Source organism: Actinophytocola sp. (assembly GCF_035634895.1).
Lineage (GTDB): Bacteria > Actinomycetota > Actinomycetes > Mycobacteriales > Pseudonocardiaceae > Actinophytocola.
The window spans coordinates 1-40,856 of the sequence record NZ_DASQCC010000142.1; the positions used below are offsets into that span (position 1 = coordinate 1).

Sequence of the window (40,856 nt, forward strand, 5' to 3'; positions counted from 1 at the left end):
GGGCCACCATGCGCACGATCCGGCCGAATCACCAAGCGCACGATCCGGCCGGCGACCAACGCGGACACCGATCCGCCACCGGCGCCAGGAGATGCGCTGACACGCCGCGGCGGCCGGCCGCCCAACGCGCCCGCTCCCTACCCGGCCAATGGTCCGGCGTCGCTGGGCGCGATCTCCGAGTCCCTGGCCTACCTGACCGAGGTGGTCAAGAAGCAGCGTGCCGAGCCGGGCGACGGCCTGCTCGGCATGATCATCAAGGACCACGGCGACCAGGTGAGCGACCAGGAACTGGCCGGCCTGGCCGACGGCATCCTGACCGGCGGCTTCGAGACGACGGCGAGCATGCTGGCCCTGGGCGCGCTTGTGCTGCTGCAGGACAGGGACACGTTCGAGCTGGTCCACGACGACGACGCGGCGATCCACGGTTTCGTGGAGGAGGTCCTCCGGTACCTGACGGCGCCCGCGGCCCGATTCGCTCATGGCTCGCGGCAGGCCAAACCGCAGAGGTCACCAACGGCCCTGCCCACCGAAGCCACCTGCGGCTCAGGCCTGCGGAGGTCATCGCCGGCGAGCGCACGATCCTGCCGGCACTGCGGCTAGGCGACTTCGGGTTCCGTGCCCTGCGCAGGCGGTACTGAGTTTTCAGGTTCCTCAGTCAACTCCTCTTCTGTCCGGGTCGTCGCGTTCTCCCTCGCCGCCGCCAGGTGGGCCATTTTCGCCGCGTGGCGGGCTTGTAGGCCGTGCATGCGGCGTGCCTCGAAGGCGGCTCGGTCGGCCGCGCGGGCCTGTCTGCGTGCCCGCAGCTCATCCACCCGGCGGGCCGCGGCGCTCATGACACCCGCCGCCGGGCCGCACGGTCACAGCAGGGCGGGTTGGTCCACGGCCCATAACCAGAAGCCGTCCGGCTGGCGGTGGGCGATCTCCACCGTCACCGCCCCGCTGTCCAGCTCGGTCGACGTCAACGCCAGTGCCCCGCTCACCAGCGGCGGGCGTTGGCGGCCAGGCGTCAGCACCGGGCCGTCGGCCAGGAACTCCTCGTACACCTGCCGGATCTCGGCATGGCCCGTCACCACGTCCCCCGTCGGGAACGCCAGTACCGCGCCTGGCTCGTACAGGGCGACCAGGCCCTCCACGTCGCCCGCGTTGGCGCGCTCGACGAAGAACCTGGCCAGGTCGTTGGGGTCGGCGGCCGGCTGCCGCCGCGTCGGTGTGGTCATGGTGGGCACCCTGCCACGGAGCACCGACAAAACCGGTTGACCTGCGTGTTTGGCTGGAGACCGACGCGAAAGGAGGTGAGCGCGATGTTCCCCGAAACGGCCACGTGCTCCGCACCTGTTGGGAGCACGTCACTCCCCTGAGGACTGACATGCTTGAACTGCGCCCGCTCACCGCGGGTGAGGAAGACCTGTTCCTGTCCCTGCACGAGCCCGCGCTCGTCGGCGTCCAGAGCGTCGGACGCGACTACCGCGAGCTCGCCTCCCTCGGCCAGTACCGTCCCGAGTGGACCTGGATCGCCTTGCGCGGCAACAAGGTCGTGGCCCGGGCCGCGTGGTGGGCCGGGCCGGACGACGACCGGCCGATCGCGCTCGACTGGCTCGACTTCGTCCCGGGTGAGGCCGACGCCGCCGTACGGCTCCTGCGCGAGGCCGGGTTCGACGCCGAGTACTGCCTGCTGCTGCCGCCCGGTTGGCGGGACGAGCCGGCCGTTCGCGTCGCCGGCGAGGCCAGGCTCGAAGTCGCCGAGAAGGCTGGTATGAAGCCGTTCGTCGAGCGGTTGCGGTACCGGTGGACACCGCGGGACGGGCTCCCCGCACGGCCCGAACGGCTGGTCTTCCGGGAAGAGCCCGACGATGACGCCGTCCTGGACGCCCTGCGTCGCATCGTGCACGGGTCACTCGACGCACACGAGAGACAGACACGGGAGAAGGACGGCGTCGACGCGGCCGCACTCGAAGAGTTGACGTTCCTCCGGTGGATGCCGTCACCGCGTAACTGGTGGCGGCTGGCGTTCACTCACGACGGTGAACTCGTCGGCCTGACGGTGCCCGGCCGCAACTACGCCACGCCCGTGATCGGGATAGTCGGGGTCGTGCCGGAACAGCGCGGGCACGGGTACGCCTACGACCTGCTCGTCGAGGCCACCCACCTCCTCGTGGCCGAGGGCGTCGAGGAGATCACCGCCGAGACCGACACCACGAACACCCCCATGGCCGCTACCTTCGCCCGCGCCGGCTACCCGGTCACCCAGGAAAGGATCTACCTCAAGTAGGCGGACCCCCACCATCCGCGAGTCTCGCGTTCACCCATACCGAGTTGCGGTTTCGTGCACATCCCGACTGCACGAAACCGCAGTTCGAGGTGTTTGAACGCGGGACTCGGTGTGTTTGAACGCGGGACTCGGTGTGTTTGAACGCGGGACTCGCGGGGGTTAGATGGCTAGGCCTGGGAAGAGTTTGGCGGCGTTGCCGGCCAGTACGTCGTGGAGGACCTCGGGCGGCCAGTCCAGGGTGGTCAGTGCGCGGGCGTTGGCGGCCACGCCGGGGACGCCCGGCCAGTCCGTGCCGAAGATCATCTTCGTGGCGAGCCTGGTGAGGTCGAAGCGTTCGTAGTAGCTCGGGAGGTTCTTCGGCGGCAGGCCGGCGATGTCCAGCCACACGTTGGGCTTCTGCAGCGCCAGGAACGCCGCCGTGTCGTACCACCAGCCGCGGCCGCCGTGCGCGAGGACGAAGTTCACGCCAGGGAAGTCCTCCACCGGGTCCAGCATCAGCGCCGGGTCGCCGCAGCGGGCGCGGGAGCCGGGAAAGGTGGACGTTCCCGTGTGCACGATGACGGGCACACCGCGGTCGGCACACACTCCGTACGCCGCGTACATCTCCTTGTCGCCCGGGTCGAACGCGCCGTGCACGGGATGGACCTTCAGCGCCACCGCACCCAGGTCGAGCTGACGCTCCACCTCGGACGCCAACGGGTGGTGCAGGTGCGGGTTCACGTTGGCCACCAACCGGAACCGCACGGGATTGTGCTCGACGATCGGTAGGTTGTCCTCGATCGGCTGGATGCCGGTGGACCTCGGGCTGTACTCGCAGAACAGCAGCGCCCGGTCGACACCCTGCGCCTCCAGCAGCGCGTCCAACAGCGCCGGCACGGGGTCGCCCACGTCGTCGTACACCGCGCGCCAGTCGTGGCCGGACGCGAAGTTCGCCGCCCAGTCGTGCCACGCGGGCTTCAGGGTGGACAGCCGCGCCGCGTGCACGTGCGCGTCGACCAACGGCATCCCGTCCAGCATCAGGTCAGCACCGTCTCCTCCGGGACCACCGGGCGCACCACCAGCTCGTCCGCGACCAGCTCGCGCAGGACGTTCCTGCGGATCTTGCCCGTCGCCGTCTTCGGCAGCTCCGCCATGCCCACCACCGCTCTCGGCCGCTTGTACGCCGCCAGGCCCTCGCGGCACCACCGCACCAGCGCGGCCGCGTCGACCGTGCGGCCCGGCGCCGGGACCACGCACGCGACCGGCTTGTCCAGCCCCTCCGCGTCGCGGCCGGCGACCACCGCCGCCTCCGCCACGTCCGGGTGCTGCAGCAGCCGCTCCTCCACCTCCGCCGGCGACACCCAGATGCCGCCCGCCTTCAGCATGTCGTTCGACCGGCCGAGGCACGTGTACGTGCCGTCCTCGTTGCGCATGTACGTGTCGCCGGTACGCAGCCACTCACCCTGGAACACCGCGCGCGTGGTCTCCGTGCGGCACCAGTAACCCGTGGCCACCGACGGGCCGGACAGGTACAGGTCGCCGGGCTCCCCGGCCGCCGTGATCGGGGTTCCCTCGTCGTCACGCAGCTCCACGCGGTAGCCGTCGACCGGGATGCCGGACGAGCCAGGACGGGCCGTGCCGGGCCGGTTGGACAGGAAGATGTGCAGGGCCTCGGTCGAGCCGAGGCCGTCCAGGATCTCGACGCCGAACCGTTCGCGGAACCGGGAGAACAGCACCGGCGGCAGCGGCTCGCCGGCCGAGACGCCTTGGCGCACCGAGGAGAACGTGTCGTCGGGGATGTCGGAGCCGAGCAGTGCGGAGTAGAACGTCGGCACGCCGAAGAAAAGCGTCGGCCGGGTGGCCCGCACGCGGTCGGCGACCGTCGCCGGGGTCGGCCGGGCGCGCTCCAGGATCGTCGTCGCGCCGGCGGACAGCGGGAAGAAGCCCGAGTTTCCCAGGCCGTAGGCGAAGAACAGCTTCGCGACGGACAGCGTGCGGTCGTCCGGTGCCACGCCGAGCACGCCGCGGCCGTACAGCTCGGCGACGTCGCGGACGCTGCCGTGGCGGTGCATCGCGCCCTTCGGCTTGCCGGTCGTGCCCGAGGTGTACAGCCAGAACGCCGGCGACTCCGGCCAGGTCGTGTACGGCTCGGTGAGCCCGTCCTGGGAGCGCAGCTCCGACCAGGACGTGCCGGGCAGGTCGCTCTCCCCGTCGACCAGCACGTGCGTGACCTCGGGGGCGGAGGCGAGCGCGATGGCCACCGCGGGGGCGAACTCGGCGGAGACACACAGAACGCGGGCGCGGGAGTCGGCGAGCACGGCCGCCAGCTCGGCGCCGGTGACCATTGTGGACACCGGCACGGGGACGGCACCCAGGTACATGGCGCCGAGGATGCCGGTCAGCAGCTCGACACCGTCGGCCATGCACAGCATGACCCGCTCCTCCGGGCGGACCCCGATGGCACGGAACCCGGCGGCCACGCGCCCGGTCTCGTCGGCGAGCTCCCGGTAGGTCAGGGAGACCCCGGCGCAGAGGACGGCGGTGCGGTCGCCGAAGCCGTCCCGCACGTGCCGGTTGAGTAAGTAGTCGGCCGCGTTGAACGTGGTGGGAGTCATCCTTGACCGCCTTTTCGGGGTTCAGGCGAGGTAGACGTACTCGTAGTCGAAGGGCTTGCCGTTGATGCCGTTGCGTGGCGGCGCGACCCAGCTGGCTATCTTGCCGCGCTCGTACACCGGCTGCATCAGTGACCGCACGAAGGCGAGATCCTCGCCGGTCGGCAGCCACCTGTGACTGGCGGCCCGCCAGGTCCGCTCGTCGACGATCGTGCCGTCCGGGGTCACGTGGACGTCCGCGCTGACCCCGACCGACCGGTTGAACCCCGGATGCGGCAACGCGAAACGGTAGTCGATCTCGGCCGACTCGAGGATCCGGTTCCAGCGCTTGACACCGGTCTCGCAGTCGGCCACGTACTCCCCGCGCAGGTCCAGGTTCAGCGCGAGCAGTGCGGGCAGTTCCTCCTTCTCCCACGTTCCCTGCGATGTCGGGCGCTCCAGGAAGACGCCGTCCTCGGTCAGTTTATGGTCATCCCGGCGGCGTGTCTCCTGCCATCGCCCCTTGAGCCCGGCGGTGAAGTAGTTGGCGGCGTTCGTGGACGTCTCGCTGCCGAACAGGTCGAGCGACACGGTGAAGTGGAAGTTGATGTACTTCTGGATGATGTCGAGCGGGATGCCGCCGCGGGGGCCGATGTCGGTGGTGTCGTGCTCGCGGATCAGCCCGGCGCTGCGCTCCACCACGCGGTCGACGCCCGTGGTGCCGACGAACATGTGGTGCGCCTCCTCCTTGAGCATGAACTCGCAGGTGCGCGACAGCGGGTCGAACGCGGACTCCTTGAGGGTGCCGAGCTGGTACTTGCCGTCCCGGTCGGTGAAGTAGGTGAACATGAAGAACGCCAGCCAGTCGGCGGTCTCCTCGTTGAACGCGCCGAGGATGCGTGGCGAGTCGGGGCTGCCGGAGTTGCGCAGCAGCAGTCCCTCCGCCTCCTCGCGGCCCTCCTTGCCGAAGTAGGCGTGCAGGAGGTAGACCATCGCCCACAGGTGACGGCCCTCCTCCACGTTGACCTGGAACAGGTTGCGCAGGTCGTACAGCGACGGCGCGGTGAGGCCCAGCAGCTTCTGCTGCTCGACGGAGGCCGGCTCGGTGTCGCCCTGGATGACGATCAGGCGTTGCAGGTCGGCGCGGTACTCGCCGGGCACCTGTTGCCAGGCGGGTTCGCCCTGGTGCTCGCCGAACGCGATGCGGCGGTCGAGGTCGCGCTCGGCGAGGAAGATGCCCCAGCGGTAGTCCGGCACGCGCACGTGGTCGAAGTGCGCCCAGCCCTCCCGGCCGACGGCGACCGCGGTGCGCAGGTAGACGCCGTGCGTCTCCAGCGTGGGGCCCATCTCGGCCCACCAGTTCATGAACTTCGGCTGCCAGCCCTCCAACGCGCGCTGGAGCCGCCGGTCCGACGACAGGTCGACGTTGTTGGGGATCTTGTCCTCGTAGTTGATGGAGGTGCTCACAGCCGTCCCTACACTCGTTTCCTGTCGAAGACCGCCTTCTGGCCGGTGCCGTACCGGCGCAGCGCGCCTTCCTCGCCCGACGCGTTCGGGCGGACGAACACCCAGTTCTGCCAGGCGGACAGCCGGCCGAAGATCTTCGTCTCGATGGTCTCCGGGCCGACGAACCGGTGGTTGGCCTCCATTCCGGTGCAGGCGTCCGGGGACAGCGCGGTGCGGCCCTCGGTGAAGATCCTGATCTCGTCCGCCCAGTCGATGTCGTCGAGCACGTCGGTGACCAGGCCGAGCGTGGTGACCTCCGCCGGCGCGAGCCGGTTGCCGAGCTCCTTGCGCAGCGTCTGGACGTGGGCAGGATCGCCCCAGAAGCGTGACTCCAGGCGGGACAGGCCGTTGCCCATCGGGTAGCGGCCGAAGTTGGCCTCGGTCAGCACGATCGTGCCCGCGGTGCCGTTCTCCTGGTCGTCGAGGAGGTACTGGCGGTCGCAGGCGAAGGCGAGCTCGGCGAGCGGGCCCGCGAAGCACGAGCCGGGTTCGATGAGCGCGATGAGGCTCCGGCTGGTCACGTCGAGGCGTTTCAGGGTGCGCTTGTAGTAGTGGGTGATCTCGTTGGCCAGCCAGTTGTCCTCGGCGAGGATCCGCTCGTGGGCGAGCACCACGTCCGGGTCGCCCGCGGTCCTGACCAGCCACGTCCCCAGCTCGGGCTCGTTGGCTCGGAGGTTGAGGATGAGGTCGTCGAGCTCACGGGTCATGGCCAGCGGCCAGAACTCCGCGCCCTGGTCGAGGGCGCCCACCGTGTCCGGCGCGTGGACCGTGATGGCGACCGTGCCCGCGCTCCGGTCCAGGACCGACGTGACGTAGCGGTCGCGGCGGAGCGGAGTCAGTTCGACGCCCTGGGTGTCCGGTCGGTCCGAGCGCCGTGCCAGCTCCTTCGCGCGTTCGACGACGGTCTCCTCGAACCTGCGTGGCGGTGCCAGCTCGTCGACCAGCTTCCAGTCGACGGCGGTACGGCCCTTGACCCCGTCCGCACGGGTCGCGAAGACGTCGGCGAGGTCCTTGCGGGTGCCGCGCTTGTCGACGACGCGGGTGAGGCCGCCGGTGCCGGGGAGCACGCCGAGCAGCGGGACCTCGGGCAGCGCGACGGTCGAGGAGTTGTCGTCGACCAGGATGATGTGGTCGCAGGCCAGCGCCAGCTCGTAGCCCCCACCCGCGCACGAGCCGTTGACCGCCGCGAGGTAGGTCTGGCCGGAGTGCGCGGTGGCGTCCTCCATGCCGTTGCGGGTCTCGTTGGTGAACTTGCAGAAGTTGACCTTCCACTGGTGGCTCGCGGCGGCCAGCATGCGGATGTTCGCGCCCGCGCAGAAGACCTTGTCCTTGCCGCTGGTCAGGATCACCGTGCGGACGGCCGGGTGCTCGAAGCGGAGGCGCTGGGTGGCGTCGTAGAGCTCGATGTCGACGCCGAGGTCGTAGGAGTTGAGCTTGAGGTCGTAGCCGGGGGTGAGGCCGCCCTGCTCGTCGACGTCGAGGATGAGCCAGGCGAGGTCGCCGTCGACTCGCAACCGCCAGTGCCGGTACCTGTCGGGGTGTGTCTCGAACGACACCATGAGGTCCATTCTCGACACAGATGTCAGCGGCCGTCAAGGTTGTGTAGACGTTTGGCACACCATTCGGGGGGTGTCACGTCGTGGTGTAGCCGATTGGCACCATTCGGGGGTGTCGCACGTTGGACCGGTATGCCTGTTCTCGCGCTGCTGCTCATCGCCGTGGTCGCCGAGCTCGCCGTGATCATCGCGGTGGGCCAGGCGGTCGGCGTTCTCGCGACGATCCTGCTGCTGGTCGCCGTGTCGATGCTGGGGGTGACGCTGCTGCGCCGGCAGGGCCTGCGCACCCTCATGGCCCTGTCCGACGCGGCCCGCAACCGCCGCGACGCGAGCCCCGAGGTCACGGACGGGGTACTGCTCGCGGTCGCCGCGGGCCTGGTGGTCTTCCCGGGGTTCCTGAGCGACGTCGCCGCGTTGTTCCTCCTGTTCCCGCCGACACGCGGGATCGTGCGCCGCCGGTTGCTGCGGCGGTCCGCGGCAAGACGCCAGACGAACCCGGTCGTCGACGGCGAGGTGGTCGACGGCGAGGTAGTGAACCCGAACGTCATCGTCATCGACTCCCACCGCGAGGACTGACCCTCCCGCACCACCCAACCCCCCGCGAGTCCCGCGTTCAAACAGCGCGAGTCCCGCGTTCAGACATGCCGAGTTGCGGTTTCGTGCATACCGCCCGGGCCTGGACCTGCACGAAACCGCAACTCGGTGTGCGCCAACGCGGGACTCGCTAGGTTTCAACGCGGGACTCGCGGGTTAGGTTTGGGGGGTTGGGAAGGCTACGGGGCTGCGGTGGCCTGTGGTGTCTACTGCGCGGACGCCGAAGAAGACGTTGTCCTTGGACAGGTCGATGGTTGTGGTGGTCACGTTGCCGAGGCGGCGTGCGGTGGTCCATTCCGGGGCGGTGGTCTCGCGCCAGACGACCTCGTAGCCGGCCAGGTCCGGTTCCGGGCCGCGTTGCCACACCAGTTCGGTGTCGTTGGTGAGGTTCGACGTCACGACGCGCACGTTCTTGGGGGTGCCGGGGGCGGTCGCGAGCGTCCACAGGGCGGCCGCGTTCACCCTCGCGACGCGGGCGATGTAGGCGAAGTCGCAGAACTCCGGGAGGTCGCCGAACTGCTGGCCGTTCTCCATCCGGACGTCCTGGTGCTGGTGGGCGAAGTTCTCGTTCGGCTCGGTGAACCGGGCCGCCGGGTAGCCCTGCTCCAGGAAGCCGATGTGGTCCCCGCCGCGCAGGTACCGGTCGCGGCGGTAGATCACCCGCACGTTCATGTCCGTGTCGTGGTTGACCGCCACCTCGCGGACGAACCGGCCCAGCTGGCGCGGCGGCGAGTCGTTCTCGCCGCCGACCGATCGCCGGATCGCCGCCTCCGCGGGGGTTTCCGCCGTCGGGACGCCCTCGGCGAACAGGCGGACCGTGTGGGCGTCACGCGTGCCGTCGTCGGCGCGGCTGCTGCCCACGATGTCGTTGGTGAACATGGCCTGCACGTCGGTGCCCGCCGCCCTGAACTGCGCCGCCATGTGCCGGGAGCCGTACAGGCCCTGCTCCTCGCCGGCCACCGCGGCGAAGACGATCGTGGCCTTCGGCGCGCGGGTGGCCATGACGCGGGCCAGCTCCATCGACACCGCGACGCCGGACGCGTCGTCGTCGGCGCCCGGCGCGTCGGCGGTCGCGTTCATGACGTCGGTGACACGCGAGTCGTAGTGGCCCGACACGACGTAGACCCGTTCCGGCGTCACGGATCCACGCAGTGTCGCGACGATGTTCGTGATCCTGGTCGGCACCGGGATGCGGTCGGCGGGCGGCTGGATGTACGACTGCAGCTCGACGGTCATCCGGCCGCCGGAGGCCGCCGCGTACCTGCCCAGCTCCGCGTGGATCCAGTCCCGGGCCGCGCCGATGCCCCGGTTCGGATCGTCCTGTGTGGACAGTGTGTGGCGCGTGCCGAAGGAGACCAGCTTGCGCACGATCGCCTCGACGCGTCCGGGGTCGACCTCGCGGAGGATCGCCCGCAACTCCCTGTCCGGCTGTCGCGACAGCGGTGGCCGGCCCGAGTCCGCCGCGGCCACCGGCACCCCCGTGAGTGCCACGCCGCCGGCCGCGACGGTCGCGGTGAGAAACGATCGACGAGAGTTCTCAGTCATCCCCCCTGCCTACACCGCGGGCAGGTTGATCGCTAGAACCTAAGGGAGGCAAGGTAGTCGTAACTGTTGCGGGACGTGTCCAGCGGCGCGGGCTGGTCGTCGCGCTCCACCAGCCAGTACCGGACGCCGGCGCGGCCGGACTTCTCGAAGATGCGGGCCCAGTCGACCACACCGCTCCCCACGTCGGTCCAGTTGCCCCGGCCGTCGTGGTCCTTGACGTGCAGCACCGGGAACCGCCCCGGGTTGTCGACGAACAGCCGCCGCCCGTCCATGCCGGCGCGCGTCGCCCAGCCGAGGTCCAGCTCGAAGTCGACGAGCCGGGGGTCGGTCTCGCCGAACAGGATGTCCGAGAGGCGGATGCCGTCGACGACGCCGAACTCGCTGTCGTGGTTGTGGTGCAGCATGCCCATGCCCAGCTCGCGGGCCGCCGCGCCGGCCTCGTTGAGCTGCCGCGCGCCGAGCCGGATGCCCTCGACGGTGTACATGTCGCTGGGGAACGACGACAGCACGACCCACCGGACGCCGATCGTCCTGGCGTCGGCCAGTTTCGCGGCCCAGTCGCCGGTGATGTCGCCGTGCCCGACGTGCAGGATGACCGGGTCGAGGCGGGTCTGCCGGCACAGGTCCCGGATCTCGGCGGCCGGGCGGTTGAACGAGCTGACGCCGACGCACCGGTAGCCGAGCCCGGCGAGCGCGGTCAGGGTGCCGAGCGGGTCCGCGTTGAGGATGTCGCGGACGGTGTAGAGGTGCATGCCGATGCCGCCGCGGGGGATCCGGTGGCAGTGGCGGGCGGTTCCGGTGTCGGCGCGGGCGACGCCGGCCATGCCGGCGGTGGCGGCGCCTGCGCCCAGCAGGGCGAGGACTCCTCGCCTGGTGACTCCGTTGTCCATACGGCCGAAAGTACCTGAGAAAGCGCTTTCCCACCAGAAGCAGCCGACCCCGGACTTCGATCGGGACCTGAACCAAGTGCCGGCTTACCGGGCCACCGGACCGTCCACTGTGGTCACCGGGCCGACACCGAGGTCATGCCATCAGCTCGCGCGTCGGGGCGTGGTGGACCAGGCCGTCGTGGGTCACACAGCTGCCGGAGACGATGTCGTCGTCGAGGTCCGGGACGACCTTGCCGTCGGATGCCATGTGCAGCAACAGGTTCACCACGTTCGACGCGTACAGCTGACTCGCCTGCGCCGGCATCTGGCTCGGCACGTTCCGGCCACCCCACACCCGCACGCCGCCGACCGCGATCTCCTCGCCCGCCACCGAACCCGCCACGTTGCCGCCCTGTTCGGCGGCCAGGTCGACCACCACCGAGCCGGGACGCATCGCCGCCACCATCTCGCCGGTCACGAGCAGCGGGGCCTGCCGGCCGGGGACCGACGCCGTGGTGATCAGGGCGTCCGCCTCGGCCACGTGCGGCGCCAGCAGCGCCAGCTGCCGCGCCGCGCGGTCCTCGGTCATCTCGCGGGCGTAGCCGCCGGAGCCCTCCAGGGGCGGCAGCCCGAGGTCGACGAACTCGGCACCCACGCTGCGGACCTCCTCGGCCGCGGCCGAGCGCACGTCGTACGCCCGCACCACCGCGCCGAGCCGCCGGGCGGTCGCGATCGCCTGCAGGCCCGCGACTCCCGCGCCAAGGACCAGCACCTTCGCCGGGGCGACCGTGCCGGCGGCGGTCATCAGCAACGGAAAGAACCTCGGCAGCCGCTCGGCAGCGACCAGCGCGCAGCGGTAGCCGGCGACCAGTGCCTGCGAGGACAGGGCGTCCATGGACTGGGCGCGCGACGTCCTCGGCACCAGTTCCATCGAGAACGCCGACACGTTCGCGTCCCGCAGGTGGGCGACGAGGTCCAGCTCCTGTGCGGGCGCCAGGAAGGTGATCACGACCGCGTTCTCGGCGAGCGCGTCGACCTGGGCCTCGGTCGGGGGTTGGACGCCGAGCAACGCGGCGGCGTCCCTGACCGCGTCCGGGGTCACGTCCGCCCCCGCCGCGCGGTAGTCGTCATCGGAGTGATGGGCTGCGGCGCCGGCGCCCGGCTCGACCGCGACCTCGAAGCCGGCGCCGGTCAGGCGCGACACGAGTCCCGGTACCAGTGCCACCCGCCGCTCACCGGATCTCGTCTCAGCAGCTATGGCGATCCTCACACGGCGGACCTTACCCGGGCCACGCCCGGCCGGACCGCGGTACGACGACCTGACGCATGCCTCGCGCCGCTCGCCGGCCGGAGGGCCGAGAGGGTGACCGCGGCCCGCCGAGGCTTGTCAATCCCCGACCGGGCGTGCCAGGTTCGTCCGTATGCGCACCCTGCTCGCACTGGCCACCGCCGCCACCATGGCGCTCGTTCCAGCCGCCCCGGCGCAGGCCGCCCCGCACCCCGTCGACCCCCGGCCGACCAACGAGACCCTCGCACTGTCGCTGAAGGTGCTCGCCAGGCAGTCGCACGGCGTCATCACGGTCCGCACCATCGGCACGACCAACGAGGGCCGGCCCATCTGGGCCGCACGGGTCGGGCACGGCCCGGTCCGCGTCCAGTACGTGACCCAGCAGCACGGCGACGAGCCGCTCGGCACGCCGGCCGCCGTGGAGTTCCTGAGGACCGTGGGCCTGTCCAACTCGGCGTGGCACCGGTGGCTGCGGTCGCGGGTCACCGTCGACATCGTCGTGCGTGCCAACCCGGACGGGCACGTGCACGGGTGGCGGTACAACTACGACCCGGCCGCCGACCCCGTGTACGGGGAGAAGGGCAAGGGCTACGACATCAACCGCTACCACGACCCCGCCGTCGCGCCCGAGGACAACCCGGTGCCGGAGGCCGCCGCCATCCAGCGGGCGTACGCGGAGTTCCGGCCGCGGATCGTGATGGACTACCACATGCAGGGCCGGTACACCGACGCGAACGGCCGCGAGATCACCGCGTCGATGCTGTGGCCGACGCACCCGGACGCGACGCCCGCGAACGTCGCCGCGGCCAAGCGGGTGACGGTCGTGGCGCAGCGGGCGGTCACCGCCGCGGGCGGCAACGTGAGCCAGTACCCCGGCGGTGACTACGAGGGGATCGCGCGGAACGCGTACGGGCTGCTCGGCAGTGCCAGCGTGCTGCTGGAGCTGAGCGCGATCGGCGACGAGCAGTCGCAGATCCGGTCGGCGTACGCGGCGATGCTGGCCGTGGTCCGGACCGCGGCGGACGGTTCACTCGACCGGGTGAACCCGGCCCTCGCGGACGCCATCCCGCCACGCGGCGAGCCCATTGTGGACTGAACGCCTGATCCTTCTTCGCTGGTCATGACGCTCGGGCAGCTACCTATCACCAATGAGGCGGGGTTGGCTGCCCGATCGGGTACGCCTCCGCGCTGACCAGCATCTGGGTGTCGACCCGGTGTTCTACTCCAATGGGAAACCCATCCGCGCTGCCGGACTGGCCCGAACCAGATCCGGGTCCTTCGTGGGGGCGCGTACCGACGATGGGGATCGAAGGGGTGGGTCGGCTTGGGCAGCAGAAACAGCAAGGCACGACACCGGCGCCAGGGGCGGAGACCGGTCACGTTCGCGTGGCTCGCCGGCAGTAACGGGAGGCACCGGAGCAGGCAGCCGTCCACCGGGTTGATCGCGGTGAGCGCGGTGGTGCTCGCCGCGTCGGCCGCCTCGTCGACGGTGCAGGCGACGCCGGAGCCCGTCGGTCCCCCGGCACCCGCCGCGGAACCGGTGCCGGCCGACGGCGGCTCGATGCCCTTGATGGACTTCCCGCAGTTCGAGAGTCACCTGGCCAGCGGGCGGTTCGTCGGCATGCCGCTGCCCACGACGGGCGGCGCCGCCATCCCGGCGACCGTGCTGGCGGCCTACCAGCGGGCGGTCGAGCGGATGAACCTGATCCAGCCGAACTGCCACATCCCGCTGGAGCTGCTCGCGGCGATCGGCAAGGTCGAGTCGGGGCACGCCCGTGGCGGGCGGGTGGACGCCGCGGGTCGCACGCTGACGCCGATCCTGGGGCCGGTGCTGAACGGCGGCCCGTTCGCCGCGATCGCCGACACGGACGGCGGCGAGTACGACGGGGACAAGACCTGGGACCGTGCCGTCGGCCCGATGCAGTTCATCCCGTCGACCTGGTCGAAGTGGGCCTCGGACGGGAACGTGGACGGGCAGCTCGACCCGTCCAACGTCTACGACGCGTCACTGGCCGCGGCCCGGTACCTGTGCGCGGCCAACCGCGACCTCGGCACGCCGGATGGGCTGGACGATGCCGTCCTGAGCTACAACCACTCGACCAGCTACCTGTCGCTGGTCCGCTCGTGGATGGCGGTCTACCAAAACGGCACGGTGTCCGTGGACGACATCCTCGACGCGGGCCCGCTGCCGGTCTACGACGACGCGCCGGCGACCTCCTCGCCGTCGACGCCGGCCACACCACCGAGCACGCCACCGCCCGGGCCTACCACGCCGCCGGTCACCGTGCCGCCGCCCCCGGCCACCCCACCCACGACGACGGACCCGACGACACCACCCACCACGACGGACCCGACGACACCACCGACCACCACCCCCTCGACCACGGACCCGACGACACCACCCACCACCACCGACCCGGCGGCGCCGTCCGGCGGGCCACCGGCGAGCTCGACCGAGGGGCAGTGCGGTCTGCTGGACGTGGTCACCGGCCTGATCGGCGAGGACCCGGACTGCGTGCACGATCTGGAGCTGTCCACTCCGGCCGCGGTCGCGACGACGACCCCGGACACCACGGCGACCGCCGAGACCTCGGCGACCCCGGTGTCCCCGGTCGCGGCGCCGTAGGCGTTAAGGCCTGAATGGACCGTCCTGTTGTCGAGGGGCGGCGAACGGTCCATTCAGGACAGGAGACAGGCGGCGAGCCCAAGGCAACCGGTGAGCCGTCGCCTGCCGCCGTCAGTTACCGCCGCCGGGCGGGTTGACGTTGCCGTTGGGCGGGTTGACGTTGCCGCCGTTGCGGCGGTTACCGAAGTTGCCCAGCTCCATGATGGACTTGGCGGTCGACGTGCCGTTCGAGGTGCTGGCGATGACCGTCACCTGGCCACCCTTGGCGACGTTGTCACTCTTCTGGGTGTCATTGTCGATGGTGTAGGTCTTCTCGTAGCCGTCCTGGCTCTTCACCGTGATCGAGTCGTCCGACAGTGCGGTGACGTCGCCGACCTGGAACTCGCCGTGCTGGGCCTGGTCGAAACCGCCCATCGGGCCGGCCATCATGCGCGGGCCGCCGCCGGGGCCGCCGCCCGGGCCGTTCTGGCTGTTGTCCACCGAGCCGCTCGCGGCGTAGATCGCGACACCGCCTGCCGCGGCGATACCGATCGCGACCAGAACCGCGATGACGATGCGCTTCGTCGTCCATCCCGACTTCGGCGCGGCCGGGGGCGGCGGAGCACCCCACTCGGCCGGCTGCTCCGGTGGCGGGCCCGACGGCGGCGGACCACCGGCCGCCGGTTCGGCGGGCAGCCGGGTCGTCGACTCAGACTGTTCGGTACTCATGACCGACACGGTGGTGGGCGAACCTGTGGATGACCTGTGTTCGCTGTGGGCAGGTCCTGTGACGTGACCCGACACAGCGAACACACAGGATTCGCTCAGCGGACCCACACATCCGTGCGCGACGATGATCGCCATGGTGGAGCGGAGCGAGCTGCGGCGACCCGACGGGCAACCCGTCCGGGTCCTGGTCGTCGACGACGAAGCCACGCTGGCCGAGCTCGTCTCGATGGCCTTGCGGCTGGAGGGTTGGGAGATCAGGAGCGCCGGCGACGGCGTGTCCGCCGTGCGCACGGCCCGTGACTTCCGGCCCGACGCGGTGGTCCTGGACGTCATGCTGCCGGACATCGACGGGCTCGAGGTCCTCCGCCGGATGCGTGCCGACCTGCCGCACCTCCCCGTGCTCTTCCTGACCGCCAAGGACGCCGTCGAGGACCGCATCGCCGGGCTCACCGCCGGCGGCGACGACTACGTCACCAAGCCGTTCAGCCTGGAGGAGGTGACGCTGCGCCTGCGTGCGCTGCTCCGCCGCACCGGCGTCACCGAGGCGACCGCCGGCGCGGGGCTGGTCGTCGGCGACCTCACCCTCGACGAGGACAGCCGCGAGGTCACCAGGGCCGGCCAGGCCGTCGAGCTGACCGCCACCGAGTTCGAGCTGCTGCGGTACCTGATGCGCAACCCGCGACGGGTCCTGTCGAAGGCGCAGATACTGGACCGCGTCTGGAACTACGACTTCGGCGGGCAGGCCAACATCGTGGAGCTGTACATCTCCTACCTGCGCAAGAAGATCGACGCGGGGCGCTCGCCGATGATCCACACCATGCGAGGCGCCGGGTATGTCCTCAAACCAGGGGCGTAGGGGCGTCGAGTCCTGGTCCCTGCGCCGGCGGCTCATCTTCGAGCAGATCGTGCTGCTGGCGCTGGTCTGCGTGGTCGTGGTGCTGGTGACCGAGGTCGCCCTGCGGGCCTTCCTCGTCGGCCAGCTCGACGACCGGCTCACGGCGGCGAAGCCGCCGCCCGGCGGCCCGCGGCCCGGCAACTTCATCGACGTCCGTTCCCTGGGGCCCGGGGCGTTCACCGCGCTGGTCGGCCCCGACGGCCAGGTGGCCCACGCCAGCCGGTTCTCCCCCGCCAGCGGTGACGAGGACCTGCCGGCCAGCGAGTACCCCGCACTGCTCGACCTGCCGGCCGACGACCACATCTACGTCCGTGACCTCGGCAGCAGCCTCGGCGACTACCGGCTCGTCGCCAGGCAGACGGACTTCGGGGTGACCATCACCGGGCTGCCGATGTCCGAGGTCGACGGGACCCTGCTGAGCGCGGGCCTGATCATGGGCGGCGTGGCGCTCGCCGGACTGCTCGCCGCGGCGGGCGCGGGCGCGTTCATCGTGCGCAGGGCCCTGCATCCACTGCAACGGGTGGCGGCCACGGCGTCGCAGGTGGCGGAACTGCCGCTCGACCAGGGCGAGGTGGAGCTCGCCGAGCGGGTGCCGAAGCGATATACCGACCCGAACACCGAGGTCGGCCAGGTCGGCCTGGCCTTCAACCGCATGCTGGGCAACGTGCGGGACGCGCTGGTGGCCCGGCACGAGAGCGAGACCCGCGTACGCCAGTTCGTCGCGGACGTGAGCCACGAGCTGCGCACGCCGCTCGCCGCCGTCCGCGGCTACACCGAGCTCATCCGCCGCCGCGACGACGACGTGACACCCGAGGTCGCGCACGCGCTCAGCCGCGTCGAGTCCGAGGCCGCGCGGATGACCACACTGGTCGAGGACCTGCTGCTGCTCGCCCGCCTGGACTCCGGCCGCCCGCTCGACCGCGCGCCCGTCGACGTGTCCCGGCTGGTCGTCGACATGGTCAGCGACGCACAGGTGGCCGGCCAGAGCCATGTCTGGCAGCTGGACGTGCCGCCGGACCCGGTCGTCGTCCCCGGCGACGACGCGCGGCTGCACCAGGTGGTCGCGAACCTCCTGTCCAACTCCCGCACGCACACCCCGCCGGGCACGACCGTCGTGGTCGGACTGTCCACAACGGACGAATGGGTGGTGCTCACGGTGACCGACAACGGACCCGGCATCCCGTCCCACCTCCTGCCGGAGGTGTTCGAGCGGTTCGCGCGGGGCGACTCGTCCCGCTCGCGGGCGGCCGGCAGCACGGGACTCGGCCTCGCCATCGTGGCGGCGGTCGTGCAGGCACACCACGGTTGGGTCGAGGTCGAGAGCCGGGCCGGTTGGACGCGGTTCACCGTCCGCCTTCCCCGCACGACCCACTCGTGGGAGTGACGCGGGCGGCACCGAAACAGTCGGCGGTGTCGTGGTTCACGACCCGTCCTGACACGCACAGCTCTCACACAGGCGAGCCACACGACCGTCCAAGCGGGGTGCCCGAGCGTGGACGCCATGACGCTCACCGTGCCCAATCCCACCGACCGGGAGGCCATCGACCCCGATGGGGACCACCCGGTGCTCGACATCGTCGTGCCCGTGTTCAACGAGGAGCGGGACCTGGCACCCTGTGTCCGCCGGCTGTACGCACACCTCAGCGGCAGCTTCCCCTACCGGTTCCGGATCACCGTCGCGAACAACGCGAGCACGGACGGGACCGCCGGGATCGCCGACGAGCTGGCCAGGGCGATCCCCGAGGTGGTCGCCGTGCACCTGCCGGAGAAGGGGCGAGGACGGGCGCTGCACGCGGTCTGGTCGGCGAGCGACGCGTCGGTGCTCGCGTACCTGGACGTCGACCTCTCCACCGACCTCAACGCGCTGACCCCGCTGATCGCGCCGCTGCTGTCCGGTCACTCGGACCTCGCGATCGGCAGCCGGCTCGCGCGTGGGGCACGGGTCGTGCGCGGCCCGAAGCGTGAGTTCATCTCCCGCTGCTACAACCTGATCCTGCGGGGTGCGCTCGCCACCCGCTTCTCCGACGCGCAGTGCGGCTTCAAGGCCATCCGCGCGGACGTGGCGACCAAGCTGCTGCCGCACGTGGCCGACACGGCGTGGTTCTTCGACACCGAACTGCTGGTGCTGGCCGAGCGCAGCGGCCTGCGCATCCACGAGGTGCCGGTGGACTGGGTGGACGACCCGGACAGCCGCGTCGACATCGTGGCCACCGCGGTCGCCGACCTGAAGGGCGTCGCCCGGCTGGTCCGCGGCTTCGCGAGCGGGCGGATCCCCGTGGCCGAGCTCCGTGAGCAGCTCGGCCGGGACGCGCCGAAGACCGGCCTGCTGCGCCAGCTCGTCCGGTTCTCGGTCGTCGGCGTGGTCTCCACGCTCGCGTACCTGGTGCTGTACTCGTTGATGCGCGACGGTTTGGGGGCGCAGGGCGCGAACTTCGTCGCACTGGGGCTCACGGCCGTCGGCAACACGGCGGCCAACCGGCGGTTCACCTTCGGCGTGCGCGGCAGGACCGGCGCGGCACGCCACCAGTTCGAGGGGCTGATCGTGTTCGGCCTCGGGCTCGGTCTGACGTCCGGCTCGCTCGCGTTGCTGCACGCGCTGACCAGTCCCGGCCGTGCCCTCGAACTGGCCGTGCTCGTCCTCGCCAACCTCGCGGCCACCGTGCTGCGGTTCCTCCTCCTTCGCGGCTGGGTGTTCCACCCGCGCCGCCAGACCGAAATGAGCACACGTTGATCACGATGGCCGAACCGAAGGCGGCGCCGACACACGCCGCTCCGGCCCGACGCGCGCGACGCCCGTGGGTCCTCCTGCTGCTCGCCGGCAGCGCGGTGCTGTACCTGTGGAACCTCACGGCGAGCGGCTGGGCCAACAGCTACTACGCGGCGGCGACACAGGCGGCGGCGCAGAGCTGGAAGGCGTTCCTGTTCGGCTCGGTCGACGCCGGCAACGTCATCACCGTCGACAAGCCGCCCGCGTCGCTGTGGCTTTCCGGCCTGTTCGCCAGGGTCTTCGGCGTCTCCAGCTGGTCGGTGCTCGCCCCGCAGGCACTCTGCGGCGTCGCGTCGGTGGGGTTGCTGTACCTGGCAGTGAAGCGGACGTCCGGCCAGTTGGCCGGCCTGCTGGCCGGTGCCGCGCTGGCACTGACCCCGGTGGCGACGCTGATGTTCCGCTTCAACCTGCCGGACCCGCTGCTGGTGCTCCTGCTGATCGCGGCCGCGTACGCGACGATCCGGGCCGTGGAGAAGGCGAGCCTTCGCTGGCTCCTGCTGGCCGGCACCGCCATCGGCTTCGCGTTCCTGACCAAGATGATGCAGGGCTTCCTGACACTGCCGGCACTCACGCTGGTGTACCTGGTCGCGGCGCCGACGACCCTGTGGAAACGGATCGCGCACGTGTTGGCCGCGGGCGCGGCGGTGGTCGTGTCGGCCGGCTGGTACGTGGCGCTGGTCGCGTTGTGGCCGGCGGACTCGCGGCCCTACATCGCGGGCTCGACGGACAACTCGATCCTGGAGCTCGCGCTGGGCTACAACGGGCTGGGCCGCATCTTCGGCGGTGAGGGCAACCCCGGCGGAGGCGGCGGAGGCGGCATGGGCGGCGGGAACACCGGCTTCGGCGGCGCGTCCGGGATCGGGCGCATGTTCGGCGCCGCGTTCGGCACGGAGATCTCGTGGCTGCTGCCCACCGCGCTGGTCGGGCTGGTCGCCGGGCTGTGGTTCACGCGGCGGGCGCCGCGGACCGACCGGACCCGGGCCGCGCTGCTGCTGTGGGGCGGCTGGCTCGTGGTGACCGCGCTGGTGTTCAGCTTCATGAGCGGGATCATCCACCCGTACTACTCGGTGGCACTGGCGCCGGGCATCGCCGGCGTGGTCGCGATCAGCGCCCGTGAGCTGTGGCGCGGCCGGGCGCACCCGCCGGCCCGGTACTTCCTGGCGGGCATGGTGGCGGTCACCGGCGTGTGGACGTTCATCCTGCTGGACCGGTGGTCGGACTGGCAGCCGTGGCTGCGCTGGGTGATCGTCATCGCGTCGGTCGCGGTGGCGACGGCGATCGCGGTCGGGATGAAGGCCCGGGTGCTGGCGGTGGCCGGGATCGTCACGGCACTGCTCGGCACCGGGATGTTCTCGGTGGCGACCGCGGCGGTGGCGCACTCGGGCTCGATCCCGACCTCCGGCCCGACGGCGGAGGGCTTCGGCGGCATGGGTGGCGCCCTGGGCGGCGGCTCGACCTCGGCCGAGCTGGTCTCGCTGCTGCGGTCGACCGACACGCAGTGGGCGGCGGCCACCACCGGCGCCACCAGCGCGGCGGACCTGGAGCTGGCCAGCGGCAAGTCGGTCATCGGCATCGGCGGCTTCAGCGGCGGCGACCCGGCGCCGACACTGGCGGCGTTCAAGCAGTACGTCGCCGACGGCAAGGTCGCCTACTACGTCTCGGGCGGCGGGATGGGCGGCGGAGGCGGCCCCGGCGGCAACTCCGACATCGCGCAGTGGGTGGCGGACAACTACCAATCGACGACCGTGGGCAACGCGACCGTGTACGACCTGCGAAGCTGAGCCCGCTCCCGAAAAGGCGCGTCCGGAACTACCCGGGCGCGCCTTTTTCGCCGTGCCGGCTGGCGAAGACCCGGAACCAGGCCTCGGCCCACTCGCGCAGCTCGGCGGGAGAGGCGCCGAGCGCGGTGACGATCCGGTCGAGGACGTCCGGCGGCGGGAGGTACCGGCCGGTGACGTAGGAGTGGATCGTCGACCGCGGTTCGGCCACCCGCCCGGCCAGCTCGGCGAGGCTCATCTTGGTCTTGTGCGTGCCGCGGGCGGCGCGTGCCCGCATCAGCTCCAGCTCCCGCGACAGTTCGGTCAGGGTGTGTACCCGTCTCGGATCCGGACCGTTCATCGTCGTCCTCCCCGTGCCTCCAGGAATGTCCAGGAGTTTCCCGCACGGCGCCACAGCGGCCCCACATTCGCTGTACTCGGGCCATGCTTTCGTCAATCGACAGTTCGCGCAGGGAGAGACTTCGCGGCGAGCTCGCGGAGCTTCTCGACGTCGACGCCGCCGAGCTGACCGACAATGCCCGGCTCGTCGACGACCTGTCGTTCGACAGCCTCACCATGCTGACCCTTCTCACGTGGTTGGCGGACCACGGCGTGCGTCTCGGCGCGGAACACCGGAAACCTGCTCGGGTCGCCGAACTGTGGTCATTGCTGGAGACAGACGGATTCCCGCTGTCGATACGAACCACCGAGGGGCCGGACCTCGGGCCAGCGCACGTGCCGCGTGTTCCCCAGCCGGCCGCGGACCCGCTCGTGCCCGTCCTCGAGAGCGGCACGTTCCGGCTGGCGCCGCTGCAACCGAGTGACGTCCCGCTCCTCTACGCGCTGGCCGTCCGGCCCGAGAACTGCTTCCGCTGGCGCTACCGGGGTGCCCCGCCGTCGCCGGAGCGGTTCACCGACGAGCTGTGGAACCACGTCCTCGTCCAGTACGCGGTGCGCCGCGGGAGTGACGGCAGGCTGGCCGGGCACGTCGTCGCGTACGGCGCCGACCAGCACACCAGCCACGTGTCAGTCGGTGCGGTCTTCGACCCGGAGCACACCGGTTCGGGATTCGCCGCGGAAATCGTCGAGGTGTTCTCGCGGCACCTGTTCCAGGTTTTTCCCCTGCGCAAGATCTACCTCGAAATACCGGGTTACAACTGGCCTCAGATGCGCAGCGGAGAAGGCAAGTATTTTCGGGTCGAGGGAGTTCTTCCCGAACACGTCTACTACGCCGGGCGCTACTGGGAACAGTACATCTGCGCCGTTTATCCAGAAGGCTCACGAAGTGAGCGGAAACCGGAAGAAGGAGTCGCATCATGACACAGCCAAGAAAGACGTTGCTCACCCTGGCCCTCGCGGCCGGCGGTGCCCTCGCGACCACGCTCGCACCCGGCGCGGCACAGGCCGCCCCCGCCGTTCCCGACAGCGAGATCGGCATCCTGGGCACCTGCGGGGACCATTTCCACCCGAGGGTCACCGACGGTGGGCGGGTCGTCGGCGAGGCGGACTGGAATGTCGTGTGCAGGTGGACCGGCACCGAGTGGAACGTCTACATGGAGGGCTGGGTGGACGACCTGGCCGCCGACGGCAAGTGCGTGTGGGTTCGCGGGGAACGGTTCCCGGGCGACCCGGACACCCAACTCGCCAAGAACTGCCCGGCCGACGGTCCGCGTACCAACTTCACCTTCAAGTTCGCCGGCCAGAACGCCAACGGCTTCGCCTACGTGTCCTGACCCGGCGTGCGTGGCCCCCTCCCGCGATCACCAGCTTCCCCGGTGGTCGGGGATCGTGAAGATCAGCGGGAGGGCGGCCAGCATGAGGACCGACAGCACCACGAAGCCGTGGGCCTGCGCCATCGCCGGGTCGGTGCTGTTGGTCACCACCGCGGTCATGATCGAGACCGAGATGATCGAGCCGCTCTGGCGGAACATGCCGCGCAGGCCGGCGATGGACGCGATCTGGTCCGGGGCCAGCTGGAGGCCAGCGTTGTTCGACGCCGGGACCGCCACGCCCATGCCCACCCCGGTGATACCGGCCGCCACCATCAGCCACAGGTAGCCGTTGACGTGCGGTGGCGGGAAGGCCATCAGCGCGAAGCCCGTCACGATCAGCGTGAAGCCGACCATCATCGGGATGCGGCAGCCGAGGCGCCGGAGTGTCATGACCGCCAGCGCGGCCACGCAGATGACGCCGGCGCCGCGGGCCGTCAGCACCGTCCCCGCCTCCAGCGGGTCGAGGTGGAACCGCGTCTCCGCGTACAGCGGCACCAGCGCGCCGAAGCCGATCGCCGCGCCGCCGAACAGCAGGTTGAGGACGTTCATCGCGCCGAAGCCCCGGCCGCGCAGGAGTCGCATCGGGATGAACGGCGCGCTCGCACGGACCGTGTGCCGGACGAACACCCATGCCAGGACCGCCGCCGCGAGGACCGGGGTCAGGAACCACGGGCTGGTCACGCCGTGGCCCAGGTTCGTCATGCCGTACATCGCGGTCAGCATCACGCCCGCGAGCAGCACCAGGCCACGCACGTCGATGCGCTCCGCAGGCTTGCGGCCGGTCTCCCTGATCAGCCGCCACCCCAGCGCCAGCAGGAGGATCCCGATCGGCACGTTGACGAAGAAGATCCCCCGCCACGACAGGTAGGTCACGAAGATCCCGCCCAGGATCGGGCCGAGGATGCCGCCGATCGGGAAGATCGACGTGAACATGCCGACGGCCCGGTCGCGGCCCGGGCCGTAGTGGTCGGCGATGATCCCCGTCGCCGACGGGATGAACCCGCCGCCGCCGACCGCCTGGACCGCCCGCAGCGCGACCAGCACGTAGATGTTGCCGGCCAGCGCGCAGGCCAGGGAGGCGGACGTGAAGACCACGACCGCGACGAGGAACACCCGCTTGCGGCCGAAGTGGTCCCCCAGCTTGCCGGCGAGCGGCATGGCGATGATCTGGCCGAGCGAGTAGATCGTGATCGTCCAGCCACTCCACGTGAGCTGAGCGTGCAGGTCGGACTGGATGGCGCCGAGTGCCGTCGCGACGATCGTCTGGTCCATCGACGACATGAACAACGCCATGGCGACGACGGCGAACACCAGGTGACGACGGGGTAGCGCGCCGGCGGGGATTGCGGCTGGCGCTGTTACTCCTATGCTTCGCATCCCCATAGCCACGAGAGTAAGTTGCTTGCCGGCAAGCAACCAAGAGTGTGTGACCAACCAGTCGTCAGGGAGTTTGGTTAAGTGGATGCCGAGAACGTGACCCGTCTGCGCCGGGTCATCGGCCGGCTGGCCCGGCTGCTGAACGCCGCCCCGGTCAGCGAGAACCTGACACCGACCCAGGCCTCCGTGCTGGCCCTGGTCGCACACCGCGCACCGATCGGCATGACCGAACTGGCCGAGATCGAGGGCCTCAACCCGACCATGCTGTCCCGTGTGGTCGCCAAGCTGGTCGACGACGGCCTCGCGCGCCGCCTGCCGAACCCGAACGACCAGCGTGCCGTGCAGCTGGAGGCCACCGACCGCGGCCGCGTCGTCCACGAACGCATCATCGCGGCGCGCACGGCGACGGTCGGACAGATCCTGGACAGTTTGTCACCGGACGTGACCGACGCTCTACGGAACGCACTACCCGCCCTGGAGGCGCTCGCGGAAGGTCTCCGGACACAGAAGAGCTGAACCAAGCGTGACCAACTCGCCGACGATCACCCGAACGCGTTGTCCGTCGGCGGAGCGCGGTCCTCGCGAACCCGCGATTTCGTCGTGGGAAAGCACGATACCGGCCTGGTTGCAGGTTTGTTGGGCAACAGCCTCGTTGTCCTGCCTGGTCACGTGCCAGTAGCCTTTCTCTTCGCACTGCTTTAGCGACGGGGAAGGACCAACGGCATGCCGCGTACCGAGGCGATGGCTCGGCGCACCTACGGCGGTCGCTCCGCAGCCGACCGGAGAGCCGAACGGAGAGAGCGGCTGATGGAGGCCGGGCTTCAGCTGTTCGGCGGCGACGGCTACGCGGCCACGTCGATCGAGAAGCTGTGCACGCACGCGGGTGTGTCCACGCGCAACTTCTACGAGGAGTTCTCCTCGCGGGAGGACCTGCTGATCGCCTTGCACAAGCGGGCGAACGAGCGCTCGTTCGCGGCGGTGACCACCGCGTTCGAGGACGCCGCCGACGCCGCACTGGCGGAACGCTTCGAACTGGCCGTGCGCACGTTCATCCAGACCATGGCAGCTGACACGCGGTTGGCGCGGGTCGCGTACGTCGAGATGATCGGCGTGAGCAACACCGTGGAGAAGCACCGCATGGCGTGGCGCAAGAAGTGGTGGGACTTCATGGTCCGCGAGGCGGACCGCGCGGTGCTGCGCGGCGAGGCCGAACCGCGGGACTTCACGCTGCCGGCGCTGGCGGTCATCGCGTCGGTGAACGAACTGGTGCACCACTACTCGCTCAACCGGGGAAGGATCACGTTGGACGAGCTCATCACGGAGGTCGTGCGTTTCTCGGTCGCGGCGGTGACGGCGCCATGACCGTCTCCGCCACGGCGTCCGCCGCCGCCCTTCTCGAACGGCTGACCGCCATCGCCGCCACCGACGTCGGCCCCGCGGCCGCGCTGCTGGCCGCTTCGGTGCGGAACAACGGGGTCATCCAGGCCTTCGGCACCGGTCACTCGCAGGGCACCGCCCTGGAGATCGCCGGCCGCGCAGGCGGCCTGGTCCCGTCGAACCGCATCGCCCTGACCGACCTGGTGCAGTTCGGCGGCGAGGACCCGGCCGTGCTCGCGGACCCGATGCTGGAGCGGCGCGGGGACGTGGTGTCCCGGCTGTACGAGCTGGCCGCGCCACGCCCGCAGGACGTGTTCGTGATCGCGTCCAGCTCCGGCGTGAACTCGTCGGTCGTGGAGATGGCGCACATCGTGACGTCGGCCGGCCACAAGCTGGTCGCGATCACGTCGTTGCAGCACAGCAGCCAGGTGCCGGCCCGGCACGAGTCCGGGAAGCGGCTGTCGGACCTGGCCGACGTGACGCTGGACAACGGCGCGCCGTTCGGCGACACGCTCCTCCCGCTGCCGGACGACACGTCGGTGGGCGGGGTCTCGTCGCTCACCGCCGGGTTGCTGGTGCAGATGATGGTGGCGGAGACCGTCAAGCTGCTGCTGGACTCCGACTACGACCCACCGGTGTACGTGTCGAACAACGTGCCAGGCGGCCACGAACGCAACATCAAGCTGGAAGCCCTCTACGAGGGCCGAATCCGCCGCACAGCAAGCTAACCCGCGAGTCCCGCGTTCAAACACCGCGAGTCGCGCGTTCAGACACCCCGAGTCCCGCGTTCAGACATCCCGAGTTGCGGTTTCGTGCACATCCGGCAGCCGCAGCCAGACGTCCGGCGGGCCGACGACCGCGCGGGCGTCGGTGAGGCGCAGCCCGGGGTACGCGCAGGCGTAGGCGACCGAGTCGTCGCGGTGCAGGTAGGCGAGCAGGACCTCGCGGGCGGAGTCGTCGTCCGCGGGGTCGCCGCCCGGGACCAGGTCGCCCTCGAGCAGCTCGCCGTCACGGGAGACGGACCCCTGGCTGCCGCTCTTCGGGTTCTCGTAGAGGCCGTAGCAGACGGTGCCGGCCGAGAGCCGCTCGTGCACGTCCGTGTCCTGCGGCCGGTAGCCGTACGGCTGCATCACGACGACGCCACCCGGCACGCCGGTGACGCCGACGACGTCGAGGGTGTCCTCCTCCGCACAGCTCGTCCCCGCCAGCCGCCGCGTGGCCTCGGCGACGTCGATGCCGGCGACACAGGCCAGGCCGATGCCCTCCTCGACGACACTCCCCAACGCGGCCGCGAGCCGGCGCGCCTCGGCGACCATCTCGGTCTCCGCCGAGGACAGTTCGGCGGGCGGCCCGAAGAGGTCCGGTGTCGGCCCGGCGGCGGCCAGGCGCGCGGGTGACCAGCCGGCCATCATCTCCCGGTACGGGTCGGCGCCCGCCGCGACGAGTGCCCGCGCGTTGTCCGGCTTGTTCTCGAAGACGGCCCGCCAGAGCGGGGTTCGGCCCCACGCCAGCCCGTCGACGTCCGGCGCCTCGGCCGCGAGCGCGGCCACCTGGCCGGCGGTGCCACGCTCGGCCGCGGTGTGCAGATCCATTGCCCTACCGTGCCACGAGATCGCGCGCGGCCACCGGCCAGGTCGGGTACTCGAACGTGAAACCGGCCGCCAGCAAGCGGGTTGGCACGACGCGGCGGCTCTTCAGCAGGAGCTCGGTGTCCGAGCGGGCGACCCACGCGCCGAGCTCCGCCATCCAGCGCGTGGCGGGCAGACCGACCGGGATGCCGCCGGCCCTGCGCAGGTCGCGCATGAAGTCCTTGTACGGCGACGGGTTCGGTGCCGCGAGGTTGACCGGGCCGGACAGTTCCGTGTCCAGCAGGAAACGCACGGCGCGCACGAAGTCCTCCCCGTGCAGCCACGACATGTACTGCCGGCCGCCCGCGACCGGGCCGCCGAGGCCGAGCATCGCCAGGCGCCGCAACGCGTTGAACACGCCGCCCCGGCCCGGGCTCATGACCATGGCCGTGCGGAGCGCGACCTTCCGCGTGGCCGGGGTGTCGGCCTCGTCCAGTTCGGCCTCCCACCTCCGCGCGATGTCGACGCTGACGTCCCAGTACCGCGGCACGTCCGGCTCCGCGCCGCCGAGGATCCCGGTGGCCTCGTCGTTCGGCGCGTCGAAGCGGTGGGCGTAGATCGTGGCCGTGCTCATCTGCAGCCACACCCGCGGCGGGTTCTCCGCCTTGGCCACCGCCTCGCCGACCGCACGTGTCGAGTCGACCCGGGACGACGTCATCTCCCTCAGGTTCTCCGGCGTGTAGCGGCAGTTCACGGTGCGGCCGGCGAGGTTGACCACCGCGTCCGCGCCGTCCACCACCCGCGGGTCCAGGGTGCGGCCGTCCCACCGCACTCCCTCGCCGCGGCTCACGATCGTCACGTCGTGCCCCAGCCCGCGCCGAAGCAGCCCGCCGAGGTGTCCGCTCCCACCCGTGACCACGATCCTCATGTGCTCGCCCCCCGGAGTTGAACGTGTTCAAAACCGAGGGTAGACGTCGGCCCGGGCACGTCAACCGGACATGGGTCACACCGTGGCGGACCGGCAGGTCAGACCATGTACTGGTCGTGGCCGGCGAGGAACTCCGTGAACTCCTCGTCGCTCAGCTGGCGACCGGACGTGCGGATCTCGGCCAGTTCCGTGAAGTACCTCTCGCGCGGCGGGCCCGGCGCGAACAGGATCAGCATCGACGCGAACTCGTCGCTCTCGTTGCGGAACGCGTGGATGCCGTTCGGTGGGACGTACAGGTAGTCGCCCTTCACCGCGGTGACCCAGTTCGCGCCGTCGAAGAGGCGCACCTTCCCGTCCAGGACGTAGAAGCTCTCGGAGAAGGTCTTGTGGTAGTGCGCGGCCGGTCCGCCCGCCGCAGGCCGCATGTCCCACTGGAACAGACCGAAGTCCCCACCGGTCATCTTTCCCGTGGCCAGGAACTTCGTGTCCACCTTGGGACCACTCAGCTCGGGGTCGGTCGCCGCCGGCCGGTACGTCGCGCTGATCTCACCGGAGAAGGACATGTCTGCGATAGTAGGCGACATCATGTATGTGCTGCTGAGCTGCGCGATCTCCCTCGACGGCTACCTCGACGACGCGACGGAGAAACGGCTCGTCCTGTCCAACGCCGCCGACCTCGACCGCGTCGACGCGGAACGGGCCGGTGTGGACGCGATCCTGGTCGGCGCCAACACGATCCGCCGCGACGACCCGCGCCTGTCGGTCCGCTCTCCGGCCCGCCGCGCGGCACGCGAGGCGGCCGGGAAGCCCGCGACGCCGCTGAAGGTGATCCTCTCGTCGCGGGAGCCGCCGGCCGGCGCGGCCTTCCGCGCCGACGGCGACGCGCTGGTCACGCACGGCCCGCTCGACGCGGTCGTCAGGGAGCTGGCGGACCGCGGCGTCGAACGGCTCATGGTCGAGGGCGGCGGCCGGGTGCTCACCGGGTTCCTGACCGCGGGGCTCGCCGACGAACTGCAGCTGGTGATCGCCCCGTTCTTCGTCGGCGACTCCACCGCGCCGCGCTTCGTCCACGATGGACGGTTCCCCCGGACCGGGGGCGACCGGGCCGTCCTCGCGTCGGTGGCGACCATCGGAAACGTCGTGCTGCACCGGTACCTGCTGAGCGAGCCGGCGATCGACCGGCACTGGCTCACCGAGGCGATCGAGCTTTCCCACCAATGTCCCCCGTCCACCACGGCGTTCAGCGTCGGCGCGGTCATCGTCGACCCGGCCGGCGAGGTCCTCGCGACGGGCTACTCCCGCGAGACCGACGACCTGGTCCACGCCGAGGAGGCGGCCCTGGCCAAGCTCGCGGCCGACGATCCGCGCCTGCGTACGGCGACCATGTACAGCTCACTGGAACCCTGCGACCGCAGGAAGTCGCGGCCGGCGTCGTGCAGCCGGCTGATCCGCGCGGCCGGCATTCCCCGCGTGGTCTTCGCGTTGCGCGAACCGGACACGTTCGTCGTGGGCGAGGGCGCGGAGGACCTGACCGCGGCGGGCATCGCGACCGTCGAGTACCCGGAGCTGGGCGACGCGGTCCGCGAGGCCAACCGGTTGCAGCTGGGGCTGCCCTGAGCGAGTGGCTCAGGCCGGGAGAGCGAGCAGGCCGGCGAGGGTGGTCGGCGGGCCGCCCGGCCAGGACAGGATGCCCGGCAGGCCCGGCGTCCCCGGTCGCGGCGCCGTCGCCTGGGCCGGGACCTCCACGGGTTTCCCGCCGTACGGGGCGTTCTGCGAGCCGCGGACGCCGGTCGGACTGCCCGGCGGCTCGGCGCAGTAGGCCTGTTCGTTCACCGGCACGTCCTCGGTCTGGTCGGCGCCGCGCTGCTTCGTGCCCTCGTACCCCTTCGTGCACGAGAACGGGTCGTTGAACGTCAGCACCAGGCCCAGGTGGCCGGTGCCGTCCGGGTTCGCGCCGGGGGCGGTGGCCGTGATCATCGGGAAGGCCACCAGCAGCTCCTCGATCGCGTCGGTGCGGGTGGCGGTGATCTGCATGGTGGTCAACAGGTTCGCAACGATCACGCCGAGGTCCTGACCGGAGTCGCGCAGAATGTCGTTCACCTGCACGGCGACGGTCGGCGTCACGTTGATCAGGTTGCGCAGGTCGGGGTTCGAGGTCTTCAGCTGTTCGGCCAGCAGGTGCAGCGACGAGCTGTAGTCCAGGATCTGGCGCGACTGCGCGGCCTGCGTGTCCAGCACGACCCGCCCGTTCGCCAGCAGCGACACCGTCTGCGGCAGGTGCGCGGTCGCCGTCGACGTCAGCCTGCCCGCGCTGTCGAGCAGCACCCGCAGCGCCGGGCCCGAGTTCTGGAACGCCAGGTACAGCTCGTCCACCGTGGTACGCAACGAGTCCCGCGGCACGCTCGTCACCAGATCGTCCAGATTGGACAACAGCACCTCCGGGCCGGACGGCGTCCTGGTGCGGGCCACGGGAATGACCGAGCCGTCCGCCAGGTACGGGCCGTGGTCGCCGGGCGGTTGCAGGTCGACGTACTGCTCACCCACCGCCGACCGGTTCGCGACCACGGCCCTCGCGTCGGCCGGGATCGACGGCGTGCCGTCCTCGATGTCGAGGATCACGTTCACGCCGGTGTCCGACAGCACCAGCCGCTCGACCCGGCCGACGGCCACGCCGCGGTAGGTGACCTCGGCGTTCGGGAAGATGCCGCCGGAGTCGGCCAGCTGCACGGTCACCCGGTAGCCGCGCGCGCCGAACAGCCTGTCCAGTCCCGCATACGTGCCGCCGACGTAGACGATGCCGACCACCGCGATCAAAGCGAACAGGAACAACCGGACCTTGGTTCCCCGCAACAACATCAGTGACCACCACCCAGCAGCGAGCCGAGCACACCGAGGAGCCCGCCCGGTGACGACCCCGGTGACGTCGGCACGGTCGGGATCGGCAGCAGCGGCTCGGAGCTCGACGGGGGCGCCGGGGTCTGCGTCGGGGTCACGCCGGGGATCGGGATCAGCGGCGTGCTCGCGTTCTCGATGTTCTGGAGCAGCCCGGACAGGTCCAGGTCGAACGTGACGTCCACGTTGACGTAGTCGCCCTTGACGGTGTTGAGGAAGTAGTCGGTGAACGGGTAGGTCACCAGGAACTGCAACGAGTTCGGCAGGTCGGCGCCGGACTTGGCGAGCTGCTGCAGTGTGGGCGCCAGCAGCCGGAGGTCGTCGGCGAGGTCGTCGCGGCTGCGGTTCACCGTGTCGACCGCGACCTCGACCAGGTTCTCCAGGGCGTTCAGCATGGTGACGAGCTGGTCCCGCTGCTCGTTGACGATCGCCAGCCCGGGTCCCAGCTTGTCGAGCGCGACCTTGATGTCGCCGGTCTGCGCGGCCAGGTTCGCCGACAGGCGGCCGAGTGCGTCGATGGCCTTCGTGATGTCGTCCTTCTCGCCGTCGAGCACCTTCACCACGGTGTCTATGTTGGACAGTGTGGCCCGCAACTCGGGCTCGTTGCCGTCGAGGGCCTTGTTCACCTCGGCCACGATGGTCGACAGCTGCCCGATGCCGCCTCCGTTGAGCAGCAACGACAACGCGCCGAGCACCTCCTCGATCTCCGGGTTGCGGTTGGTGCGGTCGATCGGGATCACCGCACCGTCCCCGAGCGTCCCCTCGGCCGTGTCCGGCGAGTTCAGCTCGACGAACTTCTCACCCAGCAGGGAGGACTGACGCAGCTCGGCGCCCGCGTTGGCCGGCAGGTGCACGTCGCCGTTCACCAGCATGGTCACGACCGCGGTCCTGTTGTCCCTGGCCAGCTCGATCTTCTCCACTCGGCCGACCGCGACGTCGTGGACCTTGACCCCCGCGTGCGGCACGAGGTCGAGGACGTCGCCGAAGTGCGCGACGACGTGGTAGGGGTGGTCGCCGACGTCCGCGCCGCCGGGCAGGGGCAGCTGGTACATGCCCGAGAACCCGCCGGAGCCGCACCCGGCGAGCACGAACGTCAGTGCCGGCAACAGGAGTCGCCTCATGGACCGGTGGATCGCGCCGCTCATCGCCCACCTGCCGCGACCGCGCCGGTGAGGTCGACGAGTGGGATGGGCAGCGGTGGCAGCTGTCCCTGTTCCAGCGCGCGGATCGCCTCGGCCGGGGTGGGGAGCTTCAACGTGCCGTCGAGGTACGGGGCGAGCTGCAGGCACAGGTCGCTGAGCGTCTTCGGCAGCTGGACCGGGGTCGCCGCCTTGAGGGTGCGGCACAGCAGCAGCACCGGCGGGTACGTCAGCTCGTTGAGGTTGCCCCGGATCGCGAACGACGCGGACGCCGCGTCGTAGGTGTTCAGGAAGTTCGACATGGCGAGCGGCGCGACGTCGAGGATCTCCGCGACGGCCGCCCGCTGGTCGACGAGCGCCTGGGTCACGCCGGTCAGATTGTCCACATTGGACGCGATCAGGTCCTTGTTGTTCGCGATGAAGGACTGCACCTCCGTGAGCGCGACACTCAGCGAGCTCAACGCCGTGCCGAGTTCGTCCCGGTCGTCGGCCAGGTACCCGCTCACGTCGGCGAGCTTGTCGTTGAAGTCCCGGACCTGCGCGTCGCTCTCGGCCAGTGCCGTGGTGAACGTGTTGAGGTTGTCGACGGTCGCGAACAGGTCGCCGCGCGAGTCCGCGAGCGTGTCGGCGGCCTGGGAGAGCTGCCGCATGGTCTGGTTGAACAGCTCGCCGTTGCCGGCGAGGTTCGCGGCGGCCGTGTCGAGCACGTTGGACAGCGCGCCGTCCTTGTTGGCGCCGTTGGGGCCGAGCGCGGTGGCGAGGTCGTTGACGCTGGCGGTCAGGTCGTCCAGCTCGACGGGCGTGGCGGTGCGGTCGAGCGGGATCACGGTGCCGCTCTTCATGAGCGGACCGGCCTCGTAGGCCGGCGTCAGCTGCACGTACCGGTCGCTGACCAGCGACGGCGCGACGACGACCGCCTGCGCGCCGGCCGGGATCTCGACGCCGTCGTCCACGGTCATCTCGACCCGCACCCGGTCGCCCTGCGGGGTAACGGACGTGATCCGGCCGACGCCGACGCCGAGCACCTTGACCTCGGAACCCGAGTACACCCCGACGGTCTTCGAGAAGTACGCGGTGATCCTGGTGCCGGTGGGGCGCATCGTGACCCACCACAGCGCGAACGCGACCACCAGGATGATCGCGACCGCGTAGACCGCGACCAGCGCGGCCCGGCGGCTGGTCCGGTTCTCCGTCAGCATGGCGCGCACGTTCATCGGCCACCGCCCGTGTACGCGAGCGGCGGTTCGCAGCCCTGCGGGTTGATGTCGAATATCCCGAGGTCGGTGGTGGGTGGCAGCAGACCGCAGATATAGCCCTCGAACCAGCGGCCGTTGCCGACGACGTTGTTGAACATCCGGACGTACGGCGCGAGCGAGTGCAGGCTGTCGTTGAGGTTCTTCTGGTTGTCGGACAGGATCGTGGTGACCCTGTCCAGGTCGGTCAGCACCGGGTTGAGCTGCGCCTGGTTGTCCGCGACCAGGCCACGCAGCTCGCCCGCGAGGTTGGTGGTGCCGGTCAGCAGCGAGTGCACGGCGTCGCGCCGGAACTGGAGCTCGCCGAGCAGGAGCGACGCGTCGCCGAACAGCTTCTTCAGCTGGTCGTCCCGGTCGGCGAGGGTCTTGCTGAAGCCGGCCGTGTTGGCCAGCAGGGTGCGGAGCTGTTCGTCCCTTGTGGACAGTACGGACGAGATCTGCGACAGGCCGGTGAGGGTGTCCCTGATGTGCTGCGGGGAGTTGGCAAAGGTGTCGGAGAGCACCTGGAAGCTCTGGGCGAGCTGCCCGGTGTCGATCTGGTCGACGGTCTGGGAGAGCTTGCCGACCGCGGGAACGATGTCGAACGGGGTCCGCGTCCGGTCGACGGGGATCGGGACGTTGGCACTCTGCGGCTCCCGGCCGGCCGAGGAGATGGCGAGGTACTTGTCCCCCAGCAGGGTCTTGATCTCGATGGACACGGTGCTCCGGTCGCCGAGGCTGACGTCCTTGACCCGGAAGTCGACGACCACCTTGTTACGGACGAGCTCCACGTCGCGGACGGCGCCGACCTTGACGCCGGCGAGCCGCACCTCGTTGCCCGGCCGCAGCCCGGCGGACTCGCGGAACTCGGCCGTGTAGGTGGTGCCGCCACCGATGATCGGCAGGTCGTCGGCGTTGAACGCGACCAGCATCCCCAACGCGATGAGCACGAGCGTGACGGCGCCGACGGCGGCCTGGTCCCTGTCCTTGAGCCGTTTCATCGCCGCCCCCGTCCCGGCTCCGTGCCGGCCGCTGCCTCGACGCTCATTGGCACCTCTTCGCCATCGGGGTGCCGGGCACGGGGATCAGCGGGAGGTCCACGGAGATCCCCAGGTCCGACACGCCGACTCGCCCGCTCATGCTGCAGAGGTAGTAGTTGTACCAACCGCCGTAGCTCGACACGCGGTTGATCGTCTCGACCTTGTGCGGCAGGCCGGCCAGGAACCTGTCCACCGTGTCTCCGTGGTCGGCAAGCGTTCCCGCCAGGTCGCCCAGCGCGGCGATGTCGTCCTTGAGCGGCGGGCGAACCGACGACAGCAGACCGGCCGTCGACGTCGTCAGCTCACCCAGCGCGCCGATCGCGTTGCCGATCGAGCCGCGTTGCTGGGCCAGGCCGGTCGCCAGCTGCTGTAGCTGGTCGATGAGGCCGGACACCTCGTTCGTGCGGTCGTTCACCGTCGTCAGCACGGTGTTCAGGTTGTCGATGACCTGACCGATCACCTGGTCCTTGCTCGCCACCGTCGACGCCAGTGACGCGGTGTGCGCCAGCACGCTGTCGATCGTGCCGCCCTCGCCCTGCAGCACCTGGATCAGCTCGCCAGCCAGCCTGTTCACGTCCCCGGGCTGCAACGCCTGGAACAGCGGCTGGAAGCCGTTGAACAGCTGCGTCAGGTTCAGGGCCGGCTGGGTCCGCGAGACCGGAATGGTGTCACCGGGGCGCAGCACCGCGTTCGTGTCGCCCGCGCCGAGGCCCAGTGACACGTACCGCTGACCGATCATGTTGCGGTACTTGATGGTCGCGGTGACCATGCGCGGCAGCACCCGGCTCGCCTCGATGTCGAAGCGCACGTCCGCGTACCTGTTCTCCGCCACCGAGATGTCGGTGACCTGTCCGATCCTGACCCCGGACATCCGGATGTCGTCGCCGACGTTCAGGCCCGTCGCGTCGGCGAACCTGGCCGTGTAGCCGGTGGTCGCACCGAGGGTGCTGTTCGCGATCGTGAGGCCCAGCAGGGCGGTCAGCGTGATGGTCACGGCCGCGAACACGACCATCTTCACCAGCGGCGCGACGAAGTTCCTCATGACACCGCCTTCCCCGTTCCGTGGCGCCGGAATGCTCCGCTCACTGGACGGTCACCTCCGTGCCACGGAACAGCGGTCCCACCAGCAGGGAGCTCCACGACGGCACCTGCGAGGGCTGCACGCCGAGGCCGGGTGCGACCAGCGCGGCGATCAGCTGCTGCTCGGCCGGGCTGTTGGCGATCCGCGGCTGGCTCGTCAGCGACTGCGGCAGCGTGTTCGGGAAGTCCTGTGGGCGGTTGTTGTGCGGCGCCGGCGGCTTGGACGAGCCGTCCTTCAGCCCGCCGCCCTCCGGGTACTGCGGGAACACCGCCGGCGGATGCGCCACCGGATAGCAGCGCGGCCCGCGTTTGTCGTCGTACCGCGGGGTGTCCACGCCCGGCAGGTACTTGCCGCGGCTGGCCGTGATCTCGATGGTCACCCTGGTGACGTCCGGCGTGTCCGTGCCCTTGCCGAACGCCCGGTCCGCGCTGGGAATCGCGTCGACCAGCTGCTTGAGCAGGCACGGGTACTCGGGCGCGTACTTGGCCAGCACCGCGAGGGTGGAGGTCGAGGTGCTGGCCAGGTCGATGATGTTGTCCTTGTTGGCGGCCAGGAAGTTGCCGAGGTCGATCGACGCGTTCGTCAGCGTCGAGTAGAGGTCGCTGAGCTGGCCGCGTTGCTCCACGACCGTCTGCGTCGTGATGGTCAGGTCCCGCAGCGCCGCCACCAGCTCGGGTCCGGCCGTCGCGTAGGTGTCCGCGACCTGTGCCAGCTTCTGGATGTTCGCCCGCAGGTCGGGCAGTGACGGCTCGAGCCGGCCGAGGTACTGGCCGAGGTCGACCAGCGTGTCGCCGAAGTCCTCGCCCTGGCCCTTCAACGCCGTCGACATGGCGGTCAGCGTCGCGGACAGCTTTTCCGGCTGGACGGCCTGCAGCACCGGCATGAGGTCGTCGAGCACCTGCTCGATCTCCACGGCCGAGCTGGTGCGGTCCTGCCCGATGACCGAGCCCTCCCGCAACCGTCCACTCGGGACGGACGGGGTCTGCAGTGCCACGTAGCGTTCGCCGAACAGTGTCTTCGGCAGCAGCCGCGCGGTGACGTTGCCCGGGATCTTCTCGATCTGGTCGGGATCCATCGCGAGGTCGAGCACCGCGTGGTCGCCCTCGGGCTCGATGCCCCGCACCTCGCCGACGATCAGGCCACGCAGCTTGACGTCCGCGCCCGTCCGCAGCTGGTTGCCGACGTGGTCGGTCTCCAGCGTCACCGGCACGATCGAGGTGAACGTCTTGCGGTAGAAGGCGACCGACAGCACGACGAACATCCCGGCGACGACCAGGAAGACCAACCCGTAGAGCTGGTGGCGGAGTTTCTCCTTCCGCATCGACTGCCCGCTCATCCGGCTATCCGAACCGTCGTCGTGGCACCCCAGATGGCCAGGGAGAGGAAGAAGTCGAGGAGCATCTGCACGACGATCGCGGCGCGTACCGCCCTACCCACGGCCACACCGACCCCGGCCGGCCCGCCGGAGGCGGTGTAGCCGTAGTAGCAGTGCACGAGGATGATCACCACGCTGAACACGATCACCTTGAGGAACGACCACAGCACGTCCTCGGGTGGTAAGAACAGATGGAAGTAGTGGTCGTAGGTGCCGCTGGACTGGCCGTAGAACCACACGGTCACCTGCCGCGACGCCACGTAGGACGACAGCAGCCCCACCAGGTACAGCGGGATCACCGCGGCGACCGCGGCGATCACCCGGGTGGTCACCAGGTACGGCAGGCTCGGCACCGCCATGACCTCGAGCGCGTCGATCTCCTCGGAGATCCGCATGGCGCCGAGCTGCGCGGTGAACCCGCACCCCACGGTGGCGGACAACGCGAGCCCGGCGGCCAGCGGCGCGACCTCCCGGGTGTCGAAGTACGCCGCGATGAACCCGGTCAGGGCGGACGTGCCGAGCTGGTTCAACGCGGAGTAGCCCTGGAGGCCGACGATCAGGCCGGTGAAGACGGTCATGCCGATCATCACGCCGAGCGTGCCCCCGATGACGGCGAGGGCACCGGAGCCGAAGAAGACGTCCGACAGGATGCGGAGGATCTCCCGCGGGTAGTGCGCGAGCGTGCGGGGTGCCCAGGCGAGGACGCGGGCGTAGAACGCGAGCTGCTGGCCGAGCGTGGCGAGACCGTCGAGCGGCTGGTTCGCGACGGTCACCAGCCGCCGTGGCGCCTTCTCCGGAATGTCCACCGTGGCCACGGGCGTCACATTCCCTTCGGGGGAACGATCTGCAGGTAGATCCCCGTGATCACCACGTTGATCAGGAACAGCAGCAGGAACGTGACCACCACGGTCTGGTTCACCGCGTCACCGACGCCCTTCGGGCCCCGCCCGGGGTTCAGCCCGCGGTACGCCGCGACCGTGCCGGCCACGAACCCGTACAGCACGGCCTTGAGCTCGGACACCCACAGGTCGGACAGCTGGGCCAGCGCGTTGAACGACGCCAGGTACGCGCCGGGGGTGCCACCCTGCATCACGACGTTGAAGTAGTAGCCGCCCACCACGCCGACGACGCTGACCAGCCCGTTGAGCAGCACGGCCACGATGGTCATACCGAGCACCCGTGGCACGATCAGCCGCTGGACCGGCGACACGCCGAGGACCTCGAGCGCGTCGATCTCCTCGCGGATCGTGCGGGAGCCGATGTCCGCGCACATGGCCGAGCCGCCCGCGCCGGCCACGAGCAACGCCGTGATCAGCGGGCTCGCCTGCTGGACGATCGCGAGGGCGCTCGCCGCGCCGGTGAACGACTGTGCGCCGATCTGCTGGGTCAGTGACCCGAGCTGCAACGCGATGACCGCACCGAACGGGATGGACACGAGCGCGGTGGGCAGGATCGTGACGCTCGCGAAGAACCAGCACTGCTGGATCAGCTCGCGCCACTGGAACGGGCGGCGCGGCGTGTTCCTCGCCACCTCCCACGCGAGCGTCGACATCCGGCCGACCTGGGCGAGGGCTCGCACAGGCGCGGCACGTACCGCAGCGTCATTGCTCAATGCCATCACCCAATGGTTTCAACGAGCGGGAACCGCCGTGGTTACCCGAAACTCGACAGCGAATGTGCCGCCGTCACACCACCGTCCGCGACGAACTCGGCGCCGGTGCAGTACGAGCTCTCGTCGCTCGCCAGGAACACGGTCAGCTGGGCCACCTCCTCCGGCTGGCCGACCCGCCCGAGCGGCACCTTCTTCCCGGCGAACGTGAGGTCGACCGCCTGCCCGCCCAGCGCGTTCGGCAGCATGCCGGTCTCGATCATGCCCGGGTGGACGGAGTTGACCCGCACTCCCTTGCCGGCCAGCTCCAGCGCCGCGACCTTCGTCATGCCGCGGATCGCGAACTTGCTGGCCGTGTAGGCGCTCAGCAGCGGCGCGGCCCGCAGCCCCTCGATGGAGGACACGTTGATGATCGAGCCGCCGCCCGCCTTGACCATGCCGCGCACGACCGCCCGCATGCCGAGGAACGTGCCGACCTGGTTGATCTGGATGACCCGCTGGTAGTCCGCGAGCGTGGTGTCCTGCAGCCGCGCGAAGTGCAGGATGCCGGCGTTGTTGACGAGCACGTTCGGCGGCGCGTAGACCTCTGTCACCTCGGCGACCGCCGCCGCCCAACCGTCCTCTTCGGACACGTCGAGGTGCACGAAGTGCGCGCCGAGCTCGTCGGCCAGCGCCTTGCCCTCGTCGTCCCGGACGTCGGCGACGACCACCCGGGCGTCCTCCTCGGCGAACCGGCGCGCGGCGGCCGCGCCCTGGCCGCCGGCGGCGCCCGTGATCAGTGCGATCTTTCCCGACAACCGTCCCATGTCTACATCATCTCTTCACTGAGCGGCATCAGCACGGTCTTGAGCTCGGTGTACGCCTCGAACGCGCTCTGCCCGCCCTCACGGCCGAGCCCGGACTGTTTGAAACCACCGAACGGCAGGTGCGGCTCCACCTGGAAACCGTTGATCCCCACCGTGCCGGCGCGCAGCCTGCGCGCCAGCCGGAACGCCCGCCTGGCGTCCGTCGTGTACAGCCCGGCGCCGAGCCCGTAGTCGGTGTCGTTCGCGATCCGGACGGCCTCGTCGTCGGAGCTGAACGGAATGACCGCGAGCACCGGCCCGAAGACCTCCTCGCGGGCGATCTCCATGTCGTTGTCCACGTCGGCGAAGATGGTGGGGCGCACGAAGTTGCCGTCGGCCAGGTCGCCGCCGGCACGCTCGCCGCCGCACACCAGCCGGGCGCCGGCCTCGCGCCCGCGGTCGATGAGCCCGAGCACGCGGTCGAGCTGCCTGGCGTTGATCAACGGGCTGGCCGTGGTGCTCAGCTCGAACGGGTCGCCGTAGGTCACCGCGCCGGCCATCATCTCGGCGGCGCCGAGGAACTGGTCGTAGACGTCCCGGTGCACCAGCGCCCGCGTGTGCGCCACGCAGGCCTGACCGGACAGTCCCATGGTGACGGTGCCGACCGTGGTCATGGCCGCCAAGCCGATGTCCGGCGCGTCCGGGAACACCAGCGTCGGGCTCTTGCCGCCCAGCTCCAGCGAGACGCGCTTCAGGGTGCCCGCGGACGCCTCGACGATGTGCTTGCCGACGGCCCGGCTGCCGGTGAAGCTGACCTTGTCCACCAACGGGTGCGTGACCAGCGCCTCGCCGGTCGGGTCGCCCGGCCCGGTGACGACGTTGACGACGCCGTCTGGCAGGCCGGCCTCGCCGAGCAGCTCCACCATCCGCAGCACCGCGAAGGACGCGAACTCCGACGGCTTCACCACCACCGTGCAGCCGGCCGCGAGCGCCGGCCCGAGCTTCTGCGCGAACAGCAGGAACGGCGCGTTCCACGGCAGGATCGCCGCCACCACGCCGATCGGGTCGCGGAAGGTCATCGCGAGGTGGTCGCCGCCCTGGTACGGCGGCAGCGTCTGGCCGCCGATCTTGTCGACCCAGCCCGCGTGGTGGGCGAACACGTCCGCCGCGATCTCGACCGACCCCGCGTAGATGTTGGTGCTGAACATCAGCGGCACGCCGTTGTCCAGTGCCTGCAGCCCACGCAGCTCCTCGGCGTGCTCACGCAGCAGCGACGCGTACCTCAGCAGCACCTGGATCCTGTGGCGCGCACGGGAGTGCGGCCAGTCGCCCTCGTCGAAGGCACGCCGGGCGGCCCGTACCGCGTCGTCCACATCGGACTCACCGGCGACCGGGATGGTGCCAATGGCCTCGCCGGTGGCCGGGTGGCGGTGCGTCCACGTGGCGCCGTCGGCGGCCGGCCGCCACTTGCCATCGACCAGCAGCGCCCCGTCCTTCAGGCCGATCTCGTCGCGGCGAGGGCTCAGGCTCAGCGTCATCGCTCCTCCTTCAACGACATCAGCTCGGTTGCGGAGAAGGTCCTGCCGGGGTCGCGGTCGTCGAAGTACGCGCCGAGGGTCGCGTCCAGTGACTGTGGTGTCCACTGTGGATCGTCGAACCGGGCCTCGACGGTCGGCGGCGCGAGCAGCGCCACCATCCCGCCGTACACGACGAACACCTGGCCGCTGATCC

At 70.5% G+C, this 40,856-nt stretch carries 38 protein-coding genes and 2 pseudogenes; 15 read left to right on the forward strand and 25 right to left on the reverse strand.

Annotated elements, in window-relative coordinates; all coding sequences use genetic code 11:
- A pseudogene (locus VET29_RS20775) lies at positions 1–600 on the forward strand (hypothetical protein); the annotation flags it as partial.
- A 257-nt stretch (positions 601–857) separates the two neighbouring features.
- Here VET29_RS20775 and VET29_RS20780 read toward each other — a convergent pair.
- Positions 858–1,217 carry a YybH family protein gene (locus VET29_RS20780; RefSeq protein WP_324922964.1) on the reverse strand — a complete coding sequence of 120 codons (360 nt, stop codon included), beginning with the start codon at positions 1,215–1,217 and terminating at the stop codon, positions 858–860.
- A gap of 149 nt (positions 1,218–1,366) precedes the next feature.
- Here VET29_RS20780 and VET29_RS20785 point away from each other — a divergent pair, with 149 nt between their 5' ends.
- On the forward strand, positions 1,367–2,269 hold the full coding sequence (locus tag VET29_RS20785; protein WP_324922966.1) for a GNAT family N-acetyltransferase: 903 nt from the start codon (positions 1,367–1,369) through the stop codon (positions 2,267–2,269).
- 159 nt (positions 2,270–2,428) lie between these two features.
- On the opposite strand, the gene VET29_RS20790 is transcribed toward VET29_RS20785, so the two are convergent.
- From VET29_RS20790 to boxC, 4 genes are read right to left on the reverse strand one after another with little or no spacing between them, the layout of a single operon-like run.
- On the reverse strand, positions 2,429–3,286 hold the full coding sequence (locus tag VET29_RS20790; RefSeq protein ID WP_324922968.1) for an amidohydrolase family protein: 858 nt from the start codon (positions 3,284–3,286) through the stop codon (positions 2,429–2,431).
- Entirely contained in the window at positions 3,286–4,863 is a 1,578-nt protein-coding gene (locus tag VET29_RS20795; protein ID WP_324922971.1) for a benzoate-CoA ligase family protein, read from the reverse strand. The genes VET29_RS20790 and VET29_RS20795 overlap by 1 nt, the downstream gene beginning before the upstream one ends.
- A gap of 21 nt (positions 4,864–4,884) precedes the next feature.
- Positions 4,885–6,306: a benzoyl-CoA 2,3-epoxidase subunit BoxB gene (boxB, locus tag VET29_RS20800; protein ID WP_324922975.1), complete on the reverse strand. Its 1,422-nt coding sequence runs from the start codon at positions 6,304–6,306 to the stop codon at positions 4,885–4,887.
- An 8-nt stretch (positions 6,307–6,314) separates the two neighbouring features.
- Positions 6,315–7,904 (reverse strand): 2,3-epoxybenzoyl-CoA dihydrolase, encoded by a 1,590-nt coding sequence (gene boxC, locus VET29_RS20805; protein WP_324922977.1) that lies wholly within the window; start codon positions 7,902–7,904, stop codon positions 6,315–6,317.
- Between the two features lie 129 nt (positions 7,905–8,033).
- On the opposite strand from boxC, the gene VET29_RS20810 reads away from it, so the two are divergent.
- A complete protein-coding gene (locus VET29_RS20810) occupies positions 8,034–8,477 on the forward strand; it encodes an FxsA family protein (protein WP_324922979.1) in 444 nt (147 codons plus the stop codon).
- Positions 8,478–8,651: 174 nt separating this feature from the next.
- Here the strand turns inward: VET29_RS20810 and VET29_RS20815 are convergent, their stop codons facing one another.
- The 3 genes from VET29_RS20815 to VET29_RS20825 form a co-directional block, all read right to left on the reverse strand.
- Positions 8,652–10,040, reverse strand: a complete 1,389-nt coding sequence (locus VET29_RS20815) for a M28 family metallopeptidase (protein WP_324922981.1) — start codon at positions 10,038–10,040, stop codon at positions 8,652–8,654.
- Between the two features lie 32 nt (positions 10,041–10,072).
- Positions 10,073–10,930: a sugar phosphate isomerase/epimerase gene (locus VET29_RS20820; protein ID WP_324922983.1), complete on the reverse strand. Its 858-nt coding sequence runs from the start codon at positions 10,928–10,930 to the stop codon at positions 10,073–10,075.
- Positions 10,931–11,063: 133 nt separating this feature from the next.
- The gene (locus VET29_RS20825; RefSeq protein WP_324922985.1) at positions 11,064–12,179 is read right to left on the reverse strand and encodes a Re/Si-specific NAD(P)(+) transhydrogenase subunit alpha; all 1,116 of its coding nucleotides are present in this window, start codon (positions 12,177–12,179) and stop codon (positions 11,064–11,066) included.
- Positions 12,180–12,330: 151 nt separating this feature from the next.
- On the opposite strand from VET29_RS20825, the gene VET29_RS20830 reads away from it, so the two are divergent.
- Together VET29_RS20830 and VET29_RS20835 are read left to right on the forward strand one after the other, a co-directional pair.
- Complete coding sequence (locus VET29_RS20830; RefSeq protein WP_324922988.1) at positions 12,331–13,293, forward strand: M14 family zinc carboxypeptidase; 963 nt, start codon at positions 12,331–12,333, stop codon at positions 13,291–13,293.
- A gap of 228 nt (positions 13,294–13,521) precedes the next feature.
- Positions 13,522–14,823 (forward strand): lytic transglycosylase domain-containing protein, encoded by a 1,302-nt coding sequence (locus tag VET29_RS20835; protein ID WP_324922991.1) that lies wholly within the window; start codon positions 13,522–13,524, stop codon positions 14,821–14,823.
- Positions 14,824–14,934: 111 nt separating this feature from the next.
- Here the strand turns inward: VET29_RS20835 and VET29_RS20840 are convergent, their stop codons facing one another.
- Positions 14,935–15,531: a hypothetical protein gene (locus tag VET29_RS20840; RefSeq protein WP_324922993.1), complete on the reverse strand. Its 597-nt coding sequence runs from the start codon at positions 15,529–15,531 to the stop codon at positions 14,935–14,937.
- 124 nt (positions 15,532–15,655) lie between these two features.
- Here VET29_RS20840 and VET29_RS20845 point away from each other — a divergent pair, with 124 nt between their 5' ends.
- The 4 genes from VET29_RS20845 (at position 15,656) to VET29_RS20860 (ending at position 20,974) form a co-directional block, all read left to right on the forward strand.
- Positions 15,656–16,387 carry a response regulator transcription factor gene (locus tag VET29_RS20845; protein WP_414636546.1) on the forward strand — a complete coding sequence of 244 codons (732 nt, stop codon included), beginning with the start codon at positions 15,656–15,658 and terminating at the stop codon, positions 16,385–16,387.
- Complete coding sequence (locus tag VET29_RS20850; RefSeq protein ID WP_324922997.1) at positions 16,365–17,810, forward strand: sensor histidine kinase; 1,446 nt, start codon at positions 16,365–16,367, stop codon at positions 17,808–17,810. Before VET29_RS20845 ends, VET29_RS20850 begins: the two co-directional genes overlap by 23 nt.
- A gap of 117 nt (positions 17,811–17,927) precedes the next feature.
- The gene (locus VET29_RS20855) at positions 17,928–19,157 is read left to right on the forward strand and encodes a bifunctional glycosyltransferase family 2/GtrA family protein (RefSeq protein ID WP_324922999.1); all 1,230 of its coding nucleotides are present in this window, start codon (positions 17,928–17,930) and stop codon (positions 19,155–19,157) included.
- A 5-nt stretch (positions 19,158–19,162) separates the two neighbouring features.
- Positions 19,163–20,974: a glycosyltransferase family 39 protein gene (locus VET29_RS20860; protein WP_324923001.1), complete on the forward strand. Its 1,812-nt coding sequence runs from the start codon at positions 19,163–19,165 to the stop codon at positions 20,972–20,974.
- Positions 20,975–21,002: 28 nt separating this feature from the next.
- Here VET29_RS20860 and VET29_RS20865 read toward each other — a convergent pair whose 3' ends face one another.
- Positions 21,003–21,311 carry a helix-turn-helix transcriptional regulator gene (locus VET29_RS20865; RefSeq protein WP_324923003.1) on the reverse strand — a complete coding sequence of 103 codons (309 nt, stop codon included), beginning with the start codon at positions 21,309–21,311 and terminating at the stop codon, positions 21,003–21,005.
- 83 nt (positions 21,312–21,394) lie between these two features.
- Here VET29_RS20865 and VET29_RS20870 point away from each other — a divergent pair, with 83 nt between their 5' ends.
- Together VET29_RS20870 and VET29_RS20875 are read left to right on the forward strand one after the other, a co-directional pair.
- A complete protein-coding gene (locus VET29_RS20870) occupies positions 21,395–22,270 on the forward strand; it encodes a GNAT family N-acetyltransferase (RefSeq protein WP_324923006.1) in 876 nt (291 codons plus the stop codon).
- Complete coding sequence (locus tag VET29_RS20875; RefSeq protein WP_324923008.1) at positions 22,267–22,683, forward strand: hypothetical protein; 417 nt, start codon at positions 22,267–22,269, stop codon at positions 22,681–22,683. Before VET29_RS20870 ends, VET29_RS20875 begins: the two co-directional genes overlap by 4 nt.
- 27 nt (positions 22,684–22,710) lie before the next feature.
- Here VET29_RS20875 and VET29_RS20880 read toward each other — a convergent pair whose 3' ends face one another.
- Complete coding sequence (locus VET29_RS20880; RefSeq protein WP_324923009.1) at positions 22,711–24,033, reverse strand: MFS transporter; 1,323 nt, start codon at positions 24,031–24,033, stop codon at positions 22,711–22,713.
- A 147-nt stretch (positions 24,034–24,180) separates the two neighbouring features.
- Here VET29_RS20880 and VET29_RS20885 point away from each other — a divergent pair, with 147 nt between their 5' ends.
- From VET29_RS20885 to VET29_RS20895, 3 genes are all read left to right on the forward strand, one after another.
- On the forward strand, positions 24,181–24,615 hold the full coding sequence (locus VET29_RS20885; RefSeq protein WP_324923011.1) for a MarR family transcriptional regulator: 435 nt from the start codon (positions 24,181–24,183) through the stop codon (positions 24,613–24,615).
- 207 nt (positions 24,616–24,822) lie between these two features.
- A complete protein-coding gene (locus tag VET29_RS20890) occupies positions 24,823–25,461 on the forward strand; it encodes a TetR/AcrR family transcriptional regulator (protein ID WP_324923013.1) in 639 nt (212 codons plus the stop codon).
- Complete coding sequence (locus tag VET29_RS20895; RefSeq protein ID WP_324923015.1) at positions 25,458–26,204, forward strand: sugar isomerase domain-containing protein; 747 nt, start codon at positions 25,458–25,460, stop codon at positions 26,202–26,204. The genes VET29_RS20890 and VET29_RS20895 overlap by 4 nt, the downstream gene beginning before the upstream one ends.
- Positions 26,205–26,264: 60 nt before the next feature.
- On the opposite strand, the gene VET29_RS20900 is transcribed toward VET29_RS20895, so the two are convergent.
- From VET29_RS20900 to VET29_RS20910, 3 genes are all read right to left on the reverse strand, one after another.
- Positions 26,265–27,068, reverse strand: a complete 804-nt coding sequence (locus tag VET29_RS20900; RefSeq protein WP_324923017.1) for a hypothetical protein — start codon at positions 27,066–27,068, stop codon at positions 26,265–26,267.
- 4 nt (positions 27,069–27,072) lie between these two features.
- Positions 27,073–27,972 (reverse strand): epimerase, encoded by a 900-nt coding sequence (locus VET29_RS20905; protein ID WP_324923019.1) that lies wholly within the window; start codon positions 27,970–27,972, stop codon positions 27,073–27,075.
- Positions 27,973–28,070: 98 nt separating this feature from the next.
- On the reverse strand, positions 28,071–28,535 hold the full coding sequence (locus VET29_RS20910) for a cupin domain-containing protein (RefSeq protein WP_324923021.1): 465 nt from the start codon (positions 28,533–28,535) through the stop codon (positions 28,071–28,073).
- On the opposite strand from VET29_RS20910, the gene VET29_RS20915 reads away from it, so the two are divergent.
- Positions 28,534–29,589 (forward strand): dihydrofolate reductase family protein, encoded by a 1,056-nt coding sequence (locus VET29_RS20915; RefSeq protein WP_324923023.1) that lies wholly within the window; start codon positions 28,534–28,536, stop codon positions 29,587–29,589. The genes VET29_RS20910 and VET29_RS20915 overlap by 2 nt on opposite strands.
- Positions 29,590–29,598: 9 nt before the next feature.
- On the opposite strand, the gene VET29_RS20920 is transcribed toward VET29_RS20915, so the two are convergent.
- From VET29_RS20920 to VET29_RS20970, 11 genes and pseudogenes are all read right to left on the reverse strand, one after another.
- Positions 29,599–30,828, reverse strand: a complete 1,230-nt coding sequence (locus VET29_RS20920; RefSeq protein WP_324923025.1) for an MlaD family protein — start codon at positions 30,826–30,828, stop codon at positions 29,599–29,601.
- Positions 30,828–31,985 (reverse strand): MCE family protein, encoded by a 1,158-nt coding sequence (locus VET29_RS20925; RefSeq protein WP_324923027.1) that lies wholly within the window; start codon positions 31,983–31,985, stop codon positions 30,828–30,830. Before VET29_RS20925 ends, VET29_RS20920 begins: the two co-directional genes overlap by 1 nt.
- 20 nt (positions 31,986–32,005) lie before the next feature.
- Positions 32,006–33,217, reverse strand: coding sequence for an MCE family protein (locus VET29_RS20930; RefSeq protein ID WP_324923029.1), 1,212 nt, complete (start codon positions 33,215–33,217; stop codon positions 32,006–32,008).
- Positions 33,214–34,236: an MCE family protein gene (locus tag VET29_RS20935; RefSeq protein ID WP_324923031.1), complete on the reverse strand. Its 1,023-nt coding sequence runs from the start codon at positions 34,234–34,236 to the stop codon at positions 33,214–33,216. The genes VET29_RS20930 and VET29_RS20935 overlap by 4 nt, the downstream gene beginning before the upstream one ends.
- Positions 34,237–34,279: 43 nt before the next feature.
- A complete protein-coding gene (locus VET29_RS20940; RefSeq protein ID WP_324923033.1) occupies positions 34,280–35,317 on the reverse strand; it encodes an MCE family protein in 1,038 nt (345 codons plus the stop codon).
- Positions 35,318–35,357: 40 nt separating this feature from the next.
- On the reverse strand, positions 35,358–36,692 hold the full coding sequence (locus tag VET29_RS20945) for an MCE family protein (RefSeq protein ID WP_414636547.1): 1,335 nt from the start codon (positions 36,690–36,692) through the stop codon (positions 35,358–35,360).
- The gene (locus VET29_RS20950) at positions 36,689–37,507 is read right to left on the reverse strand and encodes an ABC transporter permease (protein ID WP_324923043.1); all 819 of its coding nucleotides are present in this window, start codon (positions 37,505–37,507) and stop codon (positions 36,689–36,691) included. Before VET29_RS20950 ends, VET29_RS20945 begins: the two co-directional genes overlap by 4 nt.
- A 44-nt stretch (positions 37,508–37,551) precedes the next feature.
- Positions 37,552–38,283 carry an MlaE family ABC transporter permease gene (locus tag VET29_RS20955; protein WP_407778887.1) on the reverse strand — a complete coding sequence of 244 codons (732 nt, stop codon included), beginning with the start codon at positions 38,281–38,283 and terminating at the stop codon, positions 37,552–37,554.
- Positions 38,284–38,384: 101 nt separating this feature from the next.
- A complete protein-coding gene (locus tag VET29_RS20960; RefSeq protein ID WP_324923037.1) occupies positions 38,385–39,146 on the reverse strand; it encodes a glucose 1-dehydrogenase in 762 nt (253 codons plus the stop codon).
- A 2-nt stretch (positions 39,147–39,148) separates the two neighbouring features.
- Complete coding sequence (locus VET29_RS20965) at positions 39,149–40,663, reverse strand: aldehyde dehydrogenase family protein (protein ID WP_324923039.1); 1,515 nt, start codon at positions 40,661–40,663, stop codon at positions 39,149–39,151.
- Positions 40,660–40,856, reverse strand: a pseudogene (locus tag VET29_RS20970) (short chain dehydrogenase); the annotation flags it as partial. The pseudogene VET29_RS20970 and the gene VET29_RS20965, both read right to left, overlap by 4 nt.

Excerpts from the sequence above, each read along its gene's own strand:
- VET29_RS20780 (WP_324922964.1), bottom strand. The coding sequence starts at position 1,217 with ATGACCACACCGACGCGGCGGCAGCCGGCCGCCGACCCCAACGACCTG.
- VET29_RS20785 (WP_324922966.1), top strand. The coding sequence starts at position 1,367 with ATGCTTGAACTGCGCCCGCTCACCGCGGGTGAGGAAGACCTGTTCCTG.
- VET29_RS20790 (WP_324922968.1), bottom strand. The coding sequence starts at position 3,286 with ATGCTGGACGGGATGCCGTTGGTCGACGCGCACGTGCACGCGGCGCGG.
- VET29_RS20795 (WP_324922971.1), bottom strand. The coding sequence starts at position 4,863 with ATGACTCCCACCACGTTCAACGCGGCCGACTACTTACTCAACCGGCAC.
- boxC (WP_324922977.1), bottom strand. The coding sequence starts at position 7,904 with ATGGTGTCGTTCGAGACACACCCCGACAGGTACCGGCACTGGCGGTTG.
- VET29_RS20810 (WP_324922979.1), top strand. The coding sequence starts at position 8,034 with ATGCCTGTTCTCGCGCTGCTGCTCATCGCCGTGGTCGCCGAGCTCGCC.
- VET29_RS20815 (WP_324922981.1), bottom strand. The coding sequence starts at position 10,040 with ATGACTGAGAACTCTCGTCGATCGTTTCTCACCGCGACCGTCGCGGCC.
- VET29_RS20820 (WP_324922983.1), bottom strand. The coding sequence starts at position 10,930 with ATGGACAACGGAGTCACCAGGCGAGGAGTCCTCGCCCTGCTGGGCGCA.
- VET29_RS20830 (WP_324922988.1), top strand. The coding sequence starts at position 12,331 with ATGCGCACCCTGCTCGCACTGGCCACCGCCGCCACCATGGCGCTCGTT.
- VET29_RS20840 (WP_324922993.1), bottom strand. The coding sequence starts at position 15,531 with ATGAGTACCGAACAGTCTGAGTCGACGACCCGGCTGCCCGCCGAACCG.
- VET29_RS20845 (WP_414636546.1), top strand. The coding sequence starts at position 15,656 with ATGATCGCCATGGTGGAGCGGAGCGAGCTGCGGCGACCCGACGGGCAA.
- VET29_RS20850 (WP_324922997.1), top strand. The coding sequence starts at position 16,365 with ATGTCCTCAAACCAGGGGCGTAGGGGCGTCGAGTCCTGGTCCCTGCGC.
- VET29_RS20855 (WP_324922999.1), top strand. The coding sequence starts at position 17,928 with ATGACGCTCACCGTGCCCAATCCCACCGACCGGGAGGCCATCGACCCC.
- VET29_RS20860 (WP_324923001.1), top strand. The coding sequence starts at position 19,163 with ATGGCCGAACCGAAGGCGGCGCCGACACACGCCGCTCCGGCCCGACGC.
- VET29_RS20865 (WP_324923003.1), bottom strand. The coding sequence starts at position 21,311 with ATGAACGGTCCGGATCCGAGACGGGTACACACCCTGACCGAACTGTCG.
- VET29_RS20870 (WP_324923006.1), top strand. The coding sequence starts at position 21,395 with ATGCTTTCGTCAATCGACAGTTCGCGCAGGGAGAGACTTCGCGGCGAG.
- VET29_RS20875 (WP_324923008.1), top strand. The coding sequence starts at position 22,267 with ATGACACAGCCAAGAAAGACGTTGCTCACCCTGGCCCTCGCGGCCGGC.
- VET29_RS20890 (WP_324923013.1), top strand. The coding sequence starts at position 24,823 with ATGCCGCGTACCGAGGCGATGGCTCGGCGCACCTACGGCGGTCGCTCC.
- VET29_RS20895 (WP_324923015.1), top strand. The coding sequence starts at position 25,458 with ATGACCGTCTCCGCCACGGCGTCCGCCGCCGCCCTTCTCGAACGGCTG.
- VET29_RS20900 (WP_324923017.1), bottom strand. The coding sequence starts at position 27,068 with ATGGATCTGCACACCGCGGCCGAGCGTGGCACCGCCGGCCAGGTGGCC.
- VET29_RS20905 (WP_324923019.1), bottom strand. The coding sequence starts at position 27,972 with ATGAGGATCGTGGTCACGGGTGGGAGCGGACACCTCGGCGGGCTGCTT.
- VET29_RS20915 (WP_324923023.1), top strand. The coding sequence starts at position 28,534 with ATGTCTGCGATAGTAGGCGACATCATGTATGTGCTGCTGAGCTGCGCG.
- VET29_RS20910 (WP_324923021.1), bottom strand. The coding sequence starts at position 28,535 with ATGTCCTTCTCCGGTGAGATCAGCGCGACGTACCGGCCGGCGGCGACC.
- VET29_RS20920 (WP_324923025.1), bottom strand. The coding sequence starts at position 30,828 with ATGTTGTTGCGGGGAACCAAGGTCCGGTTGTTCCTGTTCGCTTTGATC.
- VET29_RS20925 (WP_324923027.1), bottom strand. The coding sequence starts at position 31,985 with ATGAGGCGACTCCTGTTGCCGGCACTGACGTTCGTGCTCGCCGGGTGC.
- VET29_RS20930 (WP_324923029.1), bottom strand. The coding sequence starts at position 33,217 with ATGAACGTGCGCGCCATGCTGACGGAGAACCGGACCAGCCGCCGGGCC.
- VET29_RS20935 (WP_324923031.1), bottom strand. The coding sequence starts at position 34,236 with ATGAAACGGCTCAAGGACAGGGACCAGGCCGCCGTCGGCGCCGTCACG.
- VET29_RS20940 (WP_324923033.1), bottom strand. The coding sequence starts at position 35,317 with ATGAGGAACTTCGTCGCGCCGCTGGTGAAGATGGTCGTGTTCGCGGCC.
- VET29_RS20945 (WP_414636547.1), bottom strand. The coding sequence starts at position 36,692 with ATGAGCGGGCAGTCGATGCGGAAGGAGAAACTCCGCCACCAGCTCTAC.
- VET29_RS20955 (WP_407778887.1), bottom strand. The coding sequence starts at position 38,283 with ATGTCGACGCTCGCGTGGGAGGTGGCGAGGAACACGCCGCGCCGCCCG.
- VET29_RS20960 (WP_324923037.1), bottom strand. The coding sequence starts at position 39,146 with ATGGGACGGTTGTCGGGAAAGATCGCACTGATCACGGGCGCCGCCGGC.
- VET29_RS20965 (WP_324923039.1), bottom strand. The coding sequence starts at position 40,663 with ATGACGCTGAGCCTGAGCCCTCGCCGCGACGAGATCGGCCTGAAGGAC.